At 72.5% G+C, this 55,144-nt stretch carries 57 protein-coding genes and 1 pseudogene (2 of these 58 only partly in view); 31 read left to right on the forward strand and 27 right to left on the reverse strand.

The features are described 5' to 3' along the window. The 5 genes and pseudogenes from AB0953_RS02885 to AB0953_RS02905 all read left to right on the forward strand — a co-directional run. Window positions 1-684: the 3' end of an aldehyde dehydrogenase family protein gene (locus AB0953_RS02885; RefSeq protein ID WP_366857567.1), read on the forward strand. 774 nt of this gene lie to the left of the window's left edge; the window shows 684 of its 1,458 coding nt (coding positions 775-1,458); the start codon falls outside the window, past its left edge; the stop codon is at window positions 682-684. A gap of 104 nt (window positions 685-788) precedes the next feature. Next, window positions 789-2,867, forward strand: a complete 2,079-nt coding sequence (gene mrdA / locus AB0953_RS02890; RefSeq protein WP_366857568.1) for a penicillin-binding protein 2 — start codon at window positions 789-791, stop codon at window positions 2,865-2,867. 93 nt (window positions 2,868-2,960) lie between these two features. Next, window positions 2,961-3,473 (forward strand): DinB family protein, encoded by a 513-nt coding sequence (locus AB0953_RS02895; protein ID WP_366857569.1) that lies wholly within the window; start codon window positions 2,961-2,963, stop codon window positions 3,471-3,473. Window positions 3,474-3,550: 77 nt separating this feature from the next. Then, on the forward strand, window positions 3,551-4,309 hold the full coding sequence (locus AB0953_RS02900) for a MerR family transcriptional regulator (protein WP_366857570.1): 759 nt from the start codon (window positions 3,551-3,553) through the stop codon (window positions 4,307-4,309). A gap of 167 nt (window positions 4,310-4,476) precedes the next feature. After that, a pseudogene (locus AB0953_RS02905) lies at window positions 4,477-5,109 on the forward strand (VTT domain-containing protein); the annotation flags it as partial. A 131-nt stretch (window positions 5,110-5,240) separates the two neighbouring features. Here AB0953_RS02905 and AB0953_RS02910 read toward each other — a convergent pair. The 3 genes from AB0953_RS02910 to AB0953_RS02920 all read right to left on the reverse strand — a co-directional run bounded on the left by AB0953_RS02910 (window position 5,241) and on the right by AB0953_RS02920 (window position 8,266). Further along, the gene (locus AB0953_RS02910; protein WP_366857571.1) at window positions 5,241-5,783 is read right to left on the reverse strand and encodes an aminoglycoside adenylyltransferase; all 543 of its coding nucleotides are present in this window, start codon (window positions 5,781-5,783) and stop codon (window positions 5,241-5,243) included. Window positions 5,784-5,857: 74 nt separating this feature from the next. After that, window positions 5,858-7,513 (reverse strand): threonine/serine exporter family protein, encoded by a 1,656-nt coding sequence (locus AB0953_RS02915; protein WP_366857573.1) that lies wholly within the window; start codon window positions 7,511-7,513, stop codon window positions 5,858-5,860. 261 nt (window positions 7,514-7,774) lie between these two features. After that, the gene (locus tag AB0953_RS02920; protein WP_114058390.1) at window positions 7,775-8,266 is read right to left on the reverse strand and encodes an inorganic diphosphatase; all 492 of its coding nucleotides are present in this window, start codon (window positions 8,264-8,266) and stop codon (window positions 7,775-7,777) included. Window positions 8,267-8,464: 198 nt separating this feature from the next. On the opposite strand from AB0953_RS02920, the gene dacB reads away from it, so the two are divergent. From dacB to AB0953_RS02955, 7 genes are all read left to right on the forward strand, one after another. Continuing rightward, on the forward strand, window positions 8,465-9,904 hold the full coding sequence (gene dacB, locus AB0953_RS02925; protein WP_366857574.1) for a D-alanyl-D-alanine carboxypeptidase/D-alanyl-D-alanine-endopeptidase: 1,440 nt from the start codon (window positions 8,465-8,467) through the stop codon (window positions 9,902-9,904). Window positions 9,905-9,969: 65 nt separating this feature from the next. Further along, complete coding sequence (locus AB0953_RS02930; RefSeq protein ID WP_366857575.1) at window positions 9,970-11,115, forward strand: zinc-dependent metalloprotease; 1,146 nt, start codon at window positions 9,970-9,972, stop codon at window positions 11,113-11,115. Between the two features lie 204 nt (window positions 11,116-11,319). After that, window positions 11,320-12,372: a tRNA lysidine(34) synthetase TilS gene (gene tilS, locus AB0953_RS02935; protein WP_366857576.1), complete on the forward strand. Its 1,053-nt coding sequence runs from the start codon at window positions 11,320-11,322 to the stop codon at window positions 12,370-12,372. A 65-nt stretch (window positions 12,373-12,437) separates the two neighbouring features. After that, the gene (hpt, locus tag AB0953_RS02940) at window positions 12,438-12,998 is read left to right on the forward strand and encodes a hypoxanthine phosphoribosyltransferase (RefSeq protein ID WP_361909368.1); all 561 of its coding nucleotides are present in this window, start codon (window positions 12,438-12,440) and stop codon (window positions 12,996-12,998) included. 219 nt (window positions 12,999-13,217) lie between these two features. After that, window positions 13,218-15,239: an ATP-dependent zinc metalloprotease FtsH gene (gene ftsH / locus AB0953_RS02945; protein ID WP_366857577.1), complete on the forward strand. Its 2,022-nt coding sequence runs from the start codon at window positions 13,218-13,220 to the stop codon at window positions 15,237-15,239. A gap of 109 nt (window positions 15,240-15,348) precedes the next feature. Next, complete coding sequence (folE, locus tag AB0953_RS02950) at window positions 15,349-15,954, forward strand: GTP cyclohydrolase I FolE (RefSeq protein ID WP_366857578.1); 606 nt, start codon at window positions 15,349-15,351, stop codon at window positions 15,952-15,954. A gap of 2 nt (window positions 15,955-15,956) precedes the next feature. Further along, entirely contained in the window at window positions 15,957-16,373 is a 417-nt protein-coding gene (locus tag AB0953_RS02955) for a hypothetical protein (protein WP_366857579.1), read from the forward strand. Here the strand turns inward: AB0953_RS02955 and AB0953_RS02960 are convergent. The 6 genes from AB0953_RS02960 to AB0953_RS02985 all read right to left on the reverse strand — a co-directional run bounded on the left by AB0953_RS02960 (window position 16,370) and on the right by AB0953_RS02985 (window position 21,337). Next, the gene (locus AB0953_RS02960; protein WP_366857580.1) at window positions 16,370-16,858 is read right to left on the reverse strand and encodes a DUF3180 domain-containing protein; all 489 of its coding nucleotides are present in this window, start codon (window positions 16,856-16,858) and stop codon (window positions 16,370-16,372) included. The two genes, AB0953_RS02955 and AB0953_RS02960, sit on opposite strands and share 4 nt — an antisense overlap. Before the next feature lie 55 nt (window positions 16,859-16,913). Further along, the gene (gene folK, locus AB0953_RS02965) at window positions 16,914-17,522 is read right to left on the reverse strand and encodes a 2-amino-4-hydroxy-6-hydroxymethyldihydropteridine diphosphokinase (protein ID WP_366857581.1); all 609 of its coding nucleotides are present in this window, start codon (window positions 17,520-17,522) and stop codon (window positions 16,914-16,916) included. Continuing rightward, entirely contained in the window at window positions 17,519-17,878 is a 360-nt protein-coding gene (gene folB / locus AB0953_RS02970) for a dihydroneopterin aldolase (protein WP_366857582.1), read from the reverse strand. The genes folK and folB overlap by 4 nt, the downstream gene beginning before the upstream one ends. Window positions 17,879-18,008: 130 nt before the next feature. Next, complete coding sequence (locus AB0953_RS02975) at window positions 18,009-18,455, reverse strand: nuclear transport factor 2 family protein (RefSeq protein WP_366857583.1); 447 nt, start codon at window positions 18,453-18,455, stop codon at window positions 18,009-18,011. 40 nt (window positions 18,456-18,495) lie between these two features. Further along, window positions 18,496-19,296 carry a dihydropteroate synthase gene (folP, locus tag AB0953_RS02980; RefSeq protein ID WP_366857674.1) on the reverse strand — a complete coding sequence of 267 codons (801 nt, stop codon included), beginning with the start codon at window positions 19,294-19,296 and terminating at the stop codon, window positions 18,496-18,498. A 178-nt stretch (window positions 19,297-19,474) separates the two neighbouring features. Beyond that, window positions 19,475-21,337 carry a phosphatidylglycerol lysyltransferase domain-containing protein gene (locus tag AB0953_RS02985; protein WP_366857585.1) on the reverse strand — a complete coding sequence of 621 codons (1,863 nt, stop codon included), beginning with the start codon at window positions 21,335-21,337 and terminating at the stop codon, window positions 19,475-19,477. A gap of 152 nt (window positions 21,338-21,489) precedes the next feature. Between AB0953_RS02985 and AB0953_RS02990 the strand changes: the two genes are divergently transcribed. Further along, window positions 21,490-22,599: an alpha/beta hydrolase-fold protein gene (locus tag AB0953_RS02990; RefSeq protein ID WP_366857586.1), complete on the forward strand. Its 1,110-nt coding sequence runs from the start codon at window positions 21,490-21,492 to the stop codon at window positions 22,597-22,599. A gap of 87 nt (window positions 22,600-22,686) precedes the next feature. Here the strand turns inward: AB0953_RS02990 and AB0953_RS02995 are convergent, their stop codons facing one another. After that, window positions 22,687-23,685 carry an ATP-binding cassette domain-containing protein gene (locus tag AB0953_RS02995; protein WP_366857587.1) on the reverse strand — a complete coding sequence of 333 codons (999 nt, stop codon included), beginning with the start codon at window positions 23,683-23,685 and terminating at the stop codon, window positions 22,687-22,689. Window positions 23,686-23,837: 152 nt separating this feature from the next. Between AB0953_RS02995 and AB0953_RS03000 the strand changes: the two genes are divergently transcribed. The 4 genes from AB0953_RS03000 (at window position 23,838) to AB0953_RS03015 (ending at window position 27,506) form a co-directional block, all read left to right on the forward strand. Further along, the gene (locus tag AB0953_RS03000; RefSeq protein WP_366857588.1) at window positions 23,838-24,524 is read left to right on the forward strand and encodes an ABC transporter permease; all 687 of its coding nucleotides are present in this window, start codon (window positions 23,838-23,840) and stop codon (window positions 24,522-24,524) included. Between the two features lie 3 nt (window positions 24,525-24,527). Then, window positions 24,528-25,202, forward strand: coding sequence for an ABC transporter permease (locus AB0953_RS03005; protein WP_366857589.1), 675 nt, complete (start codon window positions 24,528-24,530; stop codon window positions 25,200-25,202). Between the two features lie 68 nt (window positions 25,203-25,270). After that, window positions 25,271-26,269 (forward strand): ABC transporter substrate-binding protein, encoded by a 999-nt coding sequence (locus AB0953_RS03010; RefSeq protein ID WP_366857590.1) that lies wholly within the window; start codon window positions 25,271-25,273, stop codon window positions 26,267-26,269. A 100-nt stretch (window positions 26,270-26,369) separates the two neighbouring features. Then, complete coding sequence (locus tag AB0953_RS03015) at window positions 26,370-27,506, forward strand: hypothetical protein (RefSeq protein ID WP_366857591.1); 1,137 nt, start codon at window positions 26,370-26,372, stop codon at window positions 27,504-27,506. A gap of 15 nt (window positions 27,507-27,521) precedes the next feature. Here AB0953_RS03015 and AB0953_RS03020 read toward each other — a convergent pair whose 3' ends face one another. Further along, the gene (locus AB0953_RS03020; protein WP_366857592.1) at window positions 27,522-27,968 is read right to left on the reverse strand and encodes a MarR family transcriptional regulator; all 447 of its coding nucleotides are present in this window, start codon (window positions 27,966-27,968) and stop codon (window positions 27,522-27,524) included. A 144-nt stretch (window positions 27,969-28,112) separates the two neighbouring features. Here AB0953_RS03020 and AB0953_RS03025 point away from each other — a divergent pair, with 144 nt between their 5' ends. Continuing rightward, window positions 28,113-28,559 carry a multidrug efflux SMR transporter gene (locus tag AB0953_RS03025; protein ID WP_366857593.1) on the forward strand — a complete coding sequence of 149 codons (447 nt, stop codon included), beginning with the start codon at window positions 28,113-28,115 and terminating at the stop codon, window positions 28,557-28,559. Between the two features lie 35 nt (window positions 28,560-28,594). Next, window positions 28,595-28,912 carry a multidrug efflux SMR transporter gene (locus AB0953_RS03030; protein WP_366857594.1) on the forward strand — a complete coding sequence of 106 codons (318 nt, stop codon included), beginning with the start codon at window positions 28,595-28,597 and terminating at the stop codon, window positions 28,910-28,912. Between the two features lie 7 nt (window positions 28,913-28,919). Here the strand turns inward: AB0953_RS03030 and AB0953_RS03035 are convergent, their stop codons facing one another. Next, entirely contained in the window at window positions 28,920-29,543 is a 624-nt protein-coding gene (locus AB0953_RS03035) for a TetR/AcrR family transcriptional regulator (protein ID WP_366857595.1), read from the reverse strand. 114 nt (window positions 29,544-29,657) lie between these two features. On the opposite strand from AB0953_RS03035, the gene AB0953_RS03040 reads away from it, so the two are divergent. Further along, window positions 29,658-30,587, forward strand: coding sequence for an NAD(P)-binding domain-containing protein (locus AB0953_RS03040; RefSeq protein WP_366857596.1), 930 nt, complete (start codon window positions 29,658-29,660; stop codon window positions 30,585-30,587). Here the strand turns inward: AB0953_RS03040 and AB0953_RS03045 are convergent. The 6 genes from AB0953_RS03045 to AB0953_RS03070 form a co-directional block, all read right to left on the reverse strand. Next, the gene (locus tag AB0953_RS03045) at window positions 30,578-30,940 is read right to left on the reverse strand and encodes a hypothetical protein (protein WP_366857597.1); all 363 of its coding nucleotides are present in this window, start codon (window positions 30,938-30,940) and stop codon (window positions 30,578-30,580) included. The two genes, AB0953_RS03040 and AB0953_RS03045, sit on opposite strands and share 10 nt — an antisense overlap. 91 nt (window positions 30,941-31,031) lie before the next feature. Continuing rightward, entirely contained in the window at window positions 31,032-31,247 is a 216-nt protein-coding gene (locus tag AB0953_RS03050) for a hypothetical protein (RefSeq protein WP_366857598.1), read from the reverse strand. A gap of 78 nt (window positions 31,248-31,325) precedes the next feature. Next, the gene (locus AB0953_RS03055; protein ID WP_366857599.1) at window positions 31,326-32,210 is read right to left on the reverse strand and encodes an arylamine N-acetyltransferase; all 885 of its coding nucleotides are present in this window, start codon (window positions 32,208-32,210) and stop codon (window positions 31,326-31,328) included. A 44-nt stretch (window positions 32,211-32,254) separates the two neighbouring features. Continuing rightward, window positions 32,255-33,397: an NADH-quinone oxidoreductase subunit D gene (locus tag AB0953_RS03060; protein WP_366857600.1), complete on the reverse strand. Its 1,143-nt coding sequence runs from the start codon at window positions 33,395-33,397 to the stop codon at window positions 32,255-32,257. 134 nt (window positions 33,398-33,531) lie between these two features. Further along, on the reverse strand, window positions 33,532-34,206 hold the full coding sequence (locus AB0953_RS03065) for a response regulator transcription factor (RefSeq protein ID WP_366857601.1): 675 nt from the start codon (window positions 34,204-34,206) through the stop codon (window positions 33,532-33,534). Window positions 34,207-34,223: 17 nt separating this feature from the next. Continuing rightward, window positions 34,224-35,426: a sensor histidine kinase gene (locus AB0953_RS03070; protein WP_366857602.1), complete on the reverse strand. Its 1,203-nt coding sequence runs from the start codon at window positions 35,424-35,426 to the stop codon at window positions 34,224-34,226. Between the two features lie 107 nt (window positions 35,427-35,533). On the opposite strand from AB0953_RS03070, the gene AB0953_RS03075 reads away from it, so the two are divergent. Next, a complete protein-coding gene (locus tag AB0953_RS03075; RefSeq protein WP_366857603.1) occupies window positions 35,534-36,520 on the forward strand; it encodes an SAM-dependent methyltransferase in 987 nt (328 codons plus the stop codon). A 254-nt stretch (window positions 36,521-36,774) separates the two neighbouring features. Here the strand turns inward: AB0953_RS03075 and AB0953_RS03080 are convergent, their stop codons facing one another. Together AB0953_RS03080 and AB0953_RS03085 are read right to left on the reverse strand one after the other, a co-directional pair. Beyond that, the gene (locus AB0953_RS03080; RefSeq protein WP_366857604.1) at window positions 36,775-38,331 is read right to left on the reverse strand and encodes a M28 family metallopeptidase; all 1,557 of its coding nucleotides are present in this window, start codon (window positions 38,329-38,331) and stop codon (window positions 36,775-36,777) included. Window positions 38,332-38,517: 186 nt separating this feature from the next. Beyond that, window positions 38,518-39,639, reverse strand: coding sequence for a DUF5937 family protein (locus AB0953_RS03085; protein ID WP_366857605.1), 1,122 nt, complete (start codon window positions 39,637-39,639; stop codon window positions 38,518-38,520). 129 nt (window positions 39,640-39,768) lie between these two features. On the opposite strand from AB0953_RS03085, the gene AB0953_RS03090 reads away from it, so the two are divergent. Further along, a complete protein-coding gene (locus tag AB0953_RS03090; RefSeq protein ID WP_366857607.1) occupies window positions 39,769-39,978 on the forward strand; it encodes a hypothetical protein in 210 nt (69 codons plus the stop codon). Window positions 39,979-40,044: 66 nt separating this feature from the next. Here the strand turns inward: AB0953_RS03090 and AB0953_RS03095 are convergent, their stop codons facing one another. Genes AB0953_RS03095 through AB0953_RS03115 form a run of 5 tightly spaced genes read right to left on the reverse strand, consistent with a single transcriptional unit; the run spans window position 40,045 to window position 45,543 of the window. After that, on the reverse strand, window positions 40,045-40,854 hold the full coding sequence (locus AB0953_RS03095) for a type III pantothenate kinase (RefSeq protein WP_366857608.1): 810 nt from the start codon (window positions 40,852-40,854) through the stop codon (window positions 40,045-40,047). A gap of 3 nt (window positions 40,855-40,857) precedes the next feature. After that, complete coding sequence (nadC, locus tag AB0953_RS03100) at window positions 40,858-41,838, reverse strand: carboxylating nicotinate-nucleotide diphosphorylase (RefSeq protein ID WP_366857609.1); 981 nt, start codon at window positions 41,836-41,838, stop codon at window positions 40,858-40,860. Beyond that, window positions 41,835-43,568: an L-aspartate oxidase gene (locus tag AB0953_RS03105; protein ID WP_366857610.1), complete on the reverse strand. Its 1,734-nt coding sequence runs from the start codon at window positions 43,566-43,568 to the stop codon at window positions 41,835-41,837. The genes nadC and AB0953_RS03105 overlap by 4 nt, the downstream gene beginning before the upstream one ends. Beyond that, window positions 43,565-44,569, reverse strand: coding sequence for a pantoate--beta-alanine ligase (gene panC, locus AB0953_RS03110; protein ID WP_366857611.1), 1,005 nt, complete (start codon window positions 44,567-44,569; stop codon window positions 43,565-43,567). The genes AB0953_RS03105 and panC overlap by 4 nt, the downstream gene beginning before the upstream one ends. Further along, window positions 44,566-45,543, reverse strand: coding sequence for a DUF2520 domain-containing protein (locus AB0953_RS03115; protein ID WP_366857612.1), 978 nt, complete (start codon window positions 45,541-45,543; stop codon window positions 44,566-44,568). Before AB0953_RS03115 ends, panC begins: the two co-directional genes overlap by 4 nt. Before the next feature lie 98 nt (window positions 45,544-45,641). Here AB0953_RS03115 and AB0953_RS03120 point away from each other — a divergent pair, with 98 nt between their 5' ends. From AB0953_RS03120 to AB0953_RS03150, 7 genes are all read left to right on the forward strand, one after another. Continuing rightward, window positions 45,642-46,757, forward strand: a complete 1,116-nt coding sequence (locus AB0953_RS03120) for a beta-eliminating lyase-related protein (protein WP_366857613.1) — start codon at window positions 45,642-45,644, stop codon at window positions 46,755-46,757. A 108-nt stretch (window positions 46,758-46,865) separates the two neighbouring features. After that, on the forward strand, window positions 46,866-47,051 hold the full coding sequence (locus AB0953_RS03125) for a DUF397 domain-containing protein (protein ID WP_366857614.1): 186 nt from the start codon (window positions 46,866-46,868) through the stop codon (window positions 47,049-47,051). 535 nt (window positions 47,052-47,586) lie between these two features. Next, entirely contained in the window at window positions 47,587-48,369 is a 783-nt protein-coding gene (locus AB0953_RS03130) for a hypothetical protein (RefSeq protein ID WP_366857615.1), read from the forward strand. Between the two features lie 14 nt (window positions 48,370-48,383). Next, on the forward strand, window positions 48,384-48,557 hold the full coding sequence (locus tag AB0953_RS03135) for a hypothetical protein (protein WP_366857616.1): 174 nt from the start codon (window positions 48,384-48,386) through the stop codon (window positions 48,555-48,557). A gap of 112 nt (window positions 48,558-48,669) precedes the next feature. Further along, window positions 48,670-49,182, forward strand: coding sequence for a BlaI/MecI/CopY family transcriptional regulator (locus tag AB0953_RS03140; protein ID WP_366857617.1), 513 nt, complete (start codon window positions 48,670-48,672; stop codon window positions 49,180-49,182). Window positions 49,183-49,191: 9 nt separating this feature from the next. After that, entirely contained in the window at window positions 49,192-49,722 is a 531-nt protein-coding gene (locus AB0953_RS03145; protein ID WP_366857618.1) for an amino-acid N-acetyltransferase, read from the forward strand. A 164-nt stretch (window positions 49,723-49,886) separates the two neighbouring features. Further along, entirely contained in the window at window positions 49,887-50,225 is a 339-nt protein-coding gene (locus AB0953_RS03150) for an Lsr2 family protein (RefSeq protein ID WP_360639990.1), read from the forward strand. Here AB0953_RS03150 and AB0953_RS03155 read toward each other — a convergent pair. Then, window positions 50,204-50,956, reverse strand: a complete 753-nt coding sequence (locus AB0953_RS03155; protein ID WP_366857619.1) for an SCO3374 family protein — start codon at window positions 50,954-50,956, stop codon at window positions 50,204-50,206. The genes AB0953_RS03150 and AB0953_RS03155 overlap by 22 nt on opposite strands. Before the next feature lie 451 nt (window positions 50,957-51,407). On the opposite strand from AB0953_RS03155, the gene AB0953_RS03160 reads away from it, so the two are divergent. Together AB0953_RS03160 and AB0953_RS03165 are read left to right on the forward strand one after the other, a co-directional pair. Then, the gene (locus AB0953_RS03160) at window positions 51,408-53,933 is read left to right on the forward strand and encodes an ATP-dependent Clp protease ATP-binding subunit (protein WP_366857675.1); all 2,526 of its coding nucleotides are present in this window, start codon (window positions 51,408-51,410) and stop codon (window positions 53,931-53,933) included. A gap of 432 nt (window positions 53,934-54,365) precedes the next feature. After that, the gene (locus AB0953_RS03165) at window positions 54,366-55,001 is read left to right on the forward strand and encodes a M23 family metallopeptidase (protein WP_366857620.1); all 636 of its coding nucleotides are present in this window, start codon (window positions 54,366-54,368) and stop codon (window positions 54,999-55,001) included. Between the two features lie 119 nt (window positions 55,002-55,120). Here the strand turns inward: AB0953_RS03165 and AB0953_RS03170 are convergent, their stop codons facing one another. Further along, on the reverse strand, window positions 55,121-55,144 hold the end of the coding sequence (locus AB0953_RS03170) for a LamG-like jellyroll fold domain-containing protein (RefSeq protein WP_366857621.1). It continues 1,473 nt past the right edge of the window; the window shows 24 of its 1,497 coding nt (coding positions 1,474-1,497); the start codon falls outside the window, past its right edge; its stop codon occupies window positions 55,121-55,123.

The following is a 55,144-nucleotide window of genomic DNA, read 5'->3' on the forward strand; positions in this document are numbered from 1 at the left end:
GCCCTCGTCGTCCTCGACGACGCCGACATCGACTACGCCGTCGACGCGGCCGTCTTCAGCCGCTTCGTCTACCAGGGCCAGGTCTGCATGGCCGCCAACCGGATCCTGGTCGACGCCTCCGTCGCGGAGGAGTTCACCGAGAAGTTCACCGCCCGCGTCCGGGCCCTGAACACCGGCGACCCCCGCGAGGCCGGTACCCACATCGGCCCCCTGATCAACTCCTTCCAGGCCGACGCACTGACCGCCCTCGTGGACCAGGCCGTCGCCTCCGGCGCGCAGGCCCTCGTCCGCGGGTCCACCCGCGGCAACCTCGTCGAGCCGACCGTGCTGGCCGGGATCCCCGAGGACTCCCCGCTGCTCGGCCAGGAGATCTTCGGCCCGGTCGCCCTGCTGGTGGTCTTCGACGGCGAGGAGGAGGCCGTACGGATGGCGAACGCGACCCCGTACGGGCTCAGCGGCGCCGTCCACACCGGCGACGTGGAGCGCGGCGTCCGCTTCGCCCAGCGGATCGAGACCGGGATGATGCACGTCAACGACTCCACCATCGGCGACGAGCCGCTCGCCGCGTTCGGCGGGGAGAAGGCCTCGGGGCTGGGCCGGCTCAATGGCGAGGCAACCGTGGAGGCCTTCACCACCCAGAAGTGGATCTCCGTCCAGCACGGCCGGAGCAGCTTCCCCTTCTGACCGCCTGCGGGCCCGTTCCGCTTCCCCCTCCGCCCCCCTCGCCCCACCGGTCGCTCTAGACTCGGCGGAGTCGGCGGCGGGCAGCGCTTCGGGGGAGTTTCGAGTTGAGCAACATTCCGGAGACGGGGCGCACGCCCCGGGTCCAGAACCGCCTGGTGGTCATCCAGGTGGTCGTCTTCTCGCTGCTGCTCACCCTGGGCGGCCGCCTGTGGTACCTGCAGATCCGCAACGGCCAGGAGTACACGGACGAGGCGAAGAACAACCACGTCCAGCAGGTCGTCCAGCCCGCCGTGCGCGGCTCGATCCTCGACGCCCGCGGGGTTCCGCTCGCCGACAACGAGACGCGCATGGTGGTCTCCGCGAGCCGTACCGACCTCAGCAAGATGAAGGACAAGGGCAGGGAAGTCCTCACCCGCCTCGCCGGGGTCCTCGGCCTCAAGCCCGAGGACGTGGTCAACAGCGTCCGGCTGTGCGACGCCAAGACCCCCAAGCCGTGCTGGAACGGCTCCCCGTACCAGCCGATCCCCATCACCGACGAGGCCACCACCGACCAGGTCCTGGAGATAAGGGAGCACGCCGAGCGGTTCCCCGGCATCACCGCCGAGCCCACCGCCCTGCGCCGCTACCCGGCGCCGGAGCAGGCCAACACCTCCCAGGTCCTCGGCTACCTCTCGCCGGTCACCGACGCGGAGATCGCCAAGGCGAAGAAGACCGACTCGCCCTACCTGCGCTCCGACCAGGTGGGCCGCTCGGGCCTGGAGCGCACGTACGACAAGGAGCTGCGCGGCAAGGCCGGCATCACCCGCTACGAGGTGGACAACCTCGGGCGGGTCATCGGCCAGGCCCAGGCCGACAAGCCCGTCCCCGGCGCGAACCTCGTCACCTCGATCGACGCCCGCGTCCAGGCGGTCGCCGAGCGCGAGCTGAACAACGCGATGGTCGAGGCCCGCAAGGGGTACGACAAGAACACCCACCGCAACTACGAGGCCGACGCGGGCGCGGTCGTCGTCATGGAGGCCAAGACCGGCCGGGTGGTCGCGATGGCCTCGAACCCGACCTACGACCCCAACGCCTGGGTCGGCGGCATCTCCGCCAAGGACTACGCGGCCCTCACCGACAAGGACTCCAACTACCCGCTGCTCAACCGGGCCATCCAGGGCCAGGCCGCCCCCGGCTCGATCTTCAAGGTGGTCTCCTCCACGGCCGCGGTCAACGCCGGATACCCCTTCAACGGCCGCTACGGCTGCCCGAGCTCGTACTCGGTCGGCCGCCAGACCTTCACCAACTTCGAGTCCCAGGGCTACGGCGACATCACCATCGGCCGCGCCCTGGAGGTCTCCTGCGACACCGTCTACTACGCCATCGCCGACCAGGAGTGGAAGAAGGACGGCGGCATCAACCCGAAGAAGGACCCCGCCGACTGGTTCTTCAAGACCGCCCGCCAGTTCGGCCTCGGCAAGGCGACCGGCATCGACCTGCCCAACGAGGTGAACGGCCGGGTCCCCGACCGCCAGTGGAAGAAGGACTTCTTCGAGGCCAACAAGGCCGCCTGGTGCCGGGACGGCAAGAAGGACGGCAGCTACGCCGAGAGGATCGCGTACGAGAACTGCCGGCAGGGCAACCAGCTGCGCGAGGGCGACGCCATCAACTACTCCATCGGCCAGGGCGACACCCTCGTCACCCCGATCCAGATGGCCTCCGTCTACGCGGCCATCGCCAACGGCGGCATGCTGCACCAGCCCACCATCGGCAAGGCGGTGGTCAGCGCGGACGGCACCTCGGTCAAGGAGATCGCCCCGAAGGAGCAGGGCCGGCTGCCGATGGACGCGGAGCTGCGCGACGACATCGACGCGGCGCTCGCCTCGGTGGTCACCTCCGGCAGCGCCGCCTGGCGGTTCGGCGGATGGCCGCAGAAGCAGATCCCGATGCACGCCAAGACCGGCACCGCCGAGGTCCAGGGCAAGCAGACCACCTCGTGGTTCGCCTCGTACACCGAGGACTACGCCATCGTCATGACCATCTCCCAGGGCGGCACCGGCTCGGGCGCCTCCGGGCCGGCCGTCCGCCACATCTACGAGGCGATGTACGGGCTCGACGAGAAGGGCGCCCAGGACCTCTCCAAGGCCCTGCTGCCCCAGCCGATGACGCAGCTGCCGGCCATCCGCCCGGACGGTGCGAACTGACCGCGCCCCCGGGCATTTAGGACACGCCCTGACCTCAATCCTCCGTAGTGTGGTTCGTGTCAGCGGGACGACCCACAGAAAAGGCGGTTGGTCATGGCTCACCTCTCCGAAGAGATCGCGGGCGACGAGCGCGGCACGCTCCTGCTCTTCGTCGAAGCCCAGCGCACGGCGATCCGCGAGTCGCTGGCCGGGCTCACCGAGGAGCAGGCGGCGAGCCGGCCCAGCGCCAGCGAGCTGTCCCTGTCCGGGCTGCTCAAGCACGTCGCCGAGGTCGAGCTGGGCTGGCTGCGGATGGCGCAGCAGCGGAAGAACGAGATCCAGCGCACCCCCGAGACCTGGGGCGATTCCTTCCGCCTCGTCGGGGACGAGACCGTCCCCGCCATCCAGGCCTTCTGGGACGGGGTCACGGCGGAGCTGACGGACTTCGTCCGGGCGCTGCCCAGCCTCGACGAGACGTTCCCGCTGCCCGAGGCGCCCTGGTTCCCCAAGAACGGCAAGGTCTCGATGCGCTGGATGCTGCTGCACCTGGTGGAGGAGTTCGCGCGCCACGCGGGCCACGCGGACGTCATCCGCGAGTCCCTGGACGGCACCAAGGCCATGGGATAGCCCTCGGGGACGACTTGCACCTCACGCAACGTGAGGCGGCACAGTCGGTGGCGTACCGAAGAAGAAGGGCGGAAGCCATGAGCTACTCCGTGGGACAGGTCGCCGGATTCGCCAAGGTGACGGTGCGCACCCTGCACCACTACGACGAGATCGGCCTGCTCTGTCCGAGCAGCCGCAGCGGGGCGGGGCACCGGCGTTACGACGACGCCGACCTCGACCGGCTGCAGCAGATCCTGTTCTACCGGGAGCTCGGCTTCCCCCTCGAAGAGGTCGCGGCCCTGCTGGACGACCCGGACGCGGACCCGAGGGAGCACCTGCGCCGGCAGCACGCCCTCCTGTCCGACCGGATCGACCGGCTCCGGCAGATGGCCAAGGCCGTGGAACACGCCATGGAGGCACACAAGATGGGCATCAACCTCACGCCCGAGGAGAAGTTCGAGGTCTTCGGCGACTTCGACCCCGACCAGTACGCCGCGGAGGCGCAGGAGCGCTGGGGCGACACCGAGCAGTACAAGGAGTCCGCCCGCCGGTCGGCCTCGTACACCAAGGAGGACTGGCAGCGGATCACGGAGGAGGCCAACGGGATCCACGGCCGCCTCGCCGCCCTGATGGACTCCGGGGCAGCCGCCGGTTCCGAAGCGGCCATGGACCTCGCCGAGGAGCACCGCGGCTGGCTCAACCGGAACCACTACACCTGCGCGTACGAGATGCACACCTGCCTCGGTGAGATGTACGTGTCGGACGAGCGGTTCGCCGCGTTCTACGAGGCCATCCACCCGGGCCTCGCCGTGTTCCTGCGGGACGCGATCGTGGCGAACGCCGCCCGCAACGCCTAGCACGGGGCCCCGCCGGGCCCCTGCGCCCGGCAGCCCTCCCCGGCCGCCATCCGGTACCTGGAACCGGGTGGTGGCCGAGTGCGTTGATAATTGAGACGATCCCCTTCGTCCGCCCCACCCCCCTCCACCCCCGCGGACGCCCCCCGATCCAGGAGAGACCCGCACCCGTGTACACGCTTGCGCTCGGCCCTGAATGGCTGTCCCCGGACTATCTGATCTCGCACTTCGGCCTGATCGGCATCCTGGTCATCGTCTTCGCGGAATCGGGCCTCTTCGCCTTCCTGCCCGGCGACTCGCTGCTGTTCACCGCGGGCCTGCTGGTCGCCAACGGCGAGTACATCAAGCAGCCGCTGTGGCTGGTGTGCACCCTGATCGCGGCCGCCGCGATCGTCGGCGACCAGGTCGGCTACATGATCGGCAAGTTCTTCGGGCCGAAGCTCTTCAACCGGCCGAACTCGAAGCTCTTCAAGCGGGAGAACCTGGACAAGGCGCACGAGTTCATGGACAAGCACGGCCCGAAGGCCATCGTGCTCGCCCGCTTCGTGCCGATCATCCGCACCTTCGGCCCGATGGTCGCGGGCGCCGGCTCGATGAAGTACCGCACCTTCCTGACGTACAACATCATCGGCGGTGTCGCCTGGGGCGCCGGCATCACGATCGCCGGCTACTGGCTCGGCCAGATCACCGTCATCAAGGACAACGTCGAGGCGATCCTCGTCCTGATCGTCCTGCTGTCCCTCATCCCCGTGGCCTTCGAGGTCCTCAAGGCCCGCAAGGAGGCCAGGGCCGCCGGGGCCGGCGCCGCCGGTGTCCCGGCCCCGGGCGAGCGCCGCCGCCACGCCAAGCGCTGACCCCTCCCGAACCCGCCCACACCCCCCCTGCGCCCCGGAGCCCCTGCGGTCCCGGGGCGCAGGCGCGTCCGAGGCCGGTGTCAGCGGGCCTGGGCGTCCTGTGCGCGCAGGGCCGCCTCCAGCCGGGCGATGTCCTCGGCGTCCTTCGGCCGCCGCGGCAGCCCCGGCACCCAGACCGGGGTCATCCGCTTGATCTCGATCTGGGCGGCGGGGCTGACGATCGGGCACCGCACGGCCCCGAGGGAAGCGGGCGGGGCGTCGAGCATGCCATCCGGCCAGGGCTCTCCGGCCCAAGGGCCGCCGGCGACCACGACCCGCCCGGCGCGGTCCCGGTCCAGCAGGGCGAACTGGCTCGCCACACCGTCCCGCACGAAGTCGAGCTGCTGGTCAGGAGGCGGGCCGGGCAGCGGCTCGTGGCCGCGGCGCAGCAGCTCCGCCGCCAGCCGGGGCGCGTGTGCGGCCCAGGTGAACCAGTCGAGGTCCTCGTGGTCGCGCGTGGGTTCGCCGAGGAAGAAGTCCATGGCCCAGCCTCCGCGGAGCCACACCTGCGCCCCGGCGGCTTCGGCGGCCTCCCCCGTGTCGGCGATGAGCCGCAGCTGGAGTGCGGTGCGCTCGGTGTCCATCAGCGCAGGCTACGCGGCAGCCTCCGGCCGGCATCCGGATTTCGCCCGGCGCGGGCGGCGCCGGGCGGCAGGTCCTAGTAGCCGCGGGTGCGTTTGGCGGCGGAGCGGCGGCTGGCGGCGCTCGCGGCGCCCGGGATCTTCATGAACAGCCGGGACGCCTCCTGGCCGAGGTTGACGCCGATGGCGATGGCCAGGGCGATCGCGGCGGCGTTGGTCAGGGAGCCCAGTCCCTTGTTGAGCTGGTTCTCGGCGATCAGGAGCAGCCCGTAGTACGTCGCCGAGCCGGGCAGCAGCGGGCCGATGGCGGCGGTCACGTACGGCAGCGCGGACGCGAAGCGGTAGCGGGAGAAGAGCTGGCCGAACAGGCCGACGAGCCCGGCGGCGATGGCCGTGGAGGGCACCGGGGGGATGCCGCCCGCGTAGTGCAGGGCCCCGAAGGTGACCCAGGCGACGCCGCCGTTCAGCGTGACGATCCACACCGTGGACCGTTCCTGCTGGAGCAGGATCGCGAACGTGAACACCAGCAGCATCGAGGCGGCGATCTGGATCAGAGGCCGCTGGGTGATCTGGAGGGCCTCCTCGGGCCGGGGCGCGGCGCCGAGCTGGAGCCCGAGGTACAGCACGACCAGGACACCCATGATGATGCCGATGAAGAGGTACATGACCTCCAGCAGGCGGGCCGAGGCGGTGATGTAGAAGCCGGTCAGACCGTCCTGCACGGCCGCGACCAGGGCCCGCCCCGGCAGCAGCGCGAACAGCCCGCCGGTGATCACCGCGGAGGCGAGCGCGTTGACGTCGGACAGCGACAGGGCCACGCCGATTGCGGCGGGCGGCATGGCGGCGACGACGAACTGGTAGAACTCCGGCAGCCCGCGCCCGGCGCACAGCCAGGCCAGCCGGTCGCCGAGCATGGCCCCGATCGCGGCTGCGAAGAAGACGGTCACACCACCGCCGACGAGGACCGAGGCCGCCCCGGCGAGCAGACCGGCGGCGGCCGTGAGGACCCAGCTGGGGTACGGGTGCCGGTTGCGCCGGATCACGGCGAGCCGCCGGTAGGCCTCCTCGAGCGAGACCTCGACCTCGGGCGCGCTGATGTCGTCCACGAGCCGGAAGACGGCCGCCAGGCGGGTGTAGTCGGTGCCGCGGCGGCGCACGGTCCGGTTCGCCGACACGGGGTCGTCCACCAGGGAGGGCTGGTGGGTGATCGACAGCATGGTGAAGGTGACGGTGGGCTCGCAGCGGTCGAGCCCGTAAGAGCGGGCCACGGCGAACATCGCGGCCTCCACGTCCTCGGCGCCCTCGCCGCCCGCGAGCAGCAGCTCGCCGATGCGCAGGGTCAGGTCGAGGACGCGGCCCACGGCCGGTCCGCCCTCGCCGTGCTTCTGCACCGGCTCGGGCACCGGCCGGACGTCCACCGGCATGCGCAGCATGGTGCGCATGCGGTCCTGCCAGGGGGACTCCGTCAGCGGCGCGAGGGGCAGGCCGTGGCCGGGCACGTGGGCGGGCGGCGACTGCCGGCCGCTGTAGGTGGCCGGGGGTGTGAACGCCGAGCCCTCCGGCTCCGGACCGGAGAGCACCGGCAGCCCCTGCGGCACCGTGAACTCCGAGGTCGGCTGCTCGTCGCCGCCGGCCTCCGGCTCCGTCCCGGGCGGCGGCGCGAAGGCGCTGTGCGCCTCGTCGGACACCGGCTTCCGGTCCTCCGTGCCGCCGGATTCCCCGTCCTCCGCCACGCGTCCTCCCGTCCCTGACCGGCCCGGGTATCAGTATGCGGAATCGTTTCATCCGTGGCGACCAAGCTCCTGGGGAGCCCGACGCACGCGAGCGGGCGGCACCCCCGCATGGGGTGCCGCCCGCTCGGCGGTACAGGTGCTCAGCGGCTCCCGGCGCTCAGGGCTCCCGGCGCTCAGGGCTCAGGCGCTCAGCGGCGCGGCGCCCGGCAGCCGGGGAGCGCGGGCGCTCCGCGGCGCCCGGCAGCCGGGGAGCGCGGGCGCTCAGTGGCCGCCCTGCTCCTGCAGACGCTTGAAGGAGCGCTCGATCTCGGCCTCGGCCTCGGCGCGGCCGACCCAGTTGGCGCCCTCGACCGACTTGCCCGGCTCCAGGTCCTTGTAGACCTCGAAGAAGTGCTGGATCTCCAGGCGGTCGAACTCCGAGATGTGGTGGATGTCGCGCAGGTGCTCGACACGCGGGTCGGAGGCCGGCACGCACAGCAGCTTGTCGTCGCCGCCCGCCTCGTCCGTCATGCGGAACATGCCGATGGCGCGGCACTTGATCAGGCAGCCCGGGAAGGTGGGCTCGTCGAGGATGACCAGCGCGTCCAGCGGGTCGCCGTCCTCGCCGAGGGTGTTCTCGACGAAGCCGTAGTCCGTCGGGTAGCTGGTGGAGGTGAACAGACGACGGTCCAGACGGATCCGGCCGGTCTCGTGGTCCACCTCGTACTTGTTCCGCGAACCCTTGGGGATCTCGATGGTGACGTCGAACTCCACGTCCTGCTCCTCCATGATCAGCTCCGGCCCTGTGCCGGAGCGTGATGTGCTCCGAGTTGGTAGCGCGTCCGGCCCAGCCCTCCCCCGGCTACCGCTGGGGAGGTACCCCCAGCCGGGTGGGGTGCCATGCTCGCGGCAAGACGCAGTGGTTAAGTGTCCCTCACGCATGTGTGTGATCGCGAAAGGGGCTGGTCCGAGGTGCCATTGGTCAAGACGTGGCAGCTCATCGCGGGGTCGACCGTCGCCGGTCTCGCCCTGTCGGTGGCGGCGGTGTCCGCCGCCGGTCCTTGGGACTCCGGCCAGCGTAAGGCCGAGCGGGACCGGGCCGCCTCCTGGGGGCTGACGGGTGGCGCAGATCACGGCGCCGGCCCCCTGCCCCAGGCCGCGCCGAGCGCTCCCGGCGTGCTCGCCGGCATCGGTTCCGGCGGGCTCCGCAAGGCCGCGGCCCCCGACACGGCCGGAGATCCCGCGAGGCTGGCCGAGCTGCTGCGGCCCCTGCTGGCCGATCCCGCGCTGGGCAGCGTCCGCACGGCCTCCGTGGTGGACGCCGCCACCGGGCAGGTGCTCTACGAGTCCGGGCCGCGCGAGCCGATGACCCCGGCCTCCACGATCAAGATCGCGACCGCCGCGGCCGCCCTGGCCGCCCTCGGCCCCGAGCACCGCATCCGCACCACCGTGGCGGCCGGCCCGGAGCCCGGCCGGATCGTCCTGGTCGGCGGCGGCGACCCCTCCCTGACCGCCAAGAAGAAGAGCCCCGCCGGATCCGGCGGCAGCCTTGTCGCGCTCGCCGCCGACACCGCGCAGGCCCTCAAGGCCGCCGGCACCGACTCCGTCGCCCTCGGCTACGACGACTCCCTCTACACCGGGGCCGCCCGCCACCCGATCGGCGTCAACGCCAACATCGCGCTCGTGACGCCCCTGGCCGCCGACGAGGGCCGCCCCGACGACTCCACCCACGGCCCCGTCGACCGGGTCGAGGACCCGGCCGCGGAGACCGCCCGCTCCTTCGCCGAGCTGCTGAAGGAACGCGGCATCAAGGTCACCGCCGACCCGGTGCGGGCCAAGCCCGCCCCGGGCGCCCCGCCGCTGGCCGCCACCCTGTCCACACCGGTCGCCGGACTCGTCGAGCGGATGCTGACCAACAGCGACAACGACATCGCCGAGGCCCTCGCCCGGCAGACCGCCCTCGCCTCGGGGCAGCCCGCCAGCTTCGAGGGGGCCGAGAAGGCCGTCGCGGACCGCCTCGCCGCCCTCGGCGTGGACGTGGCCGGCTCCCGCTTCGCCGACGGCAGCGGCCTCAGCCGCGCCGACAGGGTCAGCAGCGGCCTGCTCACCGGGCTGCTGGCCAAGGCCGCCGACCCGCACCACCCCGAGCTGCGGCCCGTCCTCACCGGGCTGCCCGTCGCGGGCTTCACCGGCACCCTGCGCGCCCGCAACGCCGGCAGCTCCCCGGCGGCCGGGCTCGTCCGGGCCAAGACGGGCACGCTGACCGGGGTGAACTCCCTCTCCGGCACCGTCGTGGACCCCTCCGGCCGACTGCTCGCCTTCGCCTTCCTCACCGCGAACGCGCCGGACGCGGGGGCCGCCGAGAAGGGACTGGACAAGCTCGCGGCCGCCGTGGCCGGCGCGCCGCGGTGAGGCGCGGGCACACCGGGGCCTCCGCAGGGGATCCGCATCGGCGCTGGTCCACGTACCGTTGACGCATGACGAGCATCGGTGGTGCGGAGATGGTCGACTGGAACCTCGCGGTGGCGACCGCGACCCGGCTGGTCCGGCCGGGCCCGGAGGTCAACCGTGACGAGGCCCGGGCCGTGGTCGCGGAGCTGCGCAGGCATGCCAGAACCTCCGAGCGCCACGTCCGCGAGTTCACCCGGATGATCCCCGAGGGCGCCGCCGTCCCCGACACCCCCGTCCTGGTCGTCGACCGGCCCGGGTGGGTCCGGGCCAACGTGGCGGGCTTCCGCGAGCTCCTCGCGCCGCTGCTCGGCAAGATGCAGGAGCGCCGCGCGGGCACCCCCGGCGCGGCCGTGCTCGGCGCGGTCGGCGGCAAGGTCACCGGCGTCGAGGTCGGCATGCTGCTGAGCTTCCTGGCCTCCCGCGTCCTCGGCCAGTACGAGACCTTCGCCCCGCTCGGCCGCGACCTGCCCGGCTCGCCCGCCGCCGGCGGCCGGCTGCTGCTCGTCGCACCCAACATCGTCCACGTCGAGCGCGAGCTGGAGGTGCACCCGCACGACTTCCGGCTCTGGGTCTGCCTCCACGAGGAGACGCACCGCACCCAGTTCACGGCCGTCCCCTGGCTGCGCGACCACCTCGAGGGCGAGATCCAGACCTTCCTCGGCGCCACCGAGATGGACCCGGCCGCCCTCCTGGAGCGCCTGCGCGAGGCCGCCCAGTCCTTCGCCGGCGCCCGCCCCGACTCCGAACACGGCGACGAGGGCCGCTCCCTGGTCGAGCTGGTCCAGACCCCGGAGCAGCGCGAGGTCCTCAGCCGCCTCACCGCCGTGATGTCCCTGCTCGAAGGCCACGCCGACTTCGTGATGGACGGCGTCGGACCCGAGGTCGTGCCCTCCGTCGCCGAGATCCGCGAGAAGTTCCAGCAGCGCCGGGCCAGCGGCGCGGGCCGCCTCGACGCGGCCCTGCGCAAGCTGCTCGGCCTCGACGCCAAGCTGCGCCAGTACCGCGACGGCGAGCGCTTCGTGCGGGCCGTCGTCGGCCAGGTCGGCATGGAGGGCTTCAACCGGGTGTGGACCTCCCCGAACACGCTGCCCACCAGGGCCGAGATCGCCCGCCCCGCGGACTGGGTGGCGCGCGTGCACCGCAGGGGGAGCGAACCGAGCGAAGGGGAGTGACCCAGGGGGCGTAAACATGTCTCACTGGGGGAAGAAGCGTCACCCGTCCGAGGGACCGTGGGGCGTGGAAGGGCGTGCGATGCTCAGGGAACGGCTCGGTTCTGTCACCATCGACGCACTCTGAGTGACAACCCCCTCTCGTAGGGGCTGCGCCGAGCCTCCGAGCCTTCAGAGGCATCCGAACTCCACCGAAGGGCACCGGACATGGGTCCCCATCCTGCGGTCGCGGCGATACGCCTGGCGGTCCGCCGCGTTCTCCACGACGTCCTGACCGACCTCACCGAACGGCCCGCCGGCGAGCGGCCCACCGGCCGCGGCGCCGCCGCCGAGGGCGCCCCGCCGCTGGTCCTCGTCGCCTGCTCCGGCGGCGCGGACTCCATGGCCCTCGCCTCCGCCCTCGCCTTCGAGGCGCCCAAGCTGGGCATCCGGGCCGGCGGGATCACCGTCGACCACGGCCTCCAGGCGGGGTCGGACCTGCGCGCCGCCGAGGTCGTCGCCCGCATGACCGCCCTCCGCCTGGACCCGGTGGAGTCCGTCGCCGTGCGCGTCGGCCGCGAGGGCGGACCCGAGGCCGCCGCCCGCGACGCCCGCTACGCCGCCCTGGACGAGGCCGCCGACCGGCTCGGCGCCGCCGCGGTGCTGCTCGGCCACACCCGCGACGATCAAGCCGAAACCGTCCTGCTGGGCCTCGCCCGCGGCTCCGGCATCCGGTCCCTGTCCGGCATGGCCGAAGTCTCCGGCGCCACCGGCCGCACCCACCGCTACCGGCGCCCCTTCCTCCAGGTCGACCGGCAGACCGCCCGCAAGGCCTGCATGGTCCAGTCCCTGCCCGTCTGGGACGACCCGCACAACATCGACCCCGCCTACACCCGCTCCCGGCTCCGCCACGAGGGACTGCCCGCCCTCGAGAAGGCGCTGGGCAAGGGGGTCGTCGAGGCGCTGGCCCGCACCGCCCGGCTCTCCCGCGACGACGCCGACGCCCTCGACGCCTGGGCCGCCGAGGCCGAGGCCGGCGTGCGCGACGCGGACGGCCGCCTGGAGTGCGCCAAGCTCTACGCCCTGCCCCCCGCCGTCCGCCGGCGCGTCCTGCGCCGCGCCGTCGTGGCCGCGGGATCCCCCGCAGGCTCCCTCTTCGCCCGCCACATCGAGGAAGTCGACCGGCTCATCACCGGATGGCGCGGCCAGGGGGCCATCAACCTGCCCGGCCGGGTGGAGGCCCAGCGCCAGGGTGGCAGACTTGTCATCCGGCAGGGCTGATTGGTGCTGAAACACGGCTGAGTCCTCCGGGGGCACCCCCGGAGTCCCGGCCGACAACGAAAGTGATGCGGGTGGACGAGAAGGACATGGGCAACGACCTGGCGTCGGTGCTCATCACCAAGGAAGAGATCGACGCGAAGCTGGCCGAGCTGGCCGCGAAGATCGACGCGGAGTACGCGGGCAAGGACCTGCTCATCGTCGGTGTCCTCAAGGGCGCCGTGATGGTGATGGCGGACCTGGCGCGCGCCTTGTCCACCCCGCTCACCATGGACTGGATGGCGGTGTCCTCCTACGGCGCCGGGACCCAGTCCTCCGGCGTGGTGCGGATCCTGAAGGACCTCGACACCGACATCAAGGACAAGCACGTCCTGATCGTCGAGGACATCATCGACTCGGGCCTGACCCTGTCCTGGCTGCTGTCGAACCTGGGCTCCCGCCAGCCGGCCTCCCTCGAGGTGGTCACGCTGCTGCGCAAGCCCGACGCCGCGAAGGTCGCCATCGACGTGAAGTGGGTCGGCTTCGACATCCCGAACGAGTTCGTCGTGGGCTACGGCCTCGACTACGCGGAGAAGTACCGCAACCTGCCGTTCGTCGGCACCCTCGCCCCGCACGTCTACGGCGGCTGACGCACTCCGTGCACGGGGGTCCCGATCGGGGCCCCCGCAGGGGAACCCTGGAACGATTCCCGCCGTTGGAGCAGGGGGAAGCAGTTCTGTCAGCCGTCCCACGGGGCCGCGGGTGACAATACAGGGGTAGATTCCGAAGAACAGTCCGAAGAACAGTCTTTACTCGCAGCAGCATTTACCTACGGGCAGGAGGGACGGGGCGCCCGGCGCCCCGTATGGATGGACGTGAAGCGATACTTCCGTGGGCCGGTCATGTGGATCGTGCTGGCCGTCCTCGCCGTGGTCGTGTTGATGAATGTCGTCGGCGGTGGCGGCGGCTACAAGTCGGTGGACACCAGCGAGGTCATCAAGGCGATCAACAGTGGCCAGGTCGAGCAGGCGCGCCTGACCACCGGCGACAGCCAGATGATCAAGATTGACCTCAAGAAGAACGAGAAGCTCGGCCAGAAGTCGGGCTCGAAGTTCCAGGCCAACTACATCGGGGACCAGGGCGTCCAGCTCGCCCAGAACCTCCAGACCAAGTACGAGGCCGGCCAGATCCCCGGCGGGTACGAGGTCGCCCCGGACAAGACCAGCCCGTTCCTGAGCGTGCTGCTCTCGCTCCTGCCCTTCGTCCTCATCGTGGTCGTCTTCCTGTTCCTGATGAACCAGATGCAGGGCGGCGGCTCCCGGGTCATGAACTTCGGCAAGTCCAAGGCCAAGCTGATCACCAAGGACACCCCGAAGACGACGTTCGCGGACGTCGCCGGCTCGGACGAGGCCGTCGAGGAGCTCCACGAGATCAAGGAGTTCCTGCAGGAGCCGGCGAAGTTCCAGGCCGTCGGCGCGAAGATCCCCAAGGGCGTGCTCCTGTACGGTCCGCCCGGCACCGGCAAGACCCTGCTGGCGCGCGCCGTCGCCGGCGAGGCCGGCGTCCCGTTCTACTCGATCTCCGGTTCCGACTTCGTCGAGATGTTCGTCGGTGTCGGCGCCTCCCGCGTCCGCGACCTGTTCGAGCAGGCCAAGGCCAACGCCCCGGCGATCGTCTTCGTCGACGAGATCGACGCCGTCGGCCGGCACCGCGGTGCGGGCCTCGGCGGCGGCCACGACGAGCGCGAGCAGACCCTGAACCAGCTCCTGGTCGAGATGGACGGCTTCGACGTGAAGGGCGGCGTCATCCTGATCGCCGCCACGAACCGGCCCGACATCCTCGACCCGGCGCTGCTGCGCCCGGGCCGCTTCGACCGGCAGATCGCCGTCGACCGGCCGGACATGCAGGGCCGCCTGGAGATCCTCAAGGTCCACCAGAAGGGCAAGCCGGTCGCCCCGGACGTCGACCTGGCGGCCGTCGCCCGGCGCACGCCCGGCTTCACCGGTGCCGATCTGTCCAACGTGCTGAACGAGGCGGCCCTGCTGACCGCCCGCTCGGACCGGAAGCTGATCGACAACCACATGCTCGACGAGGCGATCGACCGCGTCGTGGCGGGCCCGCAGAAGCGGACCCGGATCATGTCGGACCGCGAGAAGAAGATCACCGCGTACCACGAGGGCGGCCACGCCCTGGTCGCGGCGGCCTCGCCGAACTCGGACCCGGTCCACAAGATCACGATCCTGTCCCGCGGCCGGGCCCTGGGCTACACCATGGTCCTGCCCGACGAGGACAAGTACTCGACCACGCGCAACGAGATGCTCGACCAGCTCGCGTACATGCTGGGCGGGCGCGCGGCCGAGGAGCTGGTCTTCCACGACCCGACCACGGGCGCCGCGAACGACATCGAGAAGGCCACGGCCACGGCCCGGGCGATGGTCACGCAGTACGGCATGACCGAGCGCCTCGGCGCGATCAAGTTCGGCGGCGACAACACCGAGCCGTTCCTGGGCCGCGAGATGTCGCACCCGCGGGACTACTCGGAAGAGGTCGCGGCGCTGGTCGACGAAGAGGTCAAGAAGCTCATCGAGACCGCGCACAACGAGGCCTGGGAGATCCTGGTCGAGAACCGCGACGTCCTCGACAACCTGGTCCTGGCCCTCCTGGAGAAGGAGACGCTGGGCAAGGAGGAGATCGCCGAGATCTTCTCGACGGTCGTCAAGCGCCCGGCCCGCCCCGCGTGGACCGGCTCCGCCCACCGCACCCCGTCGACCCGTCCGCCGGTGCTCTCGCCCAAGGAGCTCCAGCTGACGAACTCGGCGAACGGCACCTCCGCGGCCGCCTCGGCCGTGTCGGTGGAGAAGGACCCCGCCCCGGAGGACCGCGCCGAGTAGCGGGCGGCCGGCACCCGGCCCGGAATGAATGCCGCGCCCCCCAGGTTCTAGCCTGGGGGGCGCGGCATTTTCGTATGCCCGTGTGAGCGCAGACAGGAACGAGGCACAGATGACCGACCCAGTGACCCTGGACGGCGAGGGCACGATCGGCGTGTTCGACGAGAAGCGGGCCGAGGCCGCCGTCCGAGAGCTCCTCATCGCGGTCGGCGAGGACCCGGACCGCGAGGGCCTGCTGGAGACGCCGGCGCGTGTGGCGAGGGCGTACCGGGAGATCCTCGCGGGGCTGTGGCAGAAGCCCGAGGACGTCCTGACGACGACGTTCGACCTCGGACACGACGAGATGGTCCTCGTGAAGGACATCGAGATCGTCTCGCTCTGCGAGCACCACCTGCTTCCGTTCCACGGAGTCGCCCACGTGGGCTACATCCCGGCCGAGAGCGGCAAGATCACCGGACTGTCGAAGCTGGCCCGCCTCGTCGAGGTGTACGCGCGGCGACCGCAGGTGCAGGAGCGGCTGACCACGCAGATCGCCGACTCCCTGATGGAGATCCTGGAGGCGCGGGGCGCCATCGTCGTCGTCGAGGCCGAGCACATGTGCATGTCGGTCCGCGGCATCCGCAAGCCGGGCGCCAAGACCACCACCTCGGCGGTCCGCGGCCAGCTCCGCGACTCCGCCACCCGCAACGAGGCGATGAGCCTGATAATGGCCCGCTGACGGTGGTCCCGGAAGGAGCCCCGGGCCGGCCGGGGGGCGAGCCGGTCTGGGCGCCGCTGAGCGAGGACGTGCGGCGCACCCTGGAGCTGGTCCTGCGCGAGGACACCGAGGCCCACCGCGCCTACCGGGCGCAGCTGCCGCACACCCGGATGGCGCCGGGCTGCACCTGCCCGTGCGGGAGCGTGTACCTGAAGGTGGACGAAGGGGCAGCCCCGCCGGCGCCGCCCGGCGGGGACGGCCCGGTCGTGGCGTCCCGGCTGGTGCGGGCGCCCTCGGGCCGACTGCTCGGCGAGGCCTTGGTCTTCGCCTGGGGCGGGGGGTACCTGAGCGAGCTGGAGCTCGCCCTCTGGGAGGACGCGAACCTGCTGGAGCGCCCCCTGTGGCAGCAGCTCGTCCCCGACGCGCCCGAGACCGCCTAGGCGCGGGCCGGGGAGTGGGGGGTGGTGTCGTCGTCCTCCGGGAGCTTCAGGACGTGCTCCAGGAAGAGGGCGGCGGCGATGACGGCGGCGCCTGCGAGGACCGAGAAGCCGGCGTACCAGGCCTGGTCCCGGCGGGCCGGCACTTCCAGGCCGTCGATGAGGAGGAAGACCCCCACGCCGCCGTACAGGCCCGCCACGAGGGCCGCGACCAGGGCGCTGGACTGGGCGAAGACGACCGCGCGGGCGGCCATCAGCGGCTCCACGCCCTTGGCTCCGGGGCGCCGCTCGCGCTGGGCCTTGAGGCGGGCGCGCAGGGAGAGGGCCGTGGCCAGCAGGACGACCGCGATGGCGCCCAGCACGACCGGCGCGGCCAGCGGGACGCCCGGCAGCGTCCCGTAGGCGTTCCACAGGCGGGCTCCCGCCCAGGACAGCACTCCGGCCACGGCGAAGATCCCGGCCAGGACCGCCGGCCTCAGTTGCTTCACGTCCCCGTTCCCCGCTTCCTGCATCGTGTGTGGTCCGCAGACCACACGCTAACGATTACTCGGGGAGGCGGAGTTCCAGGTCCGGGCGCGGCGTGACGCCGGCGAGGCCGATTCCGGCCAGCAGGGCGGCGACGGGCCCGCGGCCGGGGAGCTCCGCTTCGGGGTCCACGTCGTGCCAGGGGGCGAGGACGAAGGCGCGCTCGTGGGCCCGGGGGTGCGGGAGGGTCAGGACCGGGTCGGCCGAGACCACGTCGGCGTACGACACGATGTCGACGTCGATGGTGCGCGGCCCCCAGCGCTCCTCGCGGACGCGGTCGAAGGCCTCCTCGATGGCGTGGCCGCGCTCCAGCAGGGAGGACGGCGGCAGGGTGGTCTTCACCAGCGCCACCGCGTTCAGGTACGAGGGCTGCGAGCCGGGCTCGACGCCCCACGGCTCGGTCTCGTAGACGGGGGAGACGGCCTTGACCCGCACGCCGGGGGTGTCGCCGAGCGCGTCGACGGCTCCCTGGAGGGTCTCCATGCGGTTGCCCAGGTTCGCGCCGAGCGCGATCACGGCCCACTTGGGGTTGGAGAGGGTGACGTCGGCCGCGTCGACGGCCTCGACGACGGATGCGGGGACGGGCTGGACGGTGGGGTCGCTCTGGGCGTTCTGTCCGTTGTTCACGCGCGGCTCCGGGTGATCGTGATGGTCACGTCGTCGAAGGGGACGGTGATGGGGGCGTCCGGCTTGTGCACGACGACCTCCACCTCGGCGACCGCTTCGTGCTTCAGGCACTGCTGGGCGATCCGCTCGGCCAGGGTCTCGATCAGGTCCACGGGCTCGCCCTGCACCACGTCCACGACCTCCTCGGCGACGACGCCGTAGTGGACGGTCTTGGCCAGGTCGTCGTCCGCGGCGGCGGGGCGCGCGTCGATGTGCAGCACGAGGTCGACGATGAAGGTCTGGCCCTCCTCGCGCTCCCGGGGGAAGACGCCGTGGTGCCCGCGAGCCTTCAGGCCGCGCAGCGCGACACGATCCACGCGAATCACTCCTGCTTTCGTAGGTGCATGCGGTCCGGGACTCCCCGGATCCATGGTCCTGCGCCGAGTGCGGTCGGCGTCGTCCGTCTTCGAATCTACCTGCGAAAGCGGCCGTGCCTCGTCGTAGGGGTCAGTCGGAGGCCTCGTCCTCGTCCTCGTCGGACTCGGTCAGCACGGGAGAACCGTGGTGGGACCACAGGCGCCAGCCGCCGGATGTGCGGATGAACACATTCGTGGCGACGACCAGCTGGCCGACGAGCGGGCCGAGCTCTCCGCCGTCCTCGGCGGGGCCCCCGCTGAGGATGTTCTCGGTGCACGTGACCAGGGCGGTGTCGCCGAGGACGCTGACCTTGGTGTCGGTCAGGAAGAACTGGATGTAGTCGGTGTGGGACATGATCAGCGCGTACGAGCGCAGCACCTCGCCGCGGCCCGTCAGCACGGGCCAGCCGGGGTGCACGCAGGAGATCTCGTCCTCGAGCCAGAGCGCCGACAGCGCGTCGAAGTCCCCCTGCTCCATGGCCTCGTAGAAGGCCGTGTTGGCCTCTTCGACCGCTTCGATGTCGGTTCGGCTCACCATGCCCCTTCCCTGGCGGTACGGGCCCGGGATGCGGGCCCGGTCACAAGGCCCCTTCCACCGCGCGGGCCACCCGAACCGCGTCGGCCGTGGCGCGTACCTCGTGGACCCGTACGGCCCAGGCGCCCTGGTGCGCGGCGATGGCCGAGACGGCGGCGGTGGCCGCGTCGCGCTCGCGGGCGGGCGGCAGGGTGCCGCCGGCGCCGCCGGCCAGGACCCGGCCGAGGAACCGTTTGCGCGAGGCGGCGACCAGCAGCGGGAAGCCGAGGGCGCGCAGCTCGGGGAGGTGGGCGACCAGGGCGAGGTCGTGCTCGGCGTTCTTGGCGAAGCCGAGCCCGGGGTCGACGATGATCCGCTCGGGGGCGATCCCGCCGGCGGTGACGGCGTCGATGCGGGTGCGCAGCTCGGCGGTGACCTCGGCGAGGACGTCGCCGTAGACGGCGAGGCGGTTCATGTCGGCGCTGAAGCCGCGCCAGTGCATCACCACGAACGGGACCTCGGCGGCGGCGACGGCCGGGATCATGCCGGGGTCGGCGAGCCCGCCGCTGACGTCGTTGACCAGGGCGGCGCCGGCGGCGACGGCCTGTGCGGCGACGGAGGCGCGCATGGTGTCGACGGAGACGGTGACGCCCTCGGAGGCCAGGCCCCGCACGACGGGGACCACGCGGCGCAGCTCCTCCTCCTCGTCGACGCGGGTGGCGCCGGGCCGGGTGGACTCGCCGCCGACGTCGACGAGGTCGGCGCCCTGGGCGACGAGGTCGAGGCCGCGCTTGACGGCGGCGGTGGTGTCGAACCAGCGGCCCCCGTCGGAGAAGGAGTCGGGGGTGACGTTGACGACGCCCATGACCCCGCAGCGGTCCCATTCCGGCAGGCCTGCGATCCGGCCCCTGCCGGCGGCCCCGTGCGTGTTGTTCATGGTCCCAGGGTAGGGCTGCCGGATGCGGCGGGGCCCCGGCGGCCTGTCGGCTGCCGGGGCCCCGCATGCGGCGTCCCGTCGGGTGGCGGGTCCGGTGGCGCGCCCGTCAGGCGGCCCGGACCTCGCGCTGCTCGGCCGCCGCCTGGGCCGGAACGGCGGTGCTCAGGTGGGTGTGGGCGCAGGTACGGGCCGGCTTGGGCCCGCGGCGGCTCGCGAAGAGCCGGGGCAGGGCCAGGGTGACGAAGCCCTCCGCCTGCATGGCGGCGAAGCCGATGCGGGGCAGGTCGCGGGTGGTGCGGAAGACGACGAAGCGCGGCTCCCAGCGGGGGCGGAACTTCGCGTTGAACTTGTACAGCGACTCGATCTGGAACCAGCGGGACAGGAAGACCAGCAGGCTGCGCCAGGCGCGCAGGACCGGGCCGGCGCCGATCTTCTCGCCGCGGGCGAGGGCGGAGCGGAACATCGCGAAGTTCAGCGAGACGTGCTCGATGCCCAGGCCGGGGGCGGCCTCCAGGGAGGCGACGATCAGCAGCTCGTTCATGCCGGGGTCGGCGGCGCGGTCGCGGCGCATCAGCTCCAGCGACATGCCGTCCTTGCCCCAGGGCACGAAGTGCTGGATGGCCTTGAGGTCGCCGAAGGGGCTGGTGTCGCCCTCCTCGGTGCGGTGGGCGGTGGCGATGATGCAGTCGCCGTCGTCGGGGTCGCCGACGCGGCCCAGTGCCATGGAGAAGCCGCGCTCGGTGTCGGTGCCGCGCCAGGCCTCGGCGGCGCCGCGGACCTGCTCCAGCTCCTCCTCGGTCAGGTCGGCGACGCGGCGGACCTTGGTGGTGTAGCCGTTGCGCTCGATGCGCTTGACCATCTGGCGGACGTTGCGCATGGGGCGGCCGGTCAGCGAGAAGTCTTTGACGTCGACGATCGCCTCGTCGCCGAGCTCGAGGGCGTCCAGGCCGGTCTCGCGGGTCCAGACCTCGCCGCCGGTTTCGCTGCAGCCCATGACGGCGGGGGTCCAGGAGTGGGCCTTGGCCTCGGCCATGAACCGCTCGATGGCGCCGGGCCAGGCCTCGACGTCGCCGATCGGGTCGCCGGAGGCGAGCATCACGCCGGAGACGACGCGGTAGGTGACGGCGGCCTTGCCGCTGGGCGAGAAGACGACGGCCTTGTCGCGGCGCAGCGCGAAGTGGCCGAGGGAGTCGCGGGCGCCGTGCTTGGCGAGCAGCTCGCGCAGCTTGGCCTCGTCGTCGGCGGTGAGCCGGGCGGCCGGGTGCTCGGGGCGCAGCGCCAGGTAGATGGTGGTGAGCGCGGTCAGCAGGCCGAGCGCGCCGAGGGAGTAGCCGACGGTCCAGGACACCCGTCCGGCGTAGTCGACCGGGCCCTCGAAGCCGAAGAGGCCGTACACGACGTGGGTGATCTGCTCGTAAATACCCGGATGGCCGACGACACGCCCCGGGTGGGAGTTGACGATGACCAGGCCGAGGCCGATGGATCCGGCGCTCATCAGCACGAAGTTGGCGAGGGCCTTCCAGCGGCTGCGCGGGTCGGGCAGTGCCTTGAACTCGCCGTGGTGGCGGACGAGCAGGGCGAGCAGGAGGGCGGCGATGACCACGCCGATGACGGAGTGCCGGTACGTGAACTGCGCGACCGCTCCTGCGGGCAGCAGGACGACGGCGGCCCGCCAGGCGCGGCGCTTGCGGCGCTTGAGGCCGTGGGCGAGCAGGAGCAGCAGGACGCCCGCGCTGATCGACAGGGCGGCCGCGAACGGGCCCAGCGAGCCGGGCAGCACCTCGGTCAGGGCGTGGATCCGGCTGTGCCGGAAGCGCGGGAACACGCCCGCCGCGACGTCGAGGAGGCCGACGACCGTGACGGCCGTGCCGACCAGGGCCGGCACCGACTCCGGTCGTGGTCCTCGGAAGATTCGGCGCACCCCGCTCGGAACCTGTCCCGACTTATCGCCATCTATCCTGCTAGACATCGCTTCCCGTTGCTCCGCGAGAGATCATGTGGCCGAAGGCCGCGACAGCCTCCGGAGTGTGGTGCGTCCACTAGGACGACACCGGGGCCGAGCGGGTTCACTCTTCCGCCCAGAAAAACTAGCCCTGCCATCAGAAAGTCGACTGACTGCTCATGGGTCTCACCAGTAATACGGTTCTGGCGCTGGCCGTCGCCGCCGGTGTGCTGCTGTTCGCAGCCACGGTGTGGCTGTGGCCCCGGCTCTCGGGCCGCACCTGGCGTGCGCTGCTCGGCCGGATCGGCCTCCTGCTCGCGACCCAGCTGGCGGTCTTCGCAGCGGTGGGCCTGGCGGCGAACCAGTCGTTCTCCTTCTACGGCTCATGGGCAGACCTGTTCGGCCAGGAGACGTCGGTCGGCAAGGTCGTCGACCACTCGATGAGCAGCAAGGACATCAAGATCGTCGACAAGCAGAAGCTCGACGTTCCGGGCGGTGCCCAGCCCCAGGTGGGCGGGCAGATCCTGAAGGTTGCCATAACCGGCGAGAAGTCGAAAATAACGAGCCCCGGCTACGTGTGGCTGCCGCCGGAGTACTTCCAGCCGCAGCACAAGGACAAGACGTTCCCGGCGTCGATCGTGCTGACCGGCTACCCGGGCACCGCGGAGAACCTGATCAAAGGGCTGAACTACCCGATGACGGCCTTCAAGCAGGCCAAGGCGGGCAAGATGAAGCCGATGATCCTGGTCATGCTGCGCCCGACGATCGCGCCGCCGCGCGACACCGAGTGCGTGGACATACCCGGTGGCCCGCAGACGGAGACCTTCTTCGCGCAGGACCTGCCGCAGGCCATCCAGAACACGTTCCGGGTCGGCAAGAAGGCCCAGAACATGGGCTTCATCGGCAACTCCACGGGCGGCTACTGCGCCCTGAAGATCGCCGCGCACTACCCGCAGACCTTCGGCGCCGCCGTGGGTCTCTCGGCGTACTTCGACGCCGCGAACGACGCCACGACGGGCAACCTGTTCCAGGGCGACGACAAGCTGAAGAAGCGCGCCGACATCCTCTACAGCATGGAGCACAGGAAGCCGAGCGGCACCTCGTTCCTGGTGACCAGCAGTGAGAAGGGCGAGCCGAACATCACGGACACCCGCAAGTTCATCAAGCTGGTCAAGAGCCCGGACCGGGTCTCGTCGATCATCCTCGACAGCGGCGGCCACAACTTCAACACCTGGCGCCGCGAGATCCCCCCGATGCTGGTGTGGATGAGCAACCGCATCCAGGCCTGACCCGACGCGACGCGACGCGACGAGCGCCACGGCACGACCACGAGCGGCCGGCCCCCCGGGGGGCCGGCCGCCGTCGTTCCCGGAGCCTCAGGCGGATTGCCGCTGCTGCTGCCGGTGTTGCTCCTGCTGCCGGTGCGCCCGCCGCAGCGCCCGGTGCACGCCCTCCGCGGTCAGGACGCCGACCGGCGCACCGGAGTCGGGGTCGGTGACCCCGATCCGGCCGGAGTCCTCTTGGAGCAGCGCGGCCAACGCCTCGCGCAGGGAGGCCCCGAGCGGCACGGACACCGCCGGCGGGGGCGTGCCGGCGTCGGCCGCGGTGAGGTCGGCGGCCGCGACGGGGGTGACCGCGAGGCGCTTGAGCCCGCGGTCCGCGCCGACGAAGGAGGCGACGTAGTCGGTGGCCGGCGCCCCGAGCACCTCGGCCGGGCGGGCGAACTGCTCGATGGTGCCCTCGCCGTAGACCGCGATGCGGTCGCCGAGCCGGACCGCCTCGTCCAGGTCGTGGGTGACCAGCAGGATCGTCTTGCGCACGGTCCGCTGGAGCGCGAGGAACTCGTTCTGCAGCCGCTCGCGCACCACCGGGTCGACCGCGCCGAACGGCTCGTCCATCAGCAGCACCGGCGGATCGGCGGCCAGCGCACGGGCCACGCCGACGCGCTGGCGCTGCCCGCCGGACAGCTGCTGCGGATAGCGGTCCCCGTACACGGCCGGGTCCAGCCCCACGAGCTCCAGCAGTTCGCCGGCCCGGGCGCGGGCCCGGGCCTTGGACGTGCCGAGGAGCCGGGGGACCGTCGCGGTGTTCTCCAGGACGGTCTTGTGCGGGAACAGCCCGACCTGCTGGATGACGTACCCGATGCGCCGGCGCAGTGCGACCGGGTCGGCGGCGGCGATGTCCTCGCCGTCGAGCAGGATGCGGCCGGAGGTCGGCTCGATGAGCCGGTTGACCATCTTCATGGTGGTGGTCTTGCCGCAGCCGGACGGCCCGACGAGCGTGACCAGCTCGCCTTCCGCCACCTCGAATGACAGGTCCTCGACGGCCGTCGTCCCGTCGGGGTAGCGCTTGGTCACGTGCTCGAATCGGATCACACCGCCATCCTTCCCTACCCGCGGCGCGGAAGTGTGAAGGGTGTGTTGCCCGACTGCGAAGGATTCCGGCCATCGCGGCCGGCGGGGGTTAAGGTCGCTCCTGAGGGTGCGTTGTCGGATGTGTGTGCGAACGAACGGCAGGGGGTGCGGAGATGGACGGGCAGAACTGCCTGGTGGCGAACGACTGGTTCTGCTGGCAGTACGTCACCTCCCGCTCACAGGAGCTGACCGACGCCACCGTCGAGCACGTCTGGATCACCGCGGCCTCGGTGCTCATCGGCCTCGCCGTCTCCCTGCCCCTGGCCCTGCTGGCCCGCCGCGGCCGGCGCTGGGCCGCCCCCGTCCTCGGCGCGACCACGCTCCTCTACACCATCCCCTCGCTGGCGATGTTCTCCCTGCTGCTGCCGCTCTTCGGGCTGTCGGCCTCGCTGGTGGTGACCGGTCTGGTGCTCTACTCGCTGACCATCCTGGTCCGCAACGCCATGGCCGGCCTGGACGCGGTGCCCGAGGAGGTACGGGAGGCCGCGCGCGGCATGGGGTACGGGCCCGGGCGGCTGCTGTGGCAGGTCGAACTGCCCCTGGCGCTGCCCGCGCTGATCGCCGGGGTCCGGATCGCCACCGTCTCCACCGTGGCCCTGACCACCGTCGGCTCCATCGTCGGCAAGGGCGGCCTCGGCAACCTGATCGCCCCCGGCGTGAACAGCTCCTTCAAGGCCCAGGTGCTCACCGCCTCCGTGCTGTGCGTGCTGCTCGCCCTGGTGGCCGATCTGCTGCTGCTCGGCCTGCAGCGGCTGCTCACGCCGTGGACGCGCGCCGCGGCGGCGGGGGCGGGTGGCTGAGCGATGGGCGTGCTGGACGTGCTGGGCGGGGCCGGGGACTGGCTCGCGGACGGCGCCAACTGGTCCGGGGAGAACGGGGTGTGGCACCGCCTCGGCGAGCACGTGTACGTCAGCGCGATCGCCCTCGCGATCGCCTGCGCCGTGGCCTTGCCGGCCGGCCTGTGGCTCGGGCACATCGGCCGCGGCGGCGCCTTCGCCGTGAACCTCTCCAACGCCGGGCGGGCCGTGCCGGTCTTCGCGGTGCTGGCCCTGTTCATGGTCTCGCCGCTGCGCAGCGCCGGCTACCTGCCCACCGTGGCCGCGCTGGTGCTCTTCGCGCTGCCGCCGCTGCTGACGAACGCGTACGTCGGCGTGCGCGAGGTCGACCGCTCCGTGGTGGAGGCGGCCCGGGGCATGGGCATGTCCGGCGGCCAGCTCTTCCTGCGGGTCGAACTGCCGCTGGCCCGGCCGCTGGTGATGACCGGGCTGCGGTCGGCCGCCGTGCAGGTCATCGCCACGGCCACGATCGCGGCGATGGTCGGGCAGGGCGGCCTCGGCCGGATCATCACCGCCGGCTTCAACACGTACAACACGCCGCAGGTCGTCGCGGGCGCCCTGCTCGTGGCGGCGCTGGCCCTGCTGGTCGAGGGGGTCCTCGTGGCGGCGGACCGGCTCTTCCCCCGTCCGGCGGCGCGCTGAGCGCACCCCCTGCCGGCCGGCCCGCGGTCGTCCCCCGTTCGCTTCCACCCCTCACGGAGGAACACACCATGAGCAAGTCCACGCGCACCCTCGCCGCGGCCCTGGGGGCGCTGGCCCTCGCCGCCTCGCTCACCGCCTGCGGCGGCGACAGCCTGGAGAAGAGCAAGGACGCCGGCGGCTCGGCACCCGCCGACTCCGGGTCCGCGTCCGGGTCGGGGTCAGGCAAGGGGAAGCTGGTGATCGGCGCGGCCGGGTTCACCGAGTCCAACGTGCTGGCCGAGCTGTACGCGCAGGTGCTGAAGGGCGCCGGCTACAGCACCTCCATCACGACGGTCAACAACCGGGAGCTGTACGAACCCTCGCTGGAGAAGGGCGAGATCGACATCGTCCCGGAGTACGCGGCCACCCTCGCGGAGTTCCTGAACGCCAAGGTCAACGGCCCCAAGGCACCGGAGGAGAAGCCGGTGGCCTCCGGCGACGTCGCGGGGACCGTGGCGGGGCTGGAGAAGCTGGCGGGGCCGCTGGGCCTCAAGGCGCTGCCCGCGGGCGCCGCGGTCGACCAGAACGCCTTCGCCGTGTCGAAGGAATTCGCGCAGAAGAACAACATCAAGACCCTTTCCGACCTCGGCCGGTCGGGGCTGAAGGTGAAGATCGCGGCGGGCGACGAATGCGCGGTACGGCCCTTCTGCGCCCCGGGGTTGAAGAAGGCCTACGGAATCGAGGTCTCCGGCATCGACCCCAAGGGCGTCGGCACCCCGCAGGCCAAGCAGGCCGTCAAGGACGGCGTCGACCAGCTCGTCCTCACCACGACCACCGACGCGACCCTGGACTCCTTCGGGCTGGTCCTGCTGGAGGACGACAAGAAGCTCCAGAACGCCGACAACGTCCTGCCGGTGGTCAACGCCAAGGACGCGGGCGCCCCGGAGATCGCGGCCGCCCTGGACAAGCTGACCAAGGCGCTCACCACGGCCGACCTGATCGATCTGAACCACCGGGTGGACGCCCTGCGCGAGAAGCCGGCGGACGCCGCGAAGGCCTATCTGAAGGCGAAGGGGCTGGCGCAGTAGCGGAAGGCCGGGTTTGGGGGAGAAATGACGGGTAACTGCCCGGGAACAGATTGGCGGGCGGCCACCCCACAGGACCCCCACGCCCTGTAAATTTCTGGCCATGCCCCGTGGACGCCACCGCAATCCCGAACCCCTGCACCGGCTGCTCACCCCGACGGCCGTCGCCGGTGTGTCCGTCACCAGCGCGGCCGTCGCCTGGCTGCTGGCGGAACCCGTCCCGCTGCGGCTGCTCGTGGCCGTCACGGCGGCCGCCGGCGTCGCGGGGGCCGTGGTCATGCGCGCCTGGGACCGGGCCGCCGGGCGGCGCGTCGCGGAGCTCGCGCGCGAGCGGGTCAAGGACGAGTGGCGGACCGAGGAGCGGATCGCCGAGCTCGAGTCCGACCTCGAGGAGGCCCGGGCGCTGCGCGCCAAGCTGGACGCGAAGCTGCGGGCCAAGCGGGTCGAACTCGCCGGGCTCCGCGGCGAGCACGCCGCCCTGCTGCGGCGGTACGCGACCGCCGAGACCGAGCGGGCCAGCGCCCTGGAGGGCCGCCGGCTGCTCGCCATCGAGGCCTCCGCGGCGCCGGCCGCCGCCGGCCCGAAGGAGCTTCCGGCGGTGAGCGAGGAGCGCACCTCCAGCGGCGCGCCCACGTCGGTCGGCTACGCCCGGGCCCACGCGGCCCTGCTCGCCCTGGCGGAGAAGGCCGCGGCCGGGGCGGCGCAGCCCGCGGCTGCGGCGGCGGCCCCCTCCCGGCCGGCGGCCGCGGCCGCCGCTGCGGCGCCCGCACGGCGCCGTGCCCTGGAGGGCGCACCGGGCGCAGCGGGCGCCCTGCCGCACGGCCGTCCCGGCGAGGGCCCGGTGCCCGGCGCGGCAGCACCGGCGTCCGCACCCGCCGCCGACGCCCCCGCCGGCTCGCCCGGCCTGCCCGCGCGGCGTGCGGCCGCCCCCGTGGCCCCGTACCAGGCGGCCCGCCGGCCGGCCTCCCGGACCGTCGGCGGCTTCGACTTCTTCGGGACGAAGAGCGCCGACCGGGCCCGCGCGGTGATCGAGTCCGTGCAGAACGAGGACCTGGCCGACGTGGTCGGCGCCGAGGCCCTGGCGGTGCACAAGGCCGAGTCCGAGGACCGGGCCGCCGCGGAGCCGGAGTTCAAGCCGGCCACCCCGGAGCAGCGCGCCGTGGGCCAGGTCATCGACCTGACGGCCCACGACGAGACCGAGCCGATCGACGTCGGCCGCCTGCGCAGCGCCATCTCCTAGCCCCGCCGGGCGGATTCAGAGGGCGTTGCGCAGCGACTGCACCGTGCGGGCGAGCTCCGGCTCCGCATGGGCGGTGTTCAGGGCGGAGCTGAGTTCCTCGGCGTACGTGGAGCGCGCCGCGCCGTACGTGCGCCGGCCCTCCTCGGTGATGACCGCGTAGACACCGCGCTTGTCGTCGGGGCACAGGTCCTTGTACGCGTACCCCGCCGCGTCCAGCCGGCCCACCAGGCGGGTCACCGAACTCTGGCCCAGCCCGACGCGGTCGGCCAGTTCCTGCATCCGCAGCTCGCCGTCGGGCGCCTGGGACAGGTCCTCCAGGGCGCGGTACTCCGAGAGCCCTATGCCGTGGCGGCGCTGGAGGGCCTGGGCGAGCCGGCGCTCCACCCGCGCGTGCAGGGCGAGGACGCGGGCCCACATCGCCTGGTCCGAGGAGGCGGGAGGAGCGGTGGCGGGTGAGGTCATGGGCGACTCGGCTCCCTCGTGTGGCGTCGCGTTGACAACGAGATACATGTGCAAGCAAGCTTATCGCCTCGCGGCTGATCCAGTGCCAGGGAGAAGTGCGGGCCATAAATGCATGCACGTACAAGCAAATACCTGGAGGTTCTTGTGCCTGCCACCACGACGGACGACTCCGTGTCCAGCGAGTCCAAGGGAGCCAAGGGAGCCAGGGGGGCCAAGGCGATCAAGGAGGCCAACGGTTCCCAAGGGTGGGCCTGGCTGCTCTTCTCGTCCCTGTTCGAGGTCACCTTCGCGCTCGGCACCCACGCGACCGACGGATTCACCAGGCTCGGCCCCTCGCTCCTGACGGCCGCGGCGGCGGCCTGCGGCATCTACACCCTCTCCCGCGCGCTCAGGACGATCGACGTCGGCGTCGGCTACACCGTCTGGTCCGGTATCGGAGCCGTCGGCACCGTCGTCCTCGGCACCCTCGTCTACGGCGAGTCCATGACCGTCTGGAAGGTCCTCGCCTTCGTCCTCATCATCGGCGGCGCCCTCGGCCTGCGGATCTCCGACACCGTCGCGGCCAGGAAGGCCGCCGCTGCCGCCGCCTGACATCGCCCAGCCCCCTCTCCGGAAGGACACCTGCCATGACCTGGGTCTACCTCGGTATCGCCATCCTCTTCGAGATCGCCTTCGCCCTCGGCACCAACGCCACCCGGGGCTTCACACGCCTCTGGCCGTCGGTGCTGACCCTCGGCGCCGCCGCCGGCGGCATCTACACCCTGTCGCTCGCCCTGCGCGAGCTGGACGTCAGCGTCGGCTACACCATCTGGACCGGCATCGGCGGCGTCGGCACCGTCGTCCTCGGCTCCGTCGTCTTCAAGGAGAGGATCACCCCCGCCCGCCTGCTCTCCTTCGCCTCGATCATCGGCGGCGCGCTCCTGCTGCGCCTGACTTCCGCCTGAGGGGCCGTCAGCCGGCGTCGCGGGGAGCGGCGTACGAGGCCACCAGGCGGCCCAGGTGGCGGCCGGCCAGCAGCAGCGGGGTGCGGCTCCGGGTGACCTGGGCGGTCATCTCGGCGCCCTCGAGGGCCGCGACGACGGTCACCGCGAGTTCGCGGGCCTCCGGTTCGGGGATGCCGGCCGCGAGGAGCTTGGCGGCCACGAGCTCCTGCCAGTGGAGGAAGGCGCGGGCGCAGGCGGCCTGGAGTTCGGGGAGGCGGCCGATGGTCTCCAGGGCCGTGGCCGTCACGGGGCAGCCGTCCCGCCAGTCGGAGGCCTCCAGGGCGTCGGCGAGCAGGACGGTGAGTGCCTCCAGGGCGCGGGCCGGGTCCGAGTCGGAGTCGAGACCGGTGCGCAGCTGCTCGGCGAACTCCCCGTCGCCGAAGCGGACGGCGGCCACGGCCAGTTCCTGCTTGCCGCCGGGAAAGAAGTGGTACAGCGAGCCGAGGGTCGCCTCCGCCTCGCGAACGAGCTGCTTGACGGGGGTGTTCTCGTAGCCGCCGTGCTGCATGAGGCGGGAGGCGGTGCGGACCAGCCGCTCGCGCGTCCCCGGCGCGGTCGTTGCCGTCTTCGCTGCTGATGCGGTGGCTGCCATGGCGGAATCCTAACCGGAGAACTGGATAGAGCGCTCGTTCTAGTTCTGCTACGGTCACCCCGGGCGCTGGATAGAGCGCTCGTTCTAGTCCATTGTCTGGGGGAGAACTCCGTCATGCAGCAGCACCGCAGCCCTGCCCGCACCGTCACCGTCATCGGCCTCGGGCCCATGGGCCGGGCCATGGCCGCCGCCTATCTCGACGCGGGATACCAGGTCACCGTCTGGAACCGCAGCGCCGGCAAGGACGCCGACCTCGTCGCGCGCGGCGCGGGCCGGGCCGGATCCGCGGCCGACGCCGTCCGCGCGAGCGGGCTCACCGTCGTCAGCCTGATCGACGTCGACGCCCTGTTCACCAGCCTCGCGGACGCCGACCTGTCCGGCCGCGTGCTGGTCAACCTGTCCTCCGACGTCCCCGAGCAGGCGCGCAAGGCGGCCCGCTGGGCCGAGGCCCGCGGCGCCGGGTACCTGACCGGCGGGGTCAACGTGCCGCCGTCCGGCGTCGGCAAGCCCGAATCCTCGATCTTCATCAGCGGCCCCGAGCCGCTGTACGCCGCGCACCGCGCCGCCCTCGACGTCCTCGGCACCACCGACTTCCGGGGCGCCGACCCCGGTCACGCGCAGCTCTACTACCAGCTCAACATGATCATGTTTTGGACGGCCCTGACCGGTTTCCACCAGGCCGTCGCGGTTGCTCGGGGCAACGGCCTGACGGCTGCCGACATCCGCCCGTACGCCGCCGCGACCGCCGACAGCATGCGGGGTTTCCTCGACTTCTACACGCCGCGCATCGACGCGGACGACCACACCGGCGATGCGGACCGGCTCGCCATGTGCGCGGCGAGCGTCGAGCACGTCCTGCACACCGCCGCGGACTCCGGCGTCGACACGGGCATCCTCGCCGCGCACGCCGAGCTCTACCGGCGCGGGGTCCGGGCCGGCTTCGGCGCGGACAGCAGCAGCCGGCTGGTCGAGCTGCTCGGCCCGGCGGGGCGGCCGCAGGCCCAGGACCCGAAAGCTCCGGGCCAGGCGTGCCGTCAGGGGTAGGCGACCACCATGGCCACGGCCGCCACCTCCAGCAGCAGCTGGGCCGCCAGCGCCGCGGACTGGTACCGGCGGCCCGCGGCCATCACCACGGCCGCGGCCGCCAGGACCCCGGCGCACACCGCCCCGAACACGCCGAAGGGGAAGTCCCGGCAGCCGCCGTACATCAGGCACCGGCTGCCCGTCTCGGACATCAGCACGACGACCTTCGCGACCACCAGGGCGGGCAGCAGCAGCACGCCGGCGATCCCGGAGGTCCGGCGCAGCGCCATCGAGGGGCTGCCGGGCCGCGGCCCCGAGGCCGAGGCCGGGGCGGTGGCGGCAGAGGCGGAGTCGTACGGCTGGTTCCAGGTCATGCCGCCATCGTGGCCCGCGGGGCCCGGTCGGCGGATCCGCCGACCTACTCAGCCGGGCGGTCCGCCGTACTCAGCTCCGGCCGCCCGGTGCTCAGAACAGCGGCAGCTGCCCGGGCAGTTCGGGCAGCACGAACCCGTCCAGCGTCGGGGCCGACGCGCCGAGCACCACCCGCGCCCGGGATCCCGGACAGGACACCAGCCCGGCCCGGTCCCGCCCGGACGGCGGATCGTGCCGGGCGATCCGGCCGGCGGTCACGGCGCAGTCGCGCCCGCACACGGGGCAGGCGCGTCGGGGTGAATGGGCCATACCCCCAGTGTGCCCGCCCCCACCGACACCACCCCGCCCGGCCCCGGCCCGCCCGGCCCGCAAGGCCGCGGGCCGCTGTTACTGCGCCCTCGCCCCGGCCTTCTCGCGGGAGGCCAGCCACGCCTCGTGGGCCGCGAGCACCCGGCTCCACAGGGCGTCCCGGTCCGCCGCCGTCAGGTCGTCCAGGGTCCGGCCGAACACGCCGCCGATCACGGAGAAGAACTCCCCGGGCGTGTCCAGGACCCGCTCGGTCGTGCCCTTCCGCGGGTCGATCCGGCTGAGCACCCGGCCCCGCAGGGTGTCGACGCCGTCCGGGTCGCGCCGCAGCAGGGCGAGGGTGCGGACGAAACCGGAGTCCTCCGCGGTGGACAGCCGCTCGTGCTCGGCCTCGAAGTCGGCCGTCGAAGCGGGCGCCGACAGGATGTTGACCACGGGGCAGGGGGCGAGCTCGTTCGAGAACCGCCAGCCGGGTGCCTCCCCGTCCAGCGGGGCCAGTTCGTAGGTGAAGGCCCCCTGCCGGTGCGTTCCGGCGCGCAGCGGCAGCGGCTCGTGCGGCCCGTCGCCGAGCCCGGCGTCGACGAAGTACTCCTCGCCCTCCACCCTCACCGTCAGCGCGAGGTGGTCGCCGCTCACATCGCGCCGCTCGCGGTCGGCCGGCCCGAGCACGCCCGCGAGGTGCCGTGTCACCTCGTACCCGAGGGACTCCAGGAGGAGCGCGAAGGCCCCGTTGAGGTGGAAGCAGTAGCCGCCGTGCCCGGCGGCGAAGCGGCGCACCGACAGCTCGGGCGCGATGCCGGCCGGCCGGCCGAGCTGGATGTCGACGTTCTCGTACGGGATGCGCTCGAGGTGGGCGCGCTGGAGGGCGAAGAGCGCCTCGGCGGTCGGACGGGGCGGCCGTGCGAAGCCCAGCCTGCGGAGGTAGCCGTCGAAGAGGTCGGAGCCGTCGCTCGTACGTGGGGTCATGGCCGCACCTTAGGCGCAAACCCCCGTTCGAATCCTGCGGGTTGTCACTTGTCGATATCGCCGACGACGAAGAACAGCGAGCCGAGGATCGCCACCATGTCCGCCACCAGCGTGCCCGGCAGCAGCACCGACAGCGCCTGGATGTTGTTGTACGAGGCCGAGCGCAGCTTCAGCCGGTACGGGGTCTTCTCGCCCTTGGACACCAGGTAGTAGCCGTTGATGCCGAGCGGGTTCTCGGTCCAGGCGTACGTGGCCCCCTCGGGCGCCTTCAGCACCTTCGGCAGACGCTGGTTGATCGGCCCGGGCGGCAGCTCGGCCATCCGGTCCAGGCAGGCGTCGGCGAGGTCGAGGGAGTTGTGGGTCTGGTCGAGCAGGCACTCGAAGCGGGCCAGGCAGTCGCCCTCCTCGCGGGTGACGACCTTCAGGACGTCCTGCAGCTCGCCGTAGGCCAGGTACGGCTCGTCGCGGCGCAGGTCGAAGTCGACGCCCGAGGCGCGGGCGATCGGCCCGGAGACCCCGTACGCGTGCACCGCCTCCGCCGACAGGACGCCGACGCCGCGGGTGCGGCCGCGGAAGATCTCGTTGCCGTGGACCAGCTTGTCGTAGACGTCCATGCGGCTGCGGACGTCGGCGATCGCGGCGCGCGCCCGGCCGGTCCAGCCGGCCGGCAGGTCCTCCTTGAGGCCGCCGACACGGTTGAACATGTAGTGCATGCGGCCGCCGGAGATCTCCTCCATGACCGCCTGGAGCTCCTCGCGCTCGCGGAACGCGTGGAAGATCGGGGTGATCCCGCCCAGTTCGAGCGGGTACGAGCCGAGGAACATCAGGTGGTTCAGCACCCGGTTCAGCTCGGCGAGCAGCGTCCGCATCCACACGGCCCGCTCGGGGACCTCCATGCCGAGCATCCGCTCGACCGCCATGACCACGCCGAGCTCGTTGGAGAACGCCGACAGCCAGTCGTGGCGGTTGGCCAGCATCACGATCTGCCGGTAGTCCCGCGCCTCGAACAGCTTCTCGGCGCCGCGGTGCATGTAGCCGACCACCGGCTCGGCGCTGACGATCCGCTCGCCGTCCAGGACGAGGCGCAGGCGCAGCACGCCGTGCGTGGAAGGGTGCTGCGGTCCGATGTTGAGCACCATGTCGGTGCTCTCCGCCGCGCCGCCGATGCCGACCGTGGTCTCCGTCATGCGGGCATTCTCGCAGCCCCGGGGCGGGGGGAGGGAAACGGGGACGAAGGGTGAGACGAGCCGCCCCCGACCGGGCGCGGCAGCCGGGCGGGGGCGCCTCGGACGCCGGCGGGGCCGGCTCGTCCAGCGGACGGTCAGGCCGCGCCGCCACCCGCCCTGACCAGGCCGGACTCGTACGCGAGCACGACCACCTGCACCCGGTCGCGCAGGCTCAGCTTGGTCAGGATGCGGCCCACGTGCGTCTTGACCGTGGCCTCCGACAGCACCAGCCGGGCCGCGATCTCGCCGTTCGAGAGCCCCTGCGCCACCAGCAGCATGACCTCGCGCTCGCGCTCCGTCAGCCGCTCGATCTCCTTGTTCTGCGGTTCCTGCGTGCTGGTCGGCAGCATCGGGGCGAACCGGTCCAGCAGCCGCCGCGTCGTCGACGGGGCCACCACCGCGTCACCGCTGTGCACGGAGCGGATCGCGGCCAGCAGCTCGCCCGGCGGCACGTCCTTGAGCATGAACCCGCTCGCGCCCGCCTTCAGCCCGGAGAACGCGTACTCGTCCAGGTCGAAGGTGGTCAGGATGATCACCTTGGGATGCTCGTCGGGCTCGCAGATCCGCCGCGTGGCCTCGACCCCGTCCAGCCGAGGCATGCGCACGTCCATCAGCACCACGTCCACCTTGGTGGCCCGCAGCACCTCCAGCGCCTCCAGGCCGTCGCCCGCCTCCGCGACGACCTCCATGTCCGGCTGGGCCGCGAGCACCATCCGGAACCCCGTGCGCAGCAGCACCTGGTCGTCGACCAGCATCACTCGGATGGACATCAGTTACCTCGACCTCGTCACTTCTTCTTGAGGGGGAGCAGAGCGCTGATCCTGAAGCCTCCGCCCGGACGCGGGCCCGCGTCCAGGGTTCCGCCGACCATACCGACCCGCTCCCGCATGCCGATCAGCCCGTGTCCGGCGCCGTCCGCGCCGCCGTCCTCGTACAGCTCGTGCGCCGCACCCCGGCCGTCGTCCTCGACGAGCAGGCCGAGCCCGTCGTCGAAGTAGACCAGCCGGACGCTCGCCCTGGCCTCCGGGCCGCCGTGCTTGCGCGTGTTCGTCAGCGCCTCCTGCACGATCCGGTACGCGGTCAGCTCGACGCCGCTGGGCAGCTTGCGCGGCGCGCCCTCGACCTCGAAGTCCACGTCCAGGCCGGCCGCCCGCACCTGCTCGACGAGCACCTCGATCTGCTCGACGTCCGGCTGCGGGACGTAGTCCTCGGACTCCTGCGGCTCCCCGGTGCGCAGCACGCCCAGCAGTCGGCGCATCTCGGCCAGTGCCTGCCGGCCGGTGCCGGAGATGGTCTGCAGGGCCTCCTTGGCCTGTTCCGGCGCCACGTCCATCACGTACGCGGCCCCGTCCGCCTGCACCACCATCACCGACACGTTGTGCGCCACCACGTCGTGCAGCTCGCGGGCGATCCGGGCGCGCTCGGCGGCCACGGCCACCTTGGCCTGCGCCTCGCGCTCCTTCTCCAGGCGCTGGTTGCGCTCCACGAGCTGGGCGTAGTACGCGCGGCGGGTCCGCACGGAGTCGCCCAGCACCCAGGCCAGGACGAAGGGGACGATCGCGAACAGGGTGAAGAACACGTTGTCCGTGGAGGTGCCCTTGTCCACGTGGAAGCGCAGGGCGTACAGGGGGGAGGCGGTCAGTCCGAGGGCGAACGCGGTACGGGAGAACCTGCGCGAGGCCTCGGCCGACGCGGCCACCGTGTAGAGGATCATCAGCATGCCGAAGTCGCCCGAGTGGATCTCGGTGCCGGTCAGCAGCTGGTAGACGCCGGTGCCGACCGCCGTCCAGAACATCGGCTGCGTCCACTTGCGGCGCAGCGAGACGACGGCGCCCATCGCGAGCACCGAGGGCACGGCGAGCAGCTTGGCCGCCGCGCCGTACGCGCTGCTGCCGGTGACCTCCAGCATCGCGGTCCCGCACAGGAGGACAGCCCAGAAGGTGTCGACGCCCGTCGGGTGTCTGCGGAGGAAGTCGTAGAGGCGTTGCACGTAACCCAGCGTAGGCAAGGGAAAAAGGTGCTGGAGTCAACCACAGGGGCGATCCGCGATCCGGGGCCGTACTCCGCAAGGTGGAGGGCGAGCTTAGCCTGTGGGGGATGAGCACGCAGGGCACCGAGGGTGAAGACGACAAGCCGGTCCGCTGGCGGGCCGCGATGGAGCGGGCGCTGTACGGGCCGGGCGGCTTCTACGTGCGCCCGGGCGGCCCCGGCCCCGCCGGGCACTTCCGCACGTCGGTGCACGCCTCGGCGCTGTACGCGGGCGCGGTGGCGCGGCTGCTGTGCCGGGTGGACGCGCAGCTCGGGCATCCGCAGCGGCTGGACTTCGTCGACGTCGGGGCCGGGCGCGGGGAGCTCGCCGCCGGGGTGCTGGCCGCGCTTCCGGCGGAGACGGCCGCGCGGGTGCAGGCGTACGCGGTGGAGAAGGCGCGGCGGCCGGACGGGCTCGACCCCCGGATCCGGTGGGTGGCGCAGCCGCCGACGGGCGCGGTGGGACTGCTCTTCGCGAACGAATGGCTCGACAACGTGCCGCTGGACGTGGCGCAGGACGGGCGGTACGTGCTGGTCGCCGCCGACGGGACCGAGAGCCGGGGCGGGGTGCTGGATCCGGCCGACCGGGACTGGGTCGAGCGGTGGTGGCCCGGTGGCGGGCGGGTGGAGGTCGGGCGGACCCGGGACGAGGCCTGGCGGGCCGCCGTGGCCCGGCTCTCGGCGGGGGTCGCGGTCGCCGTGGACTACGCCCACACCCTGGCCGGCGGCCGGCCGGTGTACGGCACCCTGACCGGGTTCCGGGAGGGGCGGGAGGTGGCGCCCGTGCCGGACGGGAGCTGTGACGTCACGGCGCACGTGGCGCTGGACTCCTGTGCGGGGGGCCGGGCCGTGCTGCTGACGCAGCGCGAGGCGCTGGGGGCGCTCGGCGTCTCGGGGGCCCGTCCGCCGCTGTCCCTCGCCTCGGCGGATCCCGCGGCCTACGTCCGCGGCCTCGCGTCGGCCGGCGAAGCCGCGGAACTCACCGCCCGCGGCGGCCTCGGCGACTTCCTCTGGCTGGCCGAGGGCGTCGCCGGCCTCCCCGCCTGGCCCCTCTGACCGCGGCCGTCGCCACCGGTTTGGGCGCTGCCGCTGTTGCGCTGCGCGGAGCTGTCCCCTCCCCGCCCCTTCTCCCCCAGCTACCGTTGGGAGGTGCCCCCAGAAACCGGGGCTGACGCCCCGGACCCCGTTTCGGGCGCTCCGCGCCCGGTGCGCTCAAACGCCGCGCGGGCTGACATCAGCCCGCCGGCGTTTGAGGCGCTGGGGGAGGGTCCGGGGGCGGAGCCCCGCCGCGGGGCGGGGGCTGCGAGGGGTTACTCCGTGGCTTCGTGGGCGTGGCCCTCGCGGAGGCCGCCGCCGCTGCCGGCGCCGCCGTCCGTCGGCCCGGAGACGACCGGCCGGCTCAGCGGAGCCAGGTCGTACGCGTAGTGCCCGACCGCGTTCGCGATGACGTCGACGTTGATGTCGAGCGCCTTCTGGTTGATGTTCGCGAGCGTGTCGCCCTTGCCGTGGTAGTTCACGTCGTACGCGACCCCGGCCTCACCGCCGAACTTCGCCGCCTGGGCCGCCGTCTTGATGCCCTCGGCGCCGGTGTCGGTGCCGCCCGACGGGATGCCCGCCTCGATGAACGGCCCGTAGTCCGAGCGGCCGGTGAAGTCCGAGCCCTCGTGCGGGATGCCCCGCGCGTCGAGGAAGTCGCTGATGCCCTTCTCCAGCTGGGCGGAGCCCTCGGGGCCGGGGCCCGAGCCGACGTGGTCGGAGTCGTCGCCGTCGTAGACGAAGTACGCCGCGTTCGGCGAGGCGATCATGTCGAAGTTCAGGTACAGCTTGATCTGCTTCTTCTGCGCGTCCGTGAGCCCGCCCACGTACGCCTCGGAGCCGAGCAGGCCGAACTCCTCCGCCGACCACCAGGCGAACTTCACCTTGTTCTTGATCTTCTTCTGGTCGCCGGCGAGCCGCTGGGCGACCTGGAGGATGCCGGCCGAGCCCGAGCCGTTGTCGTTGATGCCGGGCCCCGCGGCCACCGAGTCCAGGTGGGCGCCGAGGAAGACCGTGTTGTTCTCGTCGCCCCCCTGCGTCTCGGCGATCACGTTGAACGTCTTGCGGTTCTCGCGGAACTCGCGGATGTCCAGGGTGACCTCGACCGGCCCGGCCGCCACCTCGGCGGCGAGCTTCTCGCCCTCGGCCTTGGATATGCCGCCGGTCGGGACCTTTCCGGCGTTGGCGTCGCCGAGCGTGCCGTTGAGGGCTCCGTCGGTGTTGTTGTAGATCACCGCCCCGACGGCGCCGGCCGCCGCCGCGTTGGCCTGCTTGACCGCGAAGGTGCAGCCGCCGCGCCGGATCAGTGCGATCTTCCCGGTGAAGGCGCCCGCGGCGAAGTCCTCGGGCTGGCAGCCGGTCGTGTTGTCCGCGTCGACGGGGACCGCGGCGACCTGCGCCGTCACGCCGTCCGCCGGGCCGCTCGCGGTGTACGTCATCAGCTTGATCGGGACGTTGCGCCCGTTCGCGCCGTTCACCTTGAGCGTCTCGGCGATCGTCTCCACGTACACGAACTCGAACTCGTTGCGCGAGACCTTGTACCCGGCGGCCTTCAGCACCGCCTCGACGTACTGGGCGGACTGCACGTGGCCCTTGGAGCCCGCGACCCGGGTGCCGTTGTTGTAGTCGGCTATGGACTGGAAGACCTTCAGGTGGTTGTCGGCGCCTTTGCCGGTGGAGTCCTTGACCAGCTTCCGGGCCAGGGCCTCGCCCCTGGCGGCGTCGCTCTGCGGGCTGCCCGTGGCGCCGGCCGGCCCGGCCAGCAGCAGCGGGGAGGCGAGTGCGGCGGCCGCGAGGGCAGCGGTTGCGGCGGCTATACGGCGTGAGGGCATGAAGGTCCTTCCACGACGGGTGCGAGCTGGCAGACGGGAGCGATGTGCGGTACGTGGGGGGAGCGGTGGACGCACGGTATAGACCTGCGGGCGGATCTGGCCAGACCTTGAACTGATTCCGGTTCGTGAATTCCGTATATCGGTGCGTACGCGCCGCCGCAATCCGGCCAACCCCGTGTTCCGGGGCTAGCGCAGGATGCCCTCGATGAAATCCGGTCCTATCCGGGCGACCACCCCCAGATCCAACTGGTGCTGGGCGTACCGGCCTTGCCGCCGCGTGTGCAGCAGGCCCGCCTTCTTCAGCGCCGACAGGTGCCGGGATACCTCCGGTGGGGTGATCCCGTGCACGGTGGCCAGCTCGCTCGTCGTGTACGGCGCACGGGCCAGGCTGCGGCACAGCAGCATCCGCATCGGGTGGGCCAGGGCCTCCATCCGGCGCTGGAGCAGCTCCACCGATCCGGAGGACGGCAGTTCGGGGGAGCGCAGGGGGTAGTGGACCACCGGCCGCCAGCCGGGGGCGTGCAGCACGAGCAGGTGCGGCCAGCCGAAGTGCGTCGGCACGAAGACCAGGCCGGCTCCTATCCCCGGATCGGTCGCGGTGGCATGGCCGTTGACCATCTTGTCGGCGGTGATGACGGTGCGGGCCTCGTCGACGCTGAGGGCGCCGGAGACCTCCTTCAGCACGGCGGCCAGCCCCTTGCGCCGCAGGACCTCGGTCTTGTGCCGGGCGTCCGCGGTCTGCTCGGGCTCGATGCGCCGCCAGGTCTCGCCGAAGAAGGCCTCGTCGCAGTCCTCCAGCAGCCGCCGCATCCACACCCGTACGGCGGCGGTGTCGTCCAGGAGCCGCCGGGAGAACTCCAGCCGGCCGGGCCCGCGGGCGGCGGCGGTCTCCAGCACCTTGGCGCGGGCGCCCGCGTCGGTGAGCGGGGACGGGCCCCCGCCCTCGTCGTACAGGGCCAGCCAGCAGTGCTCCAGGGCGGCCATCACGAACCGCTCGTCGTCCAGCCGGTCGAGTACGTCGAGCTCCTCGGCCAGCGTCGGGGCGGGCCGGCCGCGGCCGCCGGGGATCCCCGCGAAGGGCATGAAGATGTCGGCGAAGGAGGAGCGCCACATGAAGTCGCCCTCCAGCAGCCGGTCCGCGAGGCACGGGTCGAGGGAGGCCGCGGTGGCGGCGGTCCAGGAGGCGAGGCCGGGGTGGTGGGCGGGCTGCGAGAGCGCGTGCAGGGTCATGCAGAGCTCGGCGAGCGGGGAGGGCGCGAAGGTGATGCTCTCGTCGGGGAGCCCGGCGATGTCGATCGTGACGCTCATCGGGCCATTCTGGCCGGTTCCGCCCGGCTCCGCGCAGCCCTACGGGGCTTCGGCCCTGGTCAGGGGTGTCGATTGACGGCGGGCGTCAATCGACGGGCGGGTCGGGCCGGGAGGGTTCAGGGTGGAGGAATGACCGCGATCGAGCAGTACCTCATCGACACGTACAGGGCGTCCCAGCACGGCGACCCCCTGCCCCCGCCCCCGGGCCGCGACGACGTCGCCGTCCTGCGCGCGGCCCGGACGTACGAGCAGTTCCGGGCGGTCCTGGACGGGCGGGCGGCCCACCATCCGTGGCGCGCCGCCGTGCGCCGCCTGCTCACCCGGCCCCGGCCCTGCTGAAAAGGCCGGGGCAGGGGCCGGGACCGGGGCCGCAGGAGGGGCCGCAGGAGCCCGCGCGGCGCCCGCTCAGGCGAAGTTCGGCGCGTTGCGCTCGTAGACCAGGCGCAGGCCGATCAGGGTGAGCCACGGCTCGTGGTCGTCTATGACCGACGACTCGCCCAGCACCATCGGCGCCAGGCCCCCGGTGGCGATGACGCGGACGTCGTCCGGGTCGCCGTGCGGGCCGGCCAGCTCCCGCGCCATGCGGGTGACGACCCCGTCGACCTGGCCCGCGAAGCCGTACACCACGCCCGACTGCATGGCCTCGACCGTCGACTTGCCGATCACGTGCCGCGGCCGGGCCAGTTCGATCTTGCGCAGCTGCGCGCCGCGTACGCCGAGGGCCTCCATCGAGATCTCGATGCCCGGAGCGATCACCCCGCCCACGTACTCGCCCTTGGCGGAGACCGCGTCGAAGGTGGTCGCCGTACCGAAGTCGACCACGATCGCCGGCCCGCCGTAGAGCTCGACCGCCGCGACCGCGTTGATGATGCGGTCCGCGCCGACCTCCTTGGGGTTGTCCATCAGGATCGGCACGCCCGTCTTGATGCCGGGCTCGACCAGCACCGCCGGCACGTCGCCGTAGTAGCGGCGGGTGACCTCGCGCAGCTCGTGCAGCACCGACGGCACCGTCGAGCAGATCGCGATGCCGTGGATGCCGTCGCCCAGCTCGCTGCCGAGCATCGGGTGCATGCCCATCAGGCCCTGCATCAGGACGGCCATCTCGTCGGCCGTGCGCCGCGGGTCGGTCGAGATGCGCCAGTGCTCGACGATCTCCTCGCCGTCGAACAGGCCGAGCACCGTGTGCGTGTTGCCGACGTCGATGGTGAGCAGCACCGGTTACACCGCCTCGCGCAGGTCGAGGCCGATGTCCAGGATGGGCGAGGAGTGGGTGAGCGCGCCGACGGCCAGGAAGTCCACGCCCGTCTCGGCGTACGCCCGCGCGTTCTCCAGCGTCAGGCGGCCCGAGGACTCCAGGACCGCCCGGCCCCCGTTGTGCTCCCGGTTCAGGATCACGGCCTCCTCGGTCTCCATCGGCGTGAAGTTGTCGAGCAGGATCAGGTCGGCCCCGGCGTCCATGACCTCGCGCGCCTGGTGCAGGGTGTCGACCTCGACCTCGATCGGCACCTCCGGGAACGCCTCGCGCACCGCCCGGAACGCCTCCGCGACCCCGCCGGCGGCGACCACGTGGTTGTCCTTGACCAGCGCCGCGTCCGACAGGGACATGCGGTGGTTCACGCCGCCGCCGCAGCGCACCGCGTACTTCTCCAGCGCGCGCAGGCCCGGGGTCGTCTTGCGGGTGTCGCGGACCCTGGCCTTGGTGCCCTCCAGCACGTCCGCCCAGCGGCGGGTCGCCGTCGCGATGCCCGACAGCCGGCACAGGATGTTCAGCGCGCTGCGCTCGGCGGTCAGCAGGTCGCGGGTGCGGGCCCGCACCGACAGCAGCACCTCGCCCTTCTTCACGGCGTCGCCGTCCTCGGCGTGCCGCTCCACCTCGAAGGCCTCGGTGCACACCACCGAGAGCACGGCCTCGGCGATGCGCAGGCCGGCCACGACGCCGTCCTCGCGGGCCACGAAGTCCGCGACGGCCTCGGCCTCCTCGGGGACCGTCGCGACCGTGGTCACGTCCTCCCCGCCGTCGAGGTCCTCGGCCAGCGCCATGTGCGCGATGTCCTCGACCTCGACGGGGTCGAGCCCGGCGTCGGCCAGCAGCTGGGCGAGCGCCGGGTCCAGGCCGCTCTGCTCGCCGTCGCCGCAGCCGCAGTCGTCGCCGCAGCCGCCTTCGGTCTGGTCGATCAGGGGGAGTTCGGGGGTGCTCACGATGACTGCTCCTGGCTCAGGGGGTGCTGTACGGACGGGAAGTCCGCGGAGTCGGTGGGGGTGACGACCAGGGCCCGCTTCTCGGTCGCGGACAGCCGGACGACGAGGTGGCGGCGCCAGGCGGCGTCGTCGCGGTCGGGGAAGTCCTCGCGCCAGTGGCAGCCGCGGGTCTCCTCGCGCCGCAGGGCGGCGGCGACCAGGACCCGGGCCACGCACAGCAGGTTGGTGGCCTCCCAGGTCTCGGTGCCCGGCACGGCCGTCTTGCCCTCGGTCTCCAGGGCGTTGAGGGCCGTGGCGTACAGGTCCTCCAGGGCGGCGGCGGCCTTGCGCAGGGACGCGGCCGAGCGGAGCACGCCCGCGCCCTCCGTCATGATCCGCTGGACCTCGTAGCGCGCCTCGGCGGGCTGGAGCGGGCCGGTCGACGGCACCGGTATGCCGGGCCCGCTGCCCGAGGCGGCGCTGCGGACGATGTCCTCGGCGATCCGCTCCGCGAAGACCAGCCCCTCCAGCAGCGAGTTCGACGCCAGCCGGTTCGCCCCGTGGACACCGGTGCAGGCGACCTCGCCGCACGCGTACAGGCCGGGGACCGTGGTCCGCCCGTGCAGGTCGGTGCGGACACCGCCGGAGGCGTAGTGCGCGGCCGGGGCCACCGGGATCGGCTCGGTCACCGGGTCGATGCCGTGCGCCCGGCAGGCGGCCAGGATGGTCGGGAAGCGCTGCTCCCACATCTCGGCGCCGAAGTGCCGGGCGTCCAGGTACATGTGCTGCGCGCCCTGCTCCTGCATGCGGCGCATGATGCCCTTGGCGACGATGTCGCGGGGGGCCAGCTCGGCCAGCTCGTGCGCGCCCAGCATGAAGCGGACGCCCTCCGCGTCGACCAGGTGCGCGCCCTCGCCGCGGACCGCCTCCGACACCAGCGGCTGCTGGCCCTCCGCCTCCGGGCCGAGGAACAGCACCGTCGGGTGGAACTGCACGAACTCCAGGTCGGAGACCTCGGCCCCGGCGCGCAGCGCGAGCGCCACGCCGTCGCCGGTGGACACCGAGGGGTTCGTCGTCGCCGAGAACACCTGCCCCATGCCGCCGGTCGCCAGGATCACCGCGGGCGCGTGGACGGCGCCGACGCCGTCGTGCTGGCCCTCGCCCATCACGTGCAGGGTGACGCCGGCCGTGCGGCCGTCGGCGTCCTGCAGCAGGTCCAGGACCAGCGCGTTCTCCACCGTACGGATGCCGGCGGACTGCACGGCCTCGACCAGGGCGCGGGAGATCTCCGCGCCCGTCGCGTCACCGCCGGCGTGCGCGATGCGGCGCCGGTGGTGGCCGCCCTCGCGGGTCAGCTCGATCTCGCCGGTCTCGGCGGAGGTGTCGAAGACGGCCCCGCTGTCGATCAGCCGGCGCACCGCGTCCGGCCCCTCCGTCACCAGCAGCCGGACCGCCGCCTCGTCGCACAGGCCGGCGCCCGCGACCAGGGTGTCGTCCAGGTGCTGCTCGGGGGTGTCCCCCTCGCCGAGGGCCGCGGCGATCCCGCCCTGCGCCCAGCGCGTCGAGCCGTCGTCCAGCCGCGCCTTGGTGACCACGACCGTACGGCGGCCCGCGGCGGCGCAGCGCAGTGCGGCGGTCAGGCCCGCCACGCCGGAGCCGACCACCACCACGTCGGCCTCGACGGCCCAGCCGGGGGCGGGGGCGTGCAGCCGTATGCCGGTACCGGCGGTGCCTGTGCCTGGGGTGCTCACGAGTGTGCTCCGAACTCCAATGGGATGTTGTCGATCAGCCGGGTCGAGCCGACCTTCGCGGCGACGGCCAGCACGGCCCGTCCGGTGAAGTCGGGGCCGACGTCGGTGAAGTCCTGCGGGTCCACCAGGGCCAGGTAGTCCAGGACCAGCGGCGGCTCGTGCCGGCCCGCCTCCTCCAGGACGTGCAGGGCCGCGGCCCGCACGGCGTCCGGCAGCCCGGTGCCGGCGGCGGACACCGCGTGCGCGTCCGCCGAGGCGCGGATCTCCCCGAGCCGCGCCAGGGCCGTCGCCCGCTGGTCGCTGGCCGGGTTGGCCTCGGCGCGGGCCCGCAGCGCGGCCTGCGCGGCGAGCCGGTCCCGGCCCGCGAACAGGGCGCGCGACAGGGCCAGCGCGGTGCGCCGCTCCTGGGGCGACAGGTAGCGGTTGCGGGAGGACAGCGCGAGCCCGTCCTCCTCGCGGACGGTCGGTACGCCGACCACCTCGACGGGGAAGTTCAGGTCGGTCACCATCCGCCGGATCAGCGCCAGCTGCTGGGCGTCCTTCTGCCCGAACAGCGCCACGTCGGGCTGCGTCAGGTGGAGCAGCTTCGCCACGACGGTCAGCATCCCGTCGAAGTGCCCGGGCCGGGTCGCGCCCTCCAGGCGGCCGCCCATCGGGCCGGCGCTGATGCGGACCTGCGGATCGCCGCCCGGGTAGACCTCCTCGACGGCCGGCGCGAACACGGCGTCGGCGCCCGCCGCGCGGGCGATCTCCAGGTCGGCGTCGAGGGTGCGCGGGTAGCGGTCGAGGTCCTCGTTCGCCCCGAACTGCAGCGGGTTGACGAACACCGTCACCACGACCTGCCCCTCGGGCCCGGCCTGCGCCCGCGCCGCACGCACCAGGGTGGCGTGCCCCTCGTGCAGGGCGCCCATCGTCATCACGACGGCGCGCGGCCCGGAACCCGAGCGCGGGAGCTTGGCCAGCTCCTCCGCGGTGTCGATCAGCAGCAGCTCGTGGCTCACCGGCCGTCGCTCCTTCCGGCGCCGTCCGCGCCGCCGTCCCCCGGCGCGCCGTCCGCGCCGTCCGCAGTGTCCGCCAGGACCCCGAGCAGGTCCTCGGCGAGTTCCGGCTTGAGCAGGCCGTGCGCGAGCGCCCGGTCCGCCGTGGTGCGGGCCATCGCCAGGTATCCGGCGACCGTGGCCGGCGCGTGCTTGCGCAGCTCCGACACGTGCGCCGCGACCGTGCCCGCGTCGCCGCGGGCCACCGGGCCGGTCAGCGCCGCGTCACCGGAGCGCAGGGCGTTGTCCAGGGCCGCGCCCAGCAGCGGGCCGAGCATCCGGTCGGGGTGCCCCACGCCCGCCGTGCGCAGCAGCTCCATCGCCTGGGCGACCAGGGTGACCAGGTAGTTCGCGCCGAGGGCGAGGGCCGCGTGGTACAGCGGGCGGGCCTCCTCCGCGATCCACTCGGGCTCCCCGCCCATCTCGATGACCAGTGCCTCCGCGGCCAGCCGCAGCTCCTCGGGGGCGGTCACGCCGAAGGAGCAGCCGGCCAGGCGCTGCACGTCGACCTCGGTGCCGGTGAACGTCATCGCGGGGTGCAGGGCCAGCGGCAGCGCGCCCGCGCGCCGGGCCGGGTCCAGCACTCCGGCCCCGTACCGGCCGGAGGTGTGCACGAGCAGCTGTCCGGGCCGCACGGCCCCGGTCGCGGCGAGCCCCTGCACCAGCGCGGGCAGCGCGTCGTCGGGCACGGTCAGCAGCACCAGGTCGGCCCGTTCGAGCACCTGCGCGGGCGGTACGAGCGGCACGTCGGGCAGCATCCGCGCCGCACGCCGGCGGGAGGCGTCGGAGACGCCGGAGACGGCCACCGGGCGGTGGCCGGCCAGCTGCAGGGCGCGGGCCAGCGCCGGGCCGACCCGGCCGGCCCCGACGACGCCGACGGTCAGCCGGGCGGGCCGGGCGGACGGATCCCGGGGTTCCGTCTGATGGGGTGCGTTCACGCGGGAAGGGCCTTCCGTTCCAGTCCGCGGGGGGTACCGGACGATACGCCGCCATGCTAGCCCCTGGGCGAAGACGGCGATCAGCGATGATCTGGGTCATGACGGACGACATCGAACGGGCGAACCGGCTGGTGGAGGCGGCCCGCCGGGCCGAGCGCACCCTGTGGCGCGGCGTGCGCGAGGCCACCGTCGGGGAGCTGCTGGCGGCACTGGCCGCGCCCGACCCCGACGAGCCGGCCGACCTGTACGGCGACGGGATCGTGGCCCGGCTCGAGGAGCGGGTCGCGCAGCTGCTCGGCACCGAGGACGCGGCCTTCTTCCCCTCGGGCACGATGGCCCAGCAGATCGCCCTGCGCTGCTGGGCCGGCCGCACCGGGAACCCGCTGGTCGCCCTGCACCCGCGCAGCCACCCCGAGCTGTGGGAGGGCGGCGCGCTGCCCGTGGTCTCCGGGCTGCGCACGGTCCACCCGACGCGGGAGCCCCGCCAGCCGACGCCCGAGGAGGTCGCGGAGCTCCCCGAGCCCTTCGGCACCCTGATGCTGGAGCTCCCGCTGCGCGAGGCGGGCTTCCTCCTGCCCACCTGGGAGGAACTGGAGCAGTTGGTCTCGGCGGCCCGGGACCGCGACGCGGTGGTCCACTTCGACGGGGCCCGGCTGTGGGAGTCCACCGTCCACTTCGGCCGGACCCTGCCGGAGATCGCCGGGCTCGCGGACTCGGTGTACGTCTCCTTCTACAAGTCGCTGGGCGGCCTCAGCGGGGCCGCCCTGGCCGGGCCGTCCGCCCTGGTCGAGGAGGCCAGGGTCTGGCGGCACCGCTACGGCGGCCAGGTCTTCCGCCAGTTCCCGCAGGCCCTGTCGGCGCTGGCCGGGCTGGAGCGGGAGCTGCCGCGGCTGCCCTCGTACGTGGCGCACGCGCGCGTGGTGGCGGCAGCCCTGGCCGAGGGCTTCGCCGCGGCCGGGATCCCGTGGTCCCGGATCCACCCCGAGGTCCCGCACACGCACCAGTTCCAGGTGTGGCTGCCGTACGGGCCGGACCGGCTGACGGAGGCCGGGATCCGGCTCGCGGAGGAGACCGGGACCGTCCTGTTCCGCACCTGGTCGCAGGCCCCCGTCCCGGGCTTGGCGGTCACCGAGGTCACGGTCGCGGAGCCGGCCCTGGCCTGGACCGCCGAGGACGTCCGGAAGGCTGTGGCAGGCTTCACCGCCCGCCTGTGACGCGACCGGCGACGCACCGAATTCGGCCGAAGTGGCCGACTCCCCGGCGCCTCGGGGTTACCGTCCCACCACGGGAAGTACCAGCCCGTCCCTCGGAGGAGAGACACCATGACCGCTCACCCCGCCTGGAAGAAGTCCTCGTACTGCCTCGAGGGCGACGCCTGCGTCTACGTGGCGGCGGCCCCCGGCCACCTGGTCCGGGTCGCCGACCGCGCCGACCCGGCCCACCTCATCCTGGCCACGACCCAGACGGCCTGGACGGACTTCCTGGAAGCCGTGAAAAAGTCCGCCTGACCCACGGCCCCCGCCAAAACCCGGCCCGCCCGAGGCATCCCTTCCCGCCGCCGACGCCCCGGAGCCCCCTCCCGCCCCGGGCGCGCACAGCGCCCCGCCGGCGCCCCGGAGCCCTCCCGCCGCCCCTCCGGCCGTGCGGCGCTCCGGGCCCGCCTCCCGGCCGCCGGCGTTTGCGGTGCCCCGCTCAGCCCGCAGCTGCTCACCGGTCGCTCAGCGCCGCTGCTTGCGCGCCCGCTCGGCCCCGCCGGTGCTTGCGGCGCCCGCTCGGCCGCGCCGACGTGTGAGGCACCCCCCCCAGCCCCGCCGGCGTGTGAGGCGAACGGGGTCCGGGGCGGAGCCCCGGGACACGGAGAAAGGGCGGGGCGGGGAGAGGCTCCGCGCAGCGGCTTCACGCGCCACCCCACGGGCCCCGGCACCCCCGGACCCGCACCCCCGGGACGGGACCGGCACGTGGCGGGCGGCCAGCCCGGCGGTGCGCCGCGCCGGGATCGCCACGGTCAGGGGATTTTGTCCGATTAGCGCGTATCTTCGCCCCATGCCCACGCCTTACGGATCCCGCGGCGGCATGGCGTTCAGCGCCGCCGAACTGCGCGTGCTCAGGCGCACCCTCGCCGCCGCCCTCCAGTCCTCCACGGCCCCCCTGACGGCCTCGGAGGTCCAGGACTGCCTGCACCTCGCCGAGTCCGTGGACGACGCGGTCCAGGAGGCGACACGGCTCAGAGCGTTCCTCCTCGCCGACCTCGCCCGCTACCGCAGCGCGCTGCCCGGCAGCCTGGCCGGCTACCTGGAGCTCTTCCAGGACGCCCTGGCCGCCGGGTACGAGCCCGTGCCCGACGACCTGGCCGCCCTGCGCGCCCTGCGCGGGAACCCGGTCGCGGCGGCGCTCCTGGAACGGGCCCAGACCCTCGCGGAACGCTCCCTCAGACGCCGCCTGACGACCGGCCGCGTCGGCGGCGGCACCGGCGCCTCCGCCGCGATCGCAGCCACGGGCACCCCCCGCACCCCGGCCCCCCGCACCCGCCTCCTGGCCCTCCCCGGCGGCCGCGAGGAGCCCCGCCCCGGAGCCCGGGCCGACCGCATCCCGGCGGCGGCCACGGCGGCCACGGCGGCTGCGTCGGCGGCGTCGGCCGCCCCGGACCCCCGCCCTGCCCCGGGCCCGACCCCGTCCCCGAAGCGGCCGCCGTCCCCCGCCCCCAAGCCGGCCCCGGCCCCCGCTCCGGCCCCGGCCCCCTCCCGGCCGGTCCCGACCCCCGGCGAGGTCTTCCCGCCGCGCCGCAAGCCGGCCCCGCCCCCGGCGGCCGGGCTGGCGGCCGGGTAGCTACGCTGGTGGGCATGGACTACGTTTCCGCGCTCGTTCCCCCCGTCGTGATGGCCGCTTTCTTCATCGGCCTGGTCGTGACGATCGTGAAGAGCCAGGGCGGCGCCAACAAGGCCAAGGAGGACGCGGCGGTCGACGCCGTGCTCTCCCGCGCCGAGACCGCCCGGCAGAGCACGTCCCGCTCCTAGCGGGGCCCTGCCCGACGGGCGTGCGGCTGTCGAGCCGTACGCCCGATTTTTGTTGCGCGTTGCCGGGCGGTGAGCCGGGCAATTCGACACAACCGGCACTATCGTGCTGTTTGTGCCTCGCCCCCTGGGAGAACTCGAAGACGCCGTCATGACGCGGGTGTGGCAGTGGAACCGCCCGGTCACCGTTCGGGAAGTCCTGGAAGACCTCCAGCAGGAACGGTCCATCGCGTACACCACGGTCATGACCGTTATGGACAATCTCCATCAGAAGGGCTGGGTCCGCCGGGAAGCCGAAGGCCGGGCCTATCGATATACGGCGGTCTCGACCCGCGCCGCCTACTCGGCCGCACTGATGAACGAAGCCTGGTCGACGAGCGACAACCCCGCGGCCGCCCTCGTCGCCTTCTTCGGCATGATGTCCGCGGAACAGCGAGAGGCGCTCCGCGACGCCATCCGCATCGTCCAGCACGACGAGGAGTCATCGCCCGACTCCGGAACGTCGACGGAAGGCGCCGCCGAAGCCGCCGCAGCGTCCCCTCCGCCCGAAGCCGCCCCCGAAGCGCCTCCCGGAACCACTCCCGCGGAAGGGGACGCCGCCGGGCGCCGGCCCGGACCGGGGCGATAGCGTCCGGGCATGGCCGAGATTTCCGCTGCACCTGCAAAAACGGTGACCATCCGCCGTGCCCGTACCGGCGATGTCCGAGCGCTCCGCCGCCTGCTCGACCAGTACGTGCAGCAGCGGATCCTCCTCGACAAAGCCCCCGTGACCCTTTACGAGGACATCCAGGAGTTCTGGGTCGCGGAACGGGACTCCGACGGCCAGGTGGTGGGCTGCGGCGCTCTCCACGTGATGTGGGAAGACCTCGCCGAAGTCCGTACTCTCGCCGTCGACCGCGAGTTGAAGGGCGCCGGAGTCGGCCATCAGCTCCTGCGCCAGTTGTTGGCCACCGCCCGCGAGCTCGGGGTCAGCAGGGTTTTCTGCCTGACCTTCGAAGTGGACTTCTTCGCGAAGCACGGCTTCGTCGAGATCGGCGAGACCCCCGTCGAGACCGATGTGTACGTGGAGCTCCTGCGTTCCTATGACGAGGGCGTCGCCGAGTTCCTCGGTCTCGAACGAGTGAAGCCGAACACCTTGGGCAACAGCCGGATGCTTCTGCACCTCTGAACGATCACGGCGGCTTTTCCCGGGCTCCGCGCACCTGTGGCCTATGTCCGAATCGCGCACGTTTCCCGCCTCGTTGCGGTCCTGAACCTCTCCCGGGGGGTTTGTGTTTTCCAGGCAAAAGCGGTTTCCTTTCCGCGTACTGCTTTTCGATGAAAGGAAATCCGGTGGCACAGAAGGTTCAGGTCCTTCTTGTCGACGACCTCGACGGTGGCGAGGCGGACGAGACCGTGACGTTCGCTCTGGATGGCAAGACCTACGAGATCGACCTCACCACCGCCAACGCGGAAAAGCTCCGTGGTCTGCTCGAGCCGTACACCAAGGGCGGCCGCCGCACCGGTGGCCGTGCCGCCGCGGGCCGCGCCAAGGGCCGCGCCGCTGCGAGCTCCGGCAACCCGGACACCGCCGAGATCCGCGCGTGGGCCAAGGCCCAGGGGATGAACGTCAACGACCGCGGGCGCGTCCCGGCGGAGATCCGCGAGGCCTACGAGAACGCCAAGGGCTGACCGCCCAGGGGCGTACGCCGCCGCAGGCGCGCCCGGTGGCACTCGGTGGCCGCCGCCGCGACCAGGCGTACGAGATCGGGCCCGACGGCCCCCCGTCGGGACCCGCCGCCGTGCCCGGGACCGGGCAGGGCGGGCAGCAGCACCTCGCACCCCGGCTCGGGGGGTCGCAGCCACACGGCGGCCCCCCGGGGACTTCCCTGCAGGTCCTCCCGGCCGGGGGGAAGGGGGGCCGTGATCCGGCCGCCCGCACCGACCGCCGCGAGGTCCAGGGCGACCCCGCCCCATTCGAGCCAGTCGAGCAGCCCCGGCAGCTCCTCCGCGCTCCCCGCGGCCACCAGGAACCGCATCCTGCGCCCCATGACCGCCACGGGACCGGTGGCGACGCGCCGGCGCACCAGGGCCGTGCCCGCGTCGGCCGGCAGTTCGAGCACGTCGAACCGCGTCCCCGTGACCAACTGGGGCGGCGGACCGCCCGCAACGGTCCAGCCGAGCACCTCCTCGTACCAGGACTCGTACGAGGGCCCCTCCCGCCCCTCACGTCCGTCCGGGGCGACGCGCGGCGCCGGGAAGGCGATGCTGGTGATACCGGTGCTGTTGATGCCGGTGCCGGCGATGCCGGTTCTGTTGGCGCCGGCGCCGTCGTCGCCCGGGGCGCTGCCCGTGCGGGGTCCGGTGACTGCGGCGGTGGCGGCGGTGGCGGCGGTGTCGGACTCGGTGTCGGTGGAGGCCATGTCCGAAGCAACTCGGAACACACCTCCGGGTTACGCAGTGCACCCGCCCCATTGCGGAACGTAAACGTCCGCCGGGACGGGGTCCCACATTCGGGACGGAATCGTGTTCGCCCGTAGCGGAGGGAGGCGGTGCCCACGGCATGGACTGTCAGTGCTTACGGGTAAGACATTCCTAGTGGATCGGGGCGACACGCTGATTTGAGCGGCTCCCGTTCGCCATCGGCGTACACGCATGACGGGTATCTGCCTGGCCTGCGGGAACATCGTCTCGCACCATCGGGTTGGAGCAGTTGTCGGCTGTTGAAGCCGGTTTTCCCCACGGACATGGGGGTGAGCCGCGGACGGATGTCGGCAGTTGGAATGAGCTGTCCCGCCCCGCGGGACTAGCATGCGGAAGGACAGGGCGGGGACCGACCCCGAACTGCCCGACCGCTCTGAGGAGCGAATAACGATGTTCGAGAGGTTCACCGACCGCGCGCGGCGGGTTGTCGTCCTGGCTCAGGAAGAAGCCCGGATGCTCAACCACAACTACATCGGCACCGAGCACATCCTCCTGGGCTTGATCCACGAGGGTGAGGGTGTCGCCGCTAAGGCCCTGGAGAGCCTCGGGATTTCGCTCGAGGCTGTTCGCCAGCAGGTCGAGGAGATCATCGGCCAGGGCCAGCAGGCCCCGTCCGGCCACATCCCCTTCACCCCGCGGGCGAAGAAGGTCCTGGAGCTTTCGCTCCGAGAGGCCCTCCAGCTCGGCCACAACTACATCGGCACCGAGCACATCCTGCTCGGCCTCATCCGCGAGGGCGAGGGCGTCGCCGCCCAGGTCCTGGTGAAGCTGGGCGCCGATCTCAACCGGGTCCGTCAGCAGGTCATCCAGCTGCTCTCGGGCTACTCCGGCGGAGGCAAGGAGTCGGCCACGGCAGGCGGCCCGGCCGAGGGCACCCCCTCGACCTCGCTCGTCCTGGACCAGTTCGGCCGCAACCTCACCCAGGCGGCCCGCGAATCCAAGCTCGACCCGGTCATCGGGCGCGAGAAGGAGATCGAGCGGGTCATGCAGGTGCTGTCCCGCCGCACCAAGAACAACCCGGTCCTCATCGGCGAGCCCGGCGTCGGCAAGACCGCCGTCGTCGAGGGCCTGGCGCAGGCCATCGTCAAGGGCGAGGTGCCCGAGACCCTCAAGGACAAGCACCTCTACACCCTCGACCTGGGCGCGCTCGTCGCCGGTTCCCGCTACCGCGGTGACTTCGAGGAGCGCCTGAAGAAGGTCCTCAAGGAGATCCGCACCCGCGGCGACATCATCCTGTTCATCGACGAGCTGCACACGCTGGTCGGTGCGGGTGCCGCGGAAGGCGCCATCGACGCGGCCTCGATCCTCAAGCCCATGCTGGCCCGCGGCGAGCTCCAGACCATCGGTGCCACCACGCTGGACGAGTACCGCAAGCACCTGGAGAAGGACGCGGCCCTGGAACGCCGCTTCCAGCCCATCCAGGTCGCGGAGCCCTCGCTCCCGCACACCATCGAGATCCTCAAGGGCCTGCGCGACCGCTACGAGGCCCACCACCGCGTCTCCATCACGGACGAGGCCCTCGTGCAGGCGGCCACCCTGGCCGACCGGTACATCTCGGACCGCTTCCTGCCGGACAAGGCGATCGACCTGATCGACGAGGCCGGCTCCCGGATGCGCATCCGCCGGATGACCGCGCCGCCGGACCTCCGCGAGTTCGACGAGAAGATCGCGGGCGTGCGCCGCGACAAGGAGTCGGCCATCGACTCCCAGGACTTCGAGAAGGCGGCTTCCCTCCGCGACAAGGAGAAGCAGCTGCTGGCGGCGAAGGCCAAGCGCGAGAAGGAATGGAAGGCCGGCGACATGGACGTCGTCGCCGAGGTCGACGGCGAGCTCATCGCCGAGGTGCTGGCCACCGCGACCGGCATTCCCGTCTTCAAGCTGACCGAGGAGGAGTCCAGCCGACTGCTCCGCATGGAGGACGAGCTCCACAAGCGCGTCATCGGTCAGAAGGACGCCATCAAGGCCCTTTCCCAGGCCATCCGCCGCACGCGGGCCGGTCTGAAGGACCCGAAGCGCCCCGGTGGCTCGTTCATCTTCGCCGGCCCGTCCGGTGTCGGTAAGACCGAGCTGTCCAAGACGCTCGCCGAATTCCTCTTCGGCGACGAGGACGCGCTGATCTCCCTCGACATGTCGGAGTTCAGCGAGAAGCACACGGTTTCCCGCCTCTTCGGTTCGCCCCCCGGCTACGTGGGCTACGAAGAGGGCGGCCAGCTCACCGAGAAGGTGCGCCGCAAGCCGTTCTCCGTCGTCCTCTTCGACGAGGTCGAGAAGGCCCACCCGGATATCTTCAATTCCCTTCTCCAGATCCTGGAGGACGGTCGCCTGACCGACTCCCAGGGCCGGGTCGTGGACTTCAAGAACACGGTCATCATCATGACGACCAACCTGGGTACGCGGGACATCTCGAAGGGCTTCAACCTGGGCTTCGCCGCCCAGGGCGACGTCAAGACCGGGTACGAGCGGATGAAGGCCAAGGTCAACGAGGAGCTCAAGCAGCACTTCCGGCCGGAGTTCCTCAACCGTGTCGACGACACGGTCGTCTTCCACCAGCTGTCGCAGGACGACATCATCCAGATCGTCGACCTGATGATCGCCAAGGTCGACGAGCGCCTGAAGGACCGCGACATGGGCATCGAGCTGAGCGGCGACGCCAAGCTCCTGCTCGCCAAGCGGGGCTACGACCCGATCCTGGGTGCCCGCCCGCTGCGCCGGACCATCCAGCGCGAGATCGAGGACATCCTGTCGGAGAAGATCCTCTTCGGCGAGCTGCGCCCCGGTCACATCGTGGTCGTCGGCAAGGAGGGTGAGGGCGAGGAGGCCAAGTTCACCTTCCGCGGCGAGGAGAAGTCGGCCCTGCCGGACATCCCGCCGATCGAGGCCTCGGGCTCGGGGCCGGACCTGAGCAAGGGCGCTTAGCCTTCAGGCTGTGAGGCTGTAGGGCTGTGAGGCGGCCCCGGAACCGTTTGGTTCCGGGGCCGCCTTCTTTTGTGGGTGCGTGGGCTCTGCGCGGTGCCTCGTGACAAGCCGCACAGGGACAAAACGGACCTCCTAGGGGGTTTCGTAGGCATTGTGTCCTTTTTGCCCTGAGTGTGGAGGTGGGGGATGGGGGTGGGGGGTGTGCGTTGTGCCTGGTGCGGCTGGGGGAGCGGGGTGGTCAACCAGGTTCGTCACACCGGCCCCGTCTACGAGGGCTGCTAGTAATCGGGAGGTTTGGGGCTGGGCAGGGGCACGGGGTAACAAGGTCGGGCAAGCCCGGCACTCGCTCTCCAGCGTGCCGGGTGGCTTCTTGCCCGGGACCGGCGCAGGAGGCCGTCAGCGCCCCCTGTCCCCGGCCTCGGAGGTCCGTTCATGTCCGCGAAGCGCGTCAGCGTCCCCGCCCGTCGCACCCGTACCGCCATCGGCGCCACCGCTCTCGGTGCGGCCCTGGCTCTCGGGGCCGGCACGACCGCCGCCTTCGCCGATGAGGCCCCCCAGACCGTCCTGACCGGCACCGCCGAGCTGGTGGCCGCGCAGGCCGCCGCCCAGGCGTCCGCCGCTCAGGCCGCCGCCAAGGCCGCCGCCGCGGTGACGTGGCAGAAGCCGGTCGCCACGTACACGCTGTCCGCGACGTTCGGCAAGGGCGGCACCCTGTGGTCCCACAAGCACTCGGGCCAGGACTTCGCCTGCCCCGTGGGCACCCCGGTCAAGGCCGTGCACGACGGCGTCGTCGTCAAGGCCGGCCCCAACGGTGCCGGTGACGGCCCGGCGTACGGCAACGCGATCGTGATCAGGCACGCGGACAACACGTACTCGCAGTACGCGCACCTGTCCAAGATCCAGGTCTCGGTCGGCCAGAAGGTCGCCAAGGGCGCCCGGATCGGACTGTCCGGCAACACGGGCAACTCCACCGGCCCCCACCTGCACTTCGAGATCCGGACCACCCCGAACTACGGCTCGGCCGTCAACCCGGTGACCTTCCTCCGGGCGGTCGGGGTGACCATCTGAGCCGGGCCACCTGATCTCGAACCACCCCGACGCAGTCGGGGTGGTTCTGTTGTGGGCGCGGTGCGCGGATCGGGAGCTCCTGGCTCGGGGGCCGGCTGCTGCTGAGAATCGGCTGCTGCTCAGAACAGGAGCCAGGCTCCCGT

Origin of the sequence: Streptomyces sp. NPDC046866 (genome assembly GCF_040704625.1) — a bacterium.
Lineage (GTDB): Bacteria > Actinomycetota > Actinomycetes > Streptomycetales > Streptomycetaceae > Streptomyces.

Excerpts from the sequence above, each read along its gene's own strand:
- AB0953_RS02895 (WP_366857569.1), top strand. The coding sequence starts at position 2,961 with ATGGCTCACCTCTCCGAAGAGATCGCGGGCGACGAGCGCGGCACGCTC.
- AB0953_RS02900 (WP_366857570.1), top strand. The coding sequence starts at position 3,551 with ATGAGCTACTCCGTGGGACAGGTCGCCGGATTCGCCAAGGTGACGGTG.
- AB0953_RS02910 (WP_366857571.1), bottom strand. The coding sequence starts at position 5,783 with ATGGACACCGAGCGCACCGCACTCCAGCTGCGGCTCATCGCCGACACG.
- AB0953_RS02930 (WP_366857575.1), top strand. The coding sequence starts at position 9,970 with ATGACGAGCATCGGTGGTGCGGAGATGGTCGACTGGAACCTCGCGGTG.
- tilS (WP_366857576.1), top strand. The coding sequence starts at position 11,320 with ATGGGTCCCCATCCTGCGGTCGCGGCGATACGCCTGGCGGTCCGCCGC.
- hpt (WP_361909368.1), top strand. The coding sequence starts at position 12,438 with ATGCGGGTGGACGAGAAGGACATGGGCAACGACCTGGCGTCGGTGCTC.
- ftsH (WP_366857577.1), top strand. The coding sequence starts at position 13,218 with ATGGACGTGAAGCGATACTTCCGTGGGCCGGTCATGTGGATCGTGCTG.
- folE (WP_366857578.1), top strand. The coding sequence starts at position 15,349 with ATGACCGACCCAGTGACCCTGGACGGCGAGGGCACGATCGGCGTGTTC.
- AB0953_RS02975 (WP_366857583.1), bottom strand. The coding sequence starts at position 18,455 with ATGGTGAGCCGAACCGACATCGAAGCGGTCGAAGAGGCCAACACGGCC.
- folP (WP_366857674.1), bottom strand. The coding sequence starts at position 19,296 with ATGGGCGTCGTCAACGTCACCCCCGACTCCTTCTCCGACGGGGGCCGC.
- AB0953_RS02985 (WP_366857585.1), bottom strand. The coding sequence starts at position 21,337 with ATGTCTAGCAGGATAGATGGCGATAAGTCGGGACAGGTTCCGAGCGGG.
- AB0953_RS02990 (WP_366857586.1), top strand. The coding sequence starts at position 21,490 with ATGGGTCTCACCAGTAATACGGTTCTGGCGCTGGCCGTCGCCGCCGGT.
- AB0953_RS03000 (WP_366857588.1), top strand. The coding sequence starts at position 23,838 with ATGGACGGGCAGAACTGCCTGGTGGCGAACGACTGGTTCTGCTGGCAG.
- AB0953_RS03005 (WP_366857589.1), top strand. The coding sequence starts at position 24,528 with ATGGGCGTGCTGGACGTGCTGGGCGGGGCCGGGGACTGGCTCGCGGAC.
- AB0953_RS03010 (WP_366857590.1), top strand. The coding sequence starts at position 25,271 with ATGAGCAAGTCCACGCGCACCCTCGCCGCGGCCCTGGGGGCGCTGGCC.
- AB0953_RS03015 (WP_366857591.1), top strand. The coding sequence starts at position 26,370 with ATGCCCCGTGGACGCCACCGCAATCCCGAACCCCTGCACCGGCTGCTC.
- AB0953_RS03020 (WP_366857592.1), bottom strand. The coding sequence starts at position 27,968 with ATGACCTCACCCGCCACCGCTCCTCCCGCCTCCTCGGACCAGGCGATG.
- AB0953_RS03030 (WP_366857594.1), top strand. The coding sequence starts at position 28,595 with ATGACCTGGGTCTACCTCGGTATCGCCATCCTCTTCGAGATCGCCTTC.
- AB0953_RS03035 (WP_366857595.1), bottom strand. The coding sequence starts at position 29,543 with ATGGCAGCCACCGCATCAGCAGCGAAGACGGCAACGACCGCGCCGGGG.
- AB0953_RS03040 (WP_366857596.1), top strand. The coding sequence starts at position 29,658 with ATGCAGCAGCACCGCAGCCCTGCCCGCACCGTCACCGTCATCGGCCTC.
- AB0953_RS03045 (WP_366857597.1), bottom strand. The coding sequence starts at position 30,940 with ATGACCTGGAACCAGCCGTACGACTCCGCCTCTGCCGCCACCGCCCCG.
- AB0953_RS03050 (WP_366857598.1), bottom strand. The coding sequence starts at position 31,247 with ATGGCCCATTCACCCCGACGCGCCTGCCCCGTGTGCGGGCGCGACTGC.
- AB0953_RS03055 (WP_366857599.1), bottom strand. The coding sequence starts at position 32,210 with ATGACCCCACGTACGAGCGACGGCTCCGACCTCTTCGACGGCTACCTC.
- AB0953_RS03060 (WP_366857600.1), bottom strand. The coding sequence starts at position 33,397 with ATGACGGAGACCACGGTCGGCATCGGCGGCGCGGCGGAGAGCACCGAC.
- AB0953_RS03065 (WP_366857601.1), bottom strand. The coding sequence starts at position 34,206 with ATGTCCATCCGAGTGATGCTGGTCGACGACCAGGTGCTGCTGCGCACG.
- AB0953_RS03075 (WP_366857603.1), top strand. The coding sequence starts at position 35,534 with ATGAGCACGCAGGGCACCGAGGGTGAAGACGACAAGCCGGTCCGCTGG.
- AB0953_RS03080 (WP_366857604.1), bottom strand. The coding sequence starts at position 38,331 with ATGCCCTCACGCCGTATAGCCGCCGCAACCGCTGCCCTCGCGGCCGCC.
- AB0953_RS03085 (WP_366857605.1), bottom strand. The coding sequence starts at position 39,639 with ATGAGCGTCACGATCGACATCGCCGGGCTCCCCGACGAGAGCATCACC.
- AB0953_RS03090 (WP_366857607.1), top strand. The coding sequence starts at position 39,769 with ATGACCGCGATCGAGCAGTACCTCATCGACACGTACAGGGCGTCCCAG.
- AB0953_RS03120 (WP_366857613.1), top strand. The coding sequence starts at position 45,642 with ATGACGGACGACATCGAACGGGCGAACCGGCTGGTGGAGGCGGCCCGC.
- AB0953_RS03125 (WP_366857614.1), top strand. The coding sequence starts at position 46,866 with ATGACCGCTCACCCCGCCTGGAAGAAGTCCTCGTACTGCCTCGAGGGC.
- AB0953_RS03130 (WP_366857615.1), top strand. The coding sequence starts at position 47,587 with ATGCCCACGCCTTACGGATCCCGCGGCGGCATGGCGTTCAGCGCCGCC.
- AB0953_RS03135 (WP_366857616.1), top strand. The coding sequence starts at position 48,384 with ATGGACTACGTTTCCGCGCTCGTTCCCCCCGTCGTGATGGCCGCTTTC.
- AB0953_RS03145 (WP_366857618.1), top strand. The coding sequence starts at position 49,192 with ATGGCCGAGATTTCCGCTGCACCTGCAAAAACGGTGACCATCCGCCGT.
- AB0953_RS03155 (WP_366857619.1), bottom strand. The coding sequence starts at position 50,956 with ATGGCCTCCACCGACACCGAGTCCGACACCGCCGCCACCGCCGCCACC.
- AB0953_RS03160 (WP_366857675.1), top strand. The coding sequence starts at position 51,408 with ATGTTCGAGAGGTTCACCGACCGCGCGCGGCGGGTTGTCGTCCTGGCT.
- AB0953_RS03165 (WP_366857620.1), top strand. The coding sequence starts at position 54,366 with ATGTCCGCGAAGCGCGTCAGCGTCCCCGCCCGTCGCACCCGTACCGCC.